The organism is Candidatus Fukatsuia symbiotica (assembly GCF_003122425.1).
Taxonomy (GTDB): domain Bacteria; phylum Pseudomonadota; class Gammaproteobacteria; order Enterobacterales; family Enterobacteriaceae; genus Fukatsuia; species Fukatsuia symbiotica.
This window is the reverse complement of sequence record NZ_CP021659.1, coordinates 1494809-1552479: the sequence shown is the minus strand read 5'-3', so window position 1 is coordinate 1552479 and position 57671 is coordinate 1494809. Positions and strand designations below refer to the sequence as shown.

Annotated in this window: 44 protein-coding genes, 1 tRNA gene and 8 pseudogenes (2 of these 53 running past the window's edge); 26 read left to right on the top strand and 27 right to left on the bottom strand. The window is 43.8% G+C overall.

Annotation, left to right across the window (positions count from 1 at the left end; all coding sequences use genetic code 11):
* Positions 1-2161, bottom strand: a pseudogene (gene acnA / locus CCS41_RS07665) (aconitate hydratase AcnA) (it extends 523 nt beyond the left edge of the window).
* 272 nt (positions 2162-2433) lie between these two features.
* A complete protein-coding gene (locus CCS41_RS17155; RefSeq protein WP_275887648.1) occupies positions 2434-2565 on the bottom strand; it encodes a hypothetical protein in 132 nt (43 codons plus the stop codon).
* Between the two features lie 123 nt (positions 2566-2688).
* Here CCS41_RS17155 and tnpA point away from each other — a divergent pair, with 123 nt between their 5' ends.
* Positions 2689-3120, top strand: a complete 432-nt coding sequence (gene tnpA / locus CCS41_RS07660; RefSeq protein ID WP_119797021.1) for an IS200/IS605 family transposase — start codon at positions 2689-2691, stop codon at positions 3118-3120.
* An 80-nt stretch (positions 3121-3200) separates the two neighbouring features.
* On the opposite strand, the gene CCS41_RS07655 is transcribed toward tnpA, so the two are convergent.
* Both CCS41_RS07655 and ydiK read right to left on the bottom strand, forming a co-directional pair.
* Positions 3201-3488 (bottom strand): hypothetical protein, encoded by a 288-nt coding sequence (locus tag CCS41_RS07655; protein WP_162860028.1) that lies wholly within the window; start codon positions 3486-3488, stop codon positions 3201-3203.
* 292 nt (positions 3489-3780) lie between these two features.
* Positions 3781-4842, bottom strand: coding sequence for an AI-2E family transporter YdiK (gene ydiK / locus CCS41_RS07650; protein ID WP_072549543.1), 1062 nt, complete (start codon positions 4840-4842; stop codon positions 3781-3783).
* An 815-nt stretch (positions 4843-5657) separates the two neighbouring features.
* Here ydiK and sufA point away from each other — a divergent pair.
* The 6 genes from sufA to sufE are packed head-to-tail and all read left to right on the top strand — an operon-like array spanning position 5658 to position 11375.
* Positions 5658-6029, top strand: a complete 372-nt coding sequence (gene sufA, locus CCS41_RS07645; RefSeq protein ID WP_072549544.1) for a Fe-S cluster assembly scaffold SufA — start codon at positions 5658-5660, stop codon at positions 6027-6029.
* Between the two features lie 9 nt (positions 6030-6038).
* Positions 6039-7538 (top strand): Fe-S cluster assembly protein SufB, encoded by a 1500-nt coding sequence (sufB, locus tag CCS41_RS07640; protein WP_072549545.1) that lies wholly within the window; start codon positions 6039-6041, stop codon positions 7536-7538.
* A gap of 54 nt (positions 7539-7592) precedes the next feature.
* A complete protein-coding gene (gene sufC, locus CCS41_RS07635; protein ID WP_072549546.1) occupies positions 7593-8339 on the top strand; it encodes a Fe-S cluster assembly ATPase SufC in 747 nt (248 codons plus the stop codon).
* The gene (gene sufD, locus CCS41_RS07630) at positions 8314-9606 is read left to right on the top strand and encodes a Fe-S cluster assembly protein SufD (RefSeq protein ID WP_072549547.1); all 1293 of its coding nucleotides are present in this window, start codon (positions 8314-8316) and stop codon (positions 9604-9606) included. The genes sufC and sufD overlap by 26 nt, the downstream gene beginning before the upstream one ends.
* Positions 9603-10892 carry a cysteine desulfurase SufS gene (gene sufS / locus CCS41_RS07625; protein WP_083429558.1) on the top strand — a complete coding sequence of 430 codons (1290 nt, stop codon included), beginning with the start codon at positions 9603-9605 and terminating at the stop codon, positions 10890-10892. The genes sufD and sufS overlap by 4 nt, the downstream gene beginning before the upstream one ends.
* Before the next feature lie 51 nt (positions 10893-10943).
* The gene (sufE, locus tag CCS41_RS07620) at positions 10944-11375 is read left to right on the top strand and encodes a cysteine desulfuration protein SufE (RefSeq protein ID WP_072549548.1); all 432 of its coding nucleotides are present in this window, start codon (positions 10944-10946) and stop codon (positions 11373-11375) included.
* A 14-nt stretch (positions 11376-11389) separates the two neighbouring features.
* Here the strand turns inward: sufE and CCS41_RS07615 are convergent, their stop codons facing one another.
* Positions 11390-11764 (bottom strand): hypothetical protein, encoded by a 375-nt coding sequence (locus tag CCS41_RS07615; RefSeq protein WP_072549549.1) that lies wholly within the window; start codon positions 11762-11764, stop codon positions 11390-11392.
* Between the two features lie 242 nt (positions 11765-12006).
* Between CCS41_RS07615 and CCS41_RS17150 the strand changes: the two are divergent.
* Positions 12007-12932 (top strand): annotated as a pseudogene (locus tag CCS41_RS17150) (L,D-transpeptidase family protein).
* A gap of 195 nt (positions 12933-13127) precedes the next feature.
* Here CCS41_RS17150 and CCS41_RS07605 read toward each other — a convergent pair.
* The 4 genes from CCS41_RS07605 to CCS41_RS07590 all read right to left on the bottom strand — a co-directional run bounded on the left by CCS41_RS07605 (position 13128) and on the right by CCS41_RS07590 (position 16689).
* Positions 13128-13364: a major outer membrane lipoprotein gene (locus CCS41_RS07605; RefSeq protein WP_072549551.1), complete on the bottom strand. Its 237-nt coding sequence runs from the start codon at positions 13362-13364 to the stop codon at positions 13128-13130.
* 63 nt (positions 13365-13427) lie between these two features.
* On the bottom strand, positions 13428-14867 hold the full coding sequence (pykF, locus tag CCS41_RS07600; RefSeq protein WP_072549552.1) for a pyruvate kinase PykF: 1440 nt from the start codon (positions 14865-14867) through the stop codon (positions 13428-13430).
* A 198-nt stretch (positions 14868-15065) separates the two neighbouring features.
* A tRNA-Val gene (locus CCS41_RS07595) sits at positions 15066-15142 on the bottom strand.
* Between the two features lie 173 nt (positions 15143-15315).
* Positions 15316-16689: an MATE family efflux transporter gene (locus CCS41_RS07590; protein ID WP_072549553.1), complete on the bottom strand. Its 1374-nt coding sequence runs from the start codon at positions 16687-16689 to the stop codon at positions 15316-15318.
* Between the two features lie 245 nt (positions 16690-16934).
* On the opposite strand from CCS41_RS07590, the gene CCS41_RS07585 reads away from it, so the two are divergent.
* Complete coding sequence (locus tag CCS41_RS07585) at positions 16935-17552, top strand: riboflavin synthase subunit alpha (RefSeq protein WP_072549554.1); 618 nt, start codon at positions 16935-16937, stop codon at positions 17550-17552.
* Between the two features lie 115 nt (positions 17553-17667).
* The gene (locus CCS41_RS07580) at positions 17668-18510 is read left to right on the top strand and encodes a trypsin-like serine peptidase (protein ID WP_083429559.1); all 843 of its coding nucleotides are present in this window, start codon (positions 17668-17670) and stop codon (positions 18508-18510) included.
* Positions 18511-19231: 721 nt separating this feature from the next.
* Here CCS41_RS07580 and hrpA read toward each other — a convergent pair.
* Positions 19232-22919: pseudogene (gene hrpA, locus CCS41_RS07575) on the bottom strand (ATP-dependent RNA helicase HrpA); the annotation flags it as partial.
* 17 nt (positions 22920-22936) lie between these two features.
* The gene (locus CCS41_RS07570; protein WP_072549555.1) at positions 22937-23269 is read right to left on the bottom strand and encodes a DMT family transporter; all 333 of its coding nucleotides are present in this window, start codon (positions 23267-23269) and stop codon (positions 22937-22939) included.
* 74 nt (positions 23270-23343) lie between these two features.
* On the opposite strand from CCS41_RS07570, the gene pabB reads away from it, so the two are divergent.
* The 5 genes and pseudogenes from pabB (at position 23344) to CCS41_RS07545 (ending at position 29332) form a co-directional block, all read left to right on the top strand.
* Positions 23344-24705: an aminodeoxychorismate synthase component 1 gene (gene pabB, locus CCS41_RS07565; RefSeq protein WP_072549556.1), complete on the top strand. Its 1362-nt coding sequence runs from the start codon at positions 23344-23346 to the stop codon at positions 24703-24705.
* A gap of 296 nt (positions 24706-25001) precedes the next feature.
* A pseudogene (locus CCS41_RS07560) lies at positions 25002-26365 on the top strand (L-serine ammonia-lyase).
* Between the two features lie 77 nt (positions 26366-26442).
* The gene (gene manX / locus CCS41_RS07555; protein WP_072549558.1) at positions 26443-27405 is read left to right on the top strand and encodes a PTS mannose transporter subunit IIAB; all 963 of its coding nucleotides are present in this window, start codon (positions 26443-26445) and stop codon (positions 27403-27405) included.
* A gap of 37 nt (positions 27406-27442) precedes the next feature.
* Positions 27443-28237 carry a PTS mannose/fructose/sorbose transporter subunit IIC gene (locus tag CCS41_RS07550; protein WP_119797453.1) on the top strand — a complete coding sequence of 265 codons (795 nt, stop codon included), beginning with the start codon at positions 27443-27445 and terminating at the stop codon, positions 28235-28237.
* A gap of 234 nt (positions 28238-28471) precedes the next feature.
* Positions 28472-29332, top strand: a complete 861-nt coding sequence (locus CCS41_RS07545) for a PTS mannose transporter subunit IID (protein WP_072549560.1) — start codon at positions 28472-28474, stop codon at positions 29330-29332.
* Positions 29333-29397: 65 nt separating this feature from the next.
* Here the strand turns inward: CCS41_RS07545 and cspE are convergent, their stop codons facing one another.
* Both cspE and CCS41_RS07535 read right to left on the bottom strand, forming a co-directional pair.
* Positions 29398-29607, bottom strand: a complete 210-nt coding sequence (gene cspE, locus CCS41_RS07540) for a transcription antiterminator/RNA stability regulator CspE (protein WP_072549561.1) — start codon at positions 29605-29607, stop codon at positions 29398-29400.
* 42 nt (positions 29608-29649) lie between these two features.
* A complete protein-coding gene (locus CCS41_RS07535) occupies positions 29650-29766 on the bottom strand; it encodes a DUF2627 domain-containing protein (protein WP_072549629.1) in 117 nt (38 codons plus the stop codon).
* 519 nt (positions 29767-30285) lie between these two features.
* On the opposite strand from CCS41_RS07535, the gene pagP reads away from it, so the two are divergent.
* On the top strand, positions 30286-30870 hold the full coding sequence (pagP, locus tag CCS41_RS07530; RefSeq protein ID WP_072549562.1) for a lipid IV(A) palmitoyltransferase PagP: 585 nt from the start codon (positions 30286-30288) through the stop codon (positions 30868-30870).
* 83 nt (positions 30871-30953) lie between these two features.
* On the opposite strand, the gene CCS41_RS07525 is transcribed toward pagP, so the two are convergent.
* The gene (locus CCS41_RS07525; RefSeq protein WP_072549563.1) at positions 30954-32345 is read right to left on the bottom strand and encodes an amino acid permease; all 1392 of its coding nucleotides are present in this window, start codon (positions 32343-32345) and stop codon (positions 30954-30956) included.
* Between the two features lie 612 nt (positions 32346-32957).
* Here CCS41_RS07525 and CCS41_RS07520 point away from each other — a divergent pair.
* Positions 32958-33812: a PA4780 family RIO1-like protein kinase gene (locus CCS41_RS07520; RefSeq protein WP_072549564.1), complete on the top strand. Its 855-nt coding sequence runs from the start codon at positions 32958-32960 to the stop codon at positions 33810-33812.
* Positions 33813-33965: 153 nt separating this feature from the next.
* Here the strand turns inward: CCS41_RS07520 and CCS41_RS07515 are convergent, their stop codons facing one another.
* The 6 genes and pseudogenes from CCS41_RS07515 to CCS41_RS07490 all read right to left on the bottom strand — a co-directional run bounded on the left by CCS41_RS07515 (position 33966) and on the right by CCS41_RS07490 (position 41136).
* Entirely contained in the window at positions 33966-34238 is a 273-nt protein-coding gene (locus tag CCS41_RS07515) for a hypothetical protein (RefSeq protein ID WP_072549565.1), read from the bottom strand.
* A gap of 99 nt (positions 34239-34337) precedes the next feature.
* A complete protein-coding gene (locus CCS41_RS07510) occupies positions 34338-34772 on the bottom strand; it encodes a CesT family type III secretion system chaperone (protein WP_072549566.1) in 435 nt (144 codons plus the stop codon).
* A 576-nt stretch (positions 34773-35348) separates the two neighbouring features.
* Positions 35349-37227 (bottom strand): annotated as a pseudogene (locus tag CCS41_RS07505) (type I secretion system permease/ATPase); the annotation flags it as partial.
* A 170-nt stretch (positions 37228-37397) separates the two neighbouring features.
* Positions 37398-37641: pseudogene (locus CCS41_RS17395) on the bottom strand (cysteine peptidase family C39 domain-containing protein); the annotation flags it as partial.
* A 1-nt stretch (position 37642) separates the two neighbouring features.
* Positions 37643-39013 (bottom strand): HlyD family type I secretion periplasmic adaptor subunit, encoded by a 1371-nt coding sequence (locus CCS41_RS07495; protein ID WP_072549567.1) that lies wholly within the window; start codon positions 39011-39013, stop codon positions 37643-37645.
* The gene (locus CCS41_RS07490; RefSeq protein ID WP_072549568.1) at positions 39010-41136 is read right to left on the bottom strand and encodes a peptidase domain-containing ABC transporter; all 2127 of its coding nucleotides are present in this window, start codon (positions 41134-41136) and stop codon (positions 39010-39012) included. Before CCS41_RS07490 ends, CCS41_RS07495 begins: the two co-directional genes overlap by 4 nt.
* Before the next feature lie 439 nt (positions 41137-41575).
* Here CCS41_RS07490 and CCS41_RS07485 point away from each other — a divergent pair, with 439 nt between their 5' ends.
* From CCS41_RS07485 to CCS41_RS07460, 6 genes are all read left to right on the top strand, one after another.
* Complete coding sequence (locus CCS41_RS07485; protein ID WP_072549569.1) at positions 41576-42193, top strand: hypothetical protein; 618 nt, start codon at positions 41576-41578, stop codon at positions 42191-42193.
* 149 nt (positions 42194-42342) lie between these two features.
* Positions 42343-42924, top strand: coding sequence for an electron transport complex subunit RsxA (gene rsxA, locus CCS41_RS07480; RefSeq protein ID WP_072549570.1), 582 nt, complete (start codon positions 42343-42345; stop codon positions 42922-42924).
* Complete coding sequence (gene rsxB / locus CCS41_RS07475) at positions 42924-43592, top strand: electron transport complex subunit RsxB (protein ID WP_072549571.1); 669 nt, start codon at positions 42924-42926, stop codon at positions 43590-43592. Before rsxA ends, rsxB begins: the two co-directional genes overlap by 1 nt.
* The gene (rsxC, locus tag CCS41_RS07470) at positions 43585-45306 is read left to right on the top strand and encodes an electron transport complex subunit RsxC (protein ID WP_072549572.1); all 1722 of its coding nucleotides are present in this window, start codon (positions 43585-43587) and stop codon (positions 45304-45306) included. Before rsxB ends, rsxC begins: the two co-directional genes overlap by 8 nt.
* A gap of 234 nt (positions 45307-45540) precedes the next feature.
* Positions 45541-46161, top strand: a complete 621-nt coding sequence (locus CCS41_RS07465; RefSeq protein WP_072549573.1) for a TIGR04211 family SH3 domain-containing protein — start codon at positions 45541-45543, stop codon at positions 46159-46161.
* A 175-nt stretch (positions 46162-46336) separates the two neighbouring features.
* Positions 46337-47587 carry a multifunctional CCA addition/repair protein gene (locus CCS41_RS07460; RefSeq protein ID WP_072549574.1) on the top strand — a complete coding sequence of 417 codons (1251 nt, stop codon included), beginning with the start codon at positions 46337-46339 and terminating at the stop codon, positions 47585-47587.
* A gap of 27 nt (positions 47588-47614) precedes the next feature.
* On the opposite strand, the gene CCS41_RS15650 is transcribed toward CCS41_RS07460, so the two are convergent.
* The 7 genes and pseudogenes from CCS41_RS15650 to tsaD form a co-directional block, all read right to left on the bottom strand.
* Positions 47615-48358: a hypothetical protein gene (locus tag CCS41_RS15650; RefSeq protein ID WP_072549575.1), complete on the bottom strand. Its 744-nt coding sequence runs from the start codon at positions 48356-48358 to the stop codon at positions 47615-47617.
* 291 nt (positions 48359-48649) lie between these two features.
* A complete protein-coding gene (gene folB, locus CCS41_RS07445; protein WP_072549576.1) occupies positions 48650-49024 on the bottom strand; it encodes a bifunctional dihydroneopterin aldolase/7,8-dihydroneopterin epimerase in 375 nt (124 codons plus the stop codon).
* A gap of 15 nt (positions 49025-49039) precedes the next feature.
* A complete protein-coding gene (locus CCS41_RS07440; RefSeq protein ID WP_072549577.1) occupies positions 49040-49852 on the bottom strand; it encodes a hypothetical protein in 813 nt (270 codons plus the stop codon).
* A 56-nt stretch (positions 49853-49908) separates the two neighbouring features.
* A pseudogene (locus tag CCS41_RS15645) lies at positions 49909-50453 on the bottom strand (tRNA (adenosine(37)-N6)-threonylcarbamoyltransferase complex transferase subunit TsaD).
* Between the two features lie 12 nt (positions 50454-50465).
* Positions 50466-50672, bottom strand: a pseudogene (locus CCS41_RS16610) (FolB domain-containing protein); the annotation flags it as partial.
* A 27-nt stretch (positions 50673-50699) separates the two neighbouring features.
* Positions 50700-52094, bottom strand: a complete 1395-nt coding sequence (locus tag CCS41_RS07425; protein ID WP_072549578.1) for a hypothetical protein — start codon at positions 52092-52094, stop codon at positions 50700-50702.
* Between the two features lie 8 nt (positions 52095-52102).
* Positions 52103-53134, bottom strand: coding sequence for a tRNA (adenosine(37)-N6)-threonylcarbamoyltransferase complex transferase subunit TsaD (tsaD, locus tag CCS41_RS07420; protein WP_240313901.1), 1032 nt, complete (start codon positions 53132-53134; stop codon positions 52103-52105).
* Between the two features lie 506 nt (positions 53135-53640).
* Here tsaD and rpsU point away from each other — a divergent pair.
* From rpsU to rpoD, 3 genes are all read left to right on the top strand, one after another.
* The gene (gene rpsU, locus CCS41_RS07415) at positions 53641-53856 is read left to right on the top strand and encodes a 30S ribosomal protein S21 (RefSeq protein ID WP_072549580.1); all 216 of its coding nucleotides are present in this window, start codon (positions 53641-53643) and stop codon (positions 53854-53856) included.
* Between the two features lie 130 nt (positions 53857-53986).
* Positions 53987-55783: a DNA primase gene (dnaG, locus tag CCS41_RS07410; protein ID WP_072549631.1), complete on the top strand. Its 1797-nt coding sequence runs from the start codon at positions 53987-53989 to the stop codon at positions 55781-55783.
* 77 nt (positions 55784-55860) lie between these two features.
* A protein-coding gene (rpoD, locus tag CCS41_RS07405; RefSeq protein ID WP_275887691.1) for an RNA polymerase sigma factor RpoD crosses the window boundary here: on the top strand, positions 55861-57671 show its 5' portion. It continues 94 nt past the right edge of the window; 1811 of the gene's 1905 nt are visible here — the first part of the coding sequence; its start codon is at positions 55861-55863; its stop codon lies off the right edge, out of view.

Here is a 57671-nt window from a genome sequence, read left to right as displayed (position 1 = left end):
TCATCACTTCATGATTACCACGCCGGGATCCATAGGAGTTAAAATCATTAATTGCGACACCCTGTTCGAGCAAATAATGTCCTGCCGGGCTATCTGGTTTAATATTCCCTGCCGGAGAAATATGATCAGTGGTGACTGAATCCGCCAAAATAGCCAAAATACGGGCTTGCTTGATATCTTCGATCCGCTCTGGTTTACGCGACATCCCACTAAAAAAAGGAGGATGACGGATATAAGTCGAGTCTGGTTTCCAATGATAGGTTGGCGAATTTTCTACCGAAATGGCCTGCCAGCTATCATCACCGTCAAAAACTTCAGCATACTCTTTGCGGAACATCGCTGTTTTTACCTCTTCAAGCGCTGTTGCAATTTCCAGTGTACTTGGCCAAATGTCTTTCAGATAAACCGGAACACCCTGCTGATCTTGACCCAAGGGATCATCCGTCAGATTTATTTTCATATTCCCTGCCAGGGCATAAGCCACCACCAATGGCGGCGAAGCTAACCAGTTGGTTTTGATTAATGGATGAATACGACCTTCAAAATTACGATTACCAGATAGCACCGCCCCCACGGTGAGGTCCCCTGCTTTAATCGCATCTTCTACGGGTTCAAGTAATGATCCCGAATTACCGATACAGGTCGTACAACCATAGCCCACTAGATTAAAACCCAATTGATCCAGTGGATCGCTCAAAGCTGCCGCATTAAGATAATCAGTCACTACCTTGGATCCGGGGGCTAACGAGGTTTTTACCCACGGCTGAGTTTTTAGTCCTTTTTCCACCGCTTTCTTAGCTAATAACCCCGCGGCCATCATGACACTGGGATTAGAGGTATTGGTACAAGAGGTAATAGCGGCAATCACCACTGCCCCATCAGATAAGTTATGTGTTTTACCCTCCAACGTGATCGACATCGGCATAAGGTTATCTTTTTTATTGCTCTGTTTCTTACTGATAACTTCTGCTTCGTTAAAAGCGCTAAAAGCCTGCGGCACCTGAGATAATACTACCCTATCCTGTGGTCGCTTCGGACCCGCCAGACTAGAAACAACAGTGGTCATATCCAATGCTAATTTGCTGGTAAACATCGGTTCGTCACCAGGATAACGCCACATGCCTTGCGCTTTGGTGTAAGCCTCTACCAAAGCAATTTGCTGATCACTGCGCCCACTTAGGCGCATATAATTCAAGGTCACTTCATCCACAGGGAAGAAACCACAGGTAGCACCAAATTCAGGAGACATATTCGCGATAGTCGCTCGGTCGGCTAAGGGTAGATCTACCAGTCCATCACCATAAAATTCAACGAACTTACCCATTACGCCATGTCTTCGTAACATTTGCGTGACCGTCAATACCAGGTCAGTTGCCGTGATCCCTTCACCCAATTTCCCCGTCAGCTTAAAACCCACAACATCAGGGATCAACATCGAAACTGGCTGACCCAGCATGGCCGCTTCCGCTTCGATACCGCCGACCCCCCAACCGAGGATCCCCAACCCATTAATCATCGTAGTATGAGAATCTGTTCCAACCAGAGTATCGGGATAAGCAACAAATTTATTTCCCTGTTGCTCATGCCATACCGTTTGTCCCAAATATTCAAGATTCACCTGATGACAGATGCCAGTTCCCGGTGGCACCACTTGAAAACGATTGAATGCCTGTTGACCCCAGCGCAAAAACGCATAACGTTCGTGATTACGCGTCATCTCCAGCTGAACATTTTTGCCAAAGGCCTGTTGATCACCAAAATTATCCACAGTAACGGAATGGTCAATTACCAAATCGACGGGAGAAAGTGGATTCACTTTCTTTACATCTCCTCCCAAACGTTGCACCGCTTCACGCATAGCCGCAAGATCAACAATCGCCGGAACACCAGTAAAATCCTGCATTAAAACACGGGCTGGGCGATAGGCGATCTCCCAATCTGCATGACCGTTTGCTAACCAATCAACCATTGCTTTTAAGTCATTTTCCCGTACGCTATCATCATCAATATGCCGTAACAGATTTTCTAACAACACTTTCATTGATTTTGGCAGTCGATCGATATTCCCTAGGAAGGATGCCATTTTGGGTAAACTGTAATAATGATACTCATTTTGTACCACCAGCTTTGCTAAACTCTTTGTTTGTATATTCAATGACATAACCCCTCCCACCATTTTCTAAAGCAGGTATTTTGTTAAATACACGCCTGGATAGTCATTTTACCCTAGATAATAACCAGTAAGATTATATTGGTTTTATTGAATATAACACAACTATTAGGTTTAGAAAGAAGTCTATTGAATCACAGAGTCAATTGATAAATCAGAAATTTTCTTTTAGCACTTTTTGAATAAAAGCCAAACAGAAAAAATTTCTATTTGGCTTTTATTTAATAGTATAGTGAAGACATCAACGATAGCTGATAATTATGCTATCCCTGTACCGGTACTATTTTATCACTGTAGGCAATATGAGAAATTTGCTTGTCCAGATAAATATGAGTAGCAGATTCAGCACAGGGAAATGCCGCTGCTACTTCTGTTAAAGCCAGTATCGATGTCACTCCTGATAGAACCAGTGAATAAAATTAGGTAATCCCCCGGCTTTGCCGGGGGACTCCGTAAGGTTTGACCGTGTGGTGCGGTCACCCGAATCTTCTATCTCGACCAAGAGATAGGAAATTCAAATGAAAGATTACCAGAGTCTTAGCCATACGAAATGGGATTGTAAGTATCACATTGTTTTTATCCCGAAAGGCCGTAAAAAAACAATATTTGGTGAAATTAGAAAGCATCTCGGTGAGATGTTTCACGAGTTAGCAAGTCAGAAGGAATGCAAAATTATTGAAGGACATTTGATGATTGATCATATCCATATTTGCATAAGTATTCCGCCGAAATATTCAGTGTCATATGTAATGGGTTATCTAAAAGGAAAAAGTGCAATCTCAATCGTACGACGGTTTATGGGTAAAGTCCGGAATTATAGTGGTGAGAATTTTTGGGCTAGAGGTTACTTTGTATCTACAGTGGGTTTGAACGAAGAGCTGATACGAGCTTACATTCGATACCAAGAAAAACAAGACAATCATTATGAACAATTGAAGCTTAGGATGTAATGACCGCCTTCAGGCGGTTCAAGGTTTGTTGGCCTCTTCTAGGGGCTAATAATTAAAGCCCCCGGCTTTGCCGGGGATATTTACTCTTTTTTATTTTTATTGAATAAACTATTTATTGAACCGATTTCAATCGTATTTTTTCCCTTTTTAAAAATACTAAGAGCCCCATTATATAATATTTGCAATGGAGACGTGAACGATGTGTCAAAAATATAGGCTGCCACCCGCCCTGCATTATAAATATCAACGTTGTTGAATACATTCCCTGCTGGTTGCACTGTCTCAGTGCTTACAGCATTTGCAGTTTCAATGTTATTTACGTTTGCATTATTAATCATGTTATATCCTTGTCCTTGTATATATTTCATGTGTACATTCTTAAATGTTATATTATATCCTAGTATAAATTTCTATTTATACTGTACAACTGGATAGAATCCACTAAATAGTAGATGAGATCTCAATAAAATACAAATTATAAAACTTAAGATAGTGAATATTAATTTAAAGAATAATAACAACTTAAACATGTTAATTAATTTATAATTAATTATTCATCAAACCGCCAGCCTTAAATAAACCAGATTTAGCTATCTGTGATTAAACAAAGTGGCACAAGTTTCTGCCACTTTGTTTTTTTACCACCGAGCTAATCGAAACTTAGGATTTAACTCGTTCATCGATCCAAGCGGAAAGCAAACGGTAAGAAACCGCTAGAACCACTGGCCCAATGAATAAACCAATCATGCCCAACGACAATAAACCACCAATAACACCGAAAAGAATCAATATCATCGGCAAATCGGCGCCTTTACGAATTAACGCTGGACGCAAAACGGCATCAAAAGTACCAAGGATGCAACTCCATACCAGTAACAGACTTCCCCAAATGGGATCACCACTCCAATAAAGCCAAATAATCGCTGGGATAAGCACCAATAAAGGCCCTAGCTGAGCAACGCAGAGAATAAACATCAGAACGGTAAGTAAAGTCACGTAAGGGATACCCGCAATCGCTAAAGCAATACCGCCTAAAATAGCCTGGATTAATGCGGTTACTACCACCCCAAGTGCTACTGCCCGAATGGCCTGTGCAGCTAAAACAACCGTAGAATCTCCCTTTTTATCTGCCAGTCGCACAGCAAAACGGCGGATACCTTGAGCAACCCGTTCACCATGAAAGTAAAACAGAATACTAAACAACACCATAAGTGTCAGATGAACGACAAAACGTCCAAGATGAGCCGCTTGAGCGACAAACCAGGTCGCCGTTTCCCCTACATAAGGTCGTAACTTTGCCAATATCTCATTACCCCCACCAGCAATTAAGCTATGCCAACTATTGTAAACTTTGCCTCCTACCAGAGGGACAGCGTTTAACCATTCCATCGCGGGGAAATGCATATTAGCAGGACTACTCGCCCAAGCGATCAAGGGCGCACTGTTTGCTAGTAGACTATTGACCAATAAAGCAATCGGGATGACAAAGAACAAAATCAATAATAACGTCATGATAATGACAGCCAAAGAACGCCGTCCCCAGAGTAAAATCTGTAGTTTGATTAATAACGGCCAAGTGGCAATCACCACCATAACCGCCCAAGCCAGATCCATAATGAAAGGCTGTATCACCCAAAAACTGGTGATCATCATTATCAGGATAAATAGCATGCAAAACATCAGTTTCGGTAAGTCATGGCGTCCTTGTTGTAAATCATTCATCAGTGGCTCTCTTAGTCATTGTGACAAACAACGTGTTAGACTTCTTGCAAAACCTACAATAGGCGAAAAAACGCAGTTTCGAACAAGCCATACCCAATGAATTTCGAGTTACGGCCAGGCGGCAATCAATCGAATCCTAGGAGTGTACAAGTAGTACATGACTGGGATGAGTGCGAGCAGCCAACGCCGCCGTAACTTGAAAGGCGAAGGGTATATAAGAAGTCCATTACAAAAGTAATTATACCAGCACAGCATCATAATCAGAGTGTATTTGCTCGCTTTTTAACAAACGAATCTGCTAGTACACAGCCACCAAATTTTAAAAGATTAACCTCCCCTTTGAGCGGTCGTATCCCGAAAAATGAAAAAGAAGTCACCGAAACTCACAACCCTTATTAATAAATATGTAGATAAGCAGGCAAAAGGTTCCCTCGGCAAGGGTTTTCGGTTAAAATTAGCACAGAAATAGGTGTTTTTAATAAATGTTTTAAATTCAATCTTCAAATTGCCGTCTCGTTCAAGGTTAAAAAGGAATCTTTGCCATTACCCCTATAAAACAAATGGTTGCAGTGATAGTAATTATCACTACTATGGCGGATAAACTTGATGCTATTAAGAACCTGTTCCAAATTTTCTTGAGCGACGCCCAGACGAGGAAAAGACGTGCGAAAAAGCGCAGTTTACTCTCGTATGCAACGAAAGGGAGTCAGTGAGCATGTTGAGCGCGTTTTTGACGAATGACTTAACCAAAACACGGCGAGCACAAGAGATTTTGAACAGGTTCTAAGACGAAAGAGAGAATAAGGTAGGTTCATATGCAACAAAATGCTGTTGGGACATTCTCACTTGATGATAATGATTGGTCAGGCATCGTTATCACCAAAAGCGCTGCCACGCAAATTATAAAACTCATGCAACAAAACCCGCAGGCCAAGGGGCTAAAACTGAGCGTAAAACCGTCTGGCTGTGCGGGTTTTACTTATGTTCTGGACATCGCTGAATCACCAGCTAGCGATGACCTACTATTTGAACACCAGAAAGCAAAACTCTATGTTCCTTCAAAATCGATGCCCTTTGTTGATGGTACTAAAGTGGATTACGTCCGTGAAGGACTGAATCAGATCTTTAAATTTGATAACCCTAAGGCTCAACATTCCTGCGGATGTGGTGAGAGCTTTGGCGTTTGAGCGATATAAATGACACGAAGCAATGTTAAAACTCCCGAGGACACGTCAGCCTGGGTCAACGATGGACATTATAAAGAAGGATTTTTTACCCAATTAGCGACCGATCAATTGGCTAAAGGACTTAGTGAAGACGTGATCCGTGCTATTTCGGCCAAACGTAACGAACCCGAATGGATGTTAGCATTTCGGCTAGATGCCTATCGCGGATGGTTGGAGATGGAAGAACCACACTGGTTAAAAGCGCACTACAAAAACCTCGACTATCAAGATTACAGCTATTACTCCGCACCCTCTTGTGGTCATTGTGATGATGACTGCGATTCAAAGGACGGAGTGGAACAAGCACCTGCTGGCAGCACAGCAACAAATCTCCATCTCACCGCTGAAGTTGAAGCGGCTTTTGCCCAGCTCGGTGTACCCGTGCGTGAAGGGGTTGAGGTCGCCGTCGATGCCATCTTCGACTCCGTTTCTGTTGCCACCACCTACCGTGAACAGTTAGCCACACAGGGTATTATTTTTTGTTCCCTCGGTGAAGCCATCCAGGAATATCCTGATCTGGTACAAAAATATCTCGGCTCAGTCGTACCCGCAAAGGATAATTTTTTTGCTGCTCTTAACGCGGCAGTGGCTTCAGACGGCACCTTTGTCTACGTGCCCAAAGGCGTGCGCTGTCCGATGGAACTGTCGACCTATTTCCGTATCAATGCAGCTAAAACCGGTCAATTTGAACGTACTATCCTTATCGCTGATGAAAATAGCTACGTCAGTTACATTGAAGGCTGCTCGGCACCTGCACGCGATACCTATCAGCTACATGCCGCTGTGGTAGAAGTGATCCTGCATAAAAACGCCGAGGTAAAATATTCTACGGTACAGAACTGGTTTGCCGGTTCAGGCACTACCGGCGGTATTCTCAACTTCGTCACCAAACGTGCATTATGTCAAGGCACGGGATCAAAAATGTCGTGGACTCAATCAGAAACGGGGTCGGCGATTACCTGGAAATATCCCAGTGTGATCCTGCAGGGGGATCATTCCATCGGCGAATTTTTCTCAGTAGCACTCACCAATGGCAAACAACAGGCTGACACCGGCACCAAGATGATCCACATTGGAAAAAATACTAAATCAACCATTATTTCCAAGGGGATCTCAGCCGGGAACAGCCAGAATACTTACCGTGGGTTAGTGAAAATTCTGCCTGGCGCGGATAACGCACGGAATTTTACCCAATGCGACTCCATGCTAATTGGCAGCCATTCAGCTGCTCATACCTTTCCCTATGTTGAAGTAAAAAATCATTCAGCCCAATTGGAACATGAAGCAACCACCTCAAAAATTGGTGATGACCAACTGTTTTATTGTCGTCAACGTGGTATTAGTGGAGAAGACGCCATCTCGATGATTGTCAATGGATTCTGCAAAGATGTGTTCTCAGAATTACCGCTGGAGTTTGCTGTAGAAGCACAGAAATTGTTAGCCATTAGCCTAGAGCACAGCGTTGGTTAACCCCCTTACTTTCAGGAATCTATTCGCTCGCGTCCAGTGTACAAAGGAAACAGCATGTTAAGCATTAAGCAGTTAGCAGTCAGCGTTGAAGGCAAAACTATCCTCAAAGGGCTTGATCTTGAAGTAAAACCTGGAGAGGTACACGCCATTATGGGCCCTAATGGCTCAGGGAAAAGTACCCTCTCAGCCGTATTAGCCGGAAGGGAAGAATACCAGGTCACTCAGGGCGAAGTATTATTTAAAAATAAAAATTTACTGGACTTAGAGCCAGAGGAAAGAGCCGGTGAAGGTGTCTTCCTTGCTTCCCAGTATCCGGTTGAAATCCCTGGGGTTAGCAACCTTTTTTTCTTGCAGACCGCTGTTAACGCCATCCGTAAATACCGGCAACAGCCCGCGTTGGATCGTTTTGATTTTGCCGATTTTATTGAAAAAAAAATTGATTTATTAAAGATGCCAAAAGATTTGCTGACCCGCTCAGTCAATGTCGGCTTCTCGGGTGGCGAAAAGAAACGTAACGATATTTTACAGATGGCAGCATTAGAACCTACCCTATGTATTTTGGATGAAACTGATTCCGGCCTGGATATCGATGCGTTAAAAACTGTCGCTAACGGCGTCGATTCACTGCGTGATGATAAGCGGGCTTTTATTATCGTCACTCACTATCAGCGCATTTTGAATTATCTGAAACCAGATTTTGTGCATGTTCTGTATCAAGGGAAAATCATCGAAACCGGTGATTTTACGCTAGCGAAAAAATTGGAGGAGCAAGGCTATGACTGGCTTACTACCCGACAGTGATCTGCTAGCGCAGTTTGGTCAATTATTTCAGCAACGGACTGGCTCACCTGACACGCAAGCTCATTGGCAACAATTTCACTGGAAACAAATAGTGCAATTGGGTTTTCCAAATTATAAACATGAAGACTGGAAGTACACACCGCTCGATCGGCTATTACAGCATAGGTTCAATTATGCACAAACATTAGCCATCAGTAAGCAACAATGTGATAATCTGGCATTAACGCTAGATGCCCATCGGTTGGTATTTGTCGATGGCCGATTTGTCGCATCTCTCAGCGATACCGCTTACGAACCCTACCAGGTTAGTACTTTGACAGAACAAGAAAACATACCGGTAGCAGTGCGTGCAGAGGTATTTTTGCATCTCACGGAAAGCTTAGCACAAGAAAGTTTACTTATTCGTTTAGCCGCAGGGAAAAAAAGTGATAAGCCGTTATATCTGCTGCATATCAGTTCTGGTCAAGCAGACGATCAAAACAAAAACGCGATCAACAGTAGCTATTATCGCCATCATCTGCTGATCGAAGCGAATGCAAAAGCACAGGTAATCGAACATTTTGTCAGTCTAAATAATCGGGCACACTTTACCGGTGCACGCCTGACAATGGCTTTGGGCGATAATGCGCAGTTAACGCATTGTAAATTGGCGTTTGAAAACCAGCACAGTTATCACTTTTCTCATAACGATTTGATACTTGGGCATCATGCCTACGCATATAGCGACAGCTTTCTACTCGGTGCCGGTTTGACTAGGCACCATACCAGTGCCCAACTCAATGGTGAGGGAGGCCACATCTCAATCAACAGCCTATTATTACCGCTCAGCGGAGAAATATGTGATAGCCGCACTTATCTGGAGCATAATAAAGGCCACTGCCAAAGCCAACAATTACACAAAACGATAGTCCATGATCAGGGTAAGGCAGTATTTAATGGTACTTTAAAAGTAGCGCCGCATGCCGTGAAAACGGATGGGAAAATGACCAATAACAACTTACTCCTCAGCAAACAAGCCGAAGTGGACACAAAACCACAGTTAGAAATTTATGCAGACGATGTAAAATGTAGCCACGGTGCAACAGTGGGATACATCGATGCTGAACAGGTATCTTATCTACAGTCTCGCGGTATCAGCCAAACCGAAGCCAAACAGATGATCATTTTTGCTTTCGCTGCCGAACTCACGGAACCGCTGAAGAATAAGGTCATTCGTCAGCAAGTAATAACCCGTATCACTGAACGCTTAAAACGGATGGGCAGATGACCAATAACAACTTACTCTTCAACAAACAGGCCGAAGTGGACAACAAGCCGCAAACAAAAAATTTTTCTGTGGAACAAATCCGGGCTGATTTTCCACTACTCAGTAGACAGGTCAACAACACACCACTCATTTACCTGGACAGTGCGGCCAGTGCGCAAAAACCGCAAACGGTGATTGACAGCGAAATGAATTTTTATCGCCAGGATTACGCAGCAGTACATCGTGGCATCCATACCCTGAGTGAGAAGGCAACAGAGGCGATGGAAAACGTGCGTCGCCAGGTTGCGGGTTTCATTAATGCAGAGACAGAACAAGAGATTGTCTTCGTTAAAGGTACCACCGAAGGCATCAATTTGGTAGCCAACAGCTACGGGCGCCACTTTCTCAATGCCGGTGACAGCATTATCATCACCGAGATGGAACACCATGCCAATATCGTTCCTTGGCAGATGCTAGCCAAGGAGAGTGGCCTTATCATCAAAGTATGGCATTTAACGACCTCTGGGGAATTAGATCTGAGTGATCTATCCAAATTGATTGATAACCGTACCCGTTTACTGGCGATCACCCATGTCTCTAACGTGCTGGGCACGATAAACCCGATACGTGACATTGTCACGCAAGCAAAAGCGCTCGCAAAAGAGCTGATAGTATTGGTTGACGGTGCGCAAGCGGTCATGCATCAGCCAGTCGATGTGCAGGCGTTGGGTTGTGACTTTTATGTCTTTTCCGGTCATAAATTATATGGACCAACGGGTATCGGTATTCTGTATGGCAAAAATAAATTATTACAGATGATGCCACCTTGGGAAGGCGGAGGGTCGATGATCAAAACCGTCAGCCTGACAGAAGAAACCACCTTTGCTGATGCCCCGGGGCGCTTTGAAGCCGGTTCGCCCAACACCGCCGCTATTATCGGCCTGGGAGCCGCTATCAACTATATTCACCAGCTGGGATTGACCCGGATCCAACATTATGAACAGTCACTGATGGCTTATGCATTAAAAAAGTTAAAGCTGGTGCCAAGCTTAAAAATTTATGGCTCAGAAAAAAATCGTTCCGGAGTCATCGCTTTTAACCTGGGGCAGCACCATTCCTATGACGTTGGCATTCTTCTTGATCGGTATGGCATTGCTATCCGTACAGGTCAGCACTGTGCCATGCCTCTAATGGAATTTTATCACGTATCCACTATGTGTCGTGTTTCTCTGGCGCTGTATAATACCCGTGAAGAAATTGATCAACTGGTCACTGCATTACAAAGTATTGAGTGCCTTTTAAATTAGCCTCCATAATGTAATTAATCGGCTTTAATTTTACCTATCCAGGGAAAAACTATGGCAACGTTGCCAAATAAACAAAAATTACTTGCTAATTTCGACCGCTGCCTTAATTGGGAAGAAAAGTATCGGTATATCATTGAATTAGGGATGCAATTACCCACATTAACCAAAGAGCAACGGCAACCAAAAAATCTGATTGCCGGTTGTCAAAGTCAGGTATGGATCAGCATTACATCAACGGAAGAGGGTCAAGTGTTATTTGCTGGAGACAGTGATGCCGCGATCGTTAAGGGGTTGGTAGCCATGGTGTTTATTCTTTATCAGAATTTGCTGTCACAACAAACAATCGAGCTGGATGTGGATGTATGGCCTTTTTTTGATGATTTGGCACTAAGTCAACATTTAACGTCCTCTCGTTCTCAAGGGCTGAAAGCTATGGTATGCGCTATCCATACCGCAGTAGCTCACCTGCCCGGCAAACAATAGACTTCTTGCATAACCTACCCCTCCATCACAAACGCTGCTGTTCCTACTGTGGATGGTAGTGATAATGTTGTGAGTACTGCTCCCCATTTTGCTCCCAATATTGCTGCTGCTGCTACTCCTGCTCCTGTTACTACTCCTACACATACTAGCGTCACAGCTACTATCCCACCCGCTCCTAATGCTGCTCCTATTCCTACAGCTACCAAAGCGGATACTAAATACGCAATGCCTTTCCCTACATTATATGCTGTTGTCCTGCTCTGAGCAGCCGCACAATTGCTTACGGAAGAGAAGTTTAGGGTAAAGACGCTTTTAAAACCATCTCTAACACCCTCTCTAACACCCTCTACAACCACCAATGTAACTTCCTTAATAGATGCCCAACTCATACTTTTACCTCATATAAAAAGTTTTTATTCTGTTTATTATTTAATTAACGACTACTTAGAACCCATTTACGCTCGTTTTTGACGAAGTAATAGATTTCGAATAGGTTCTTAAAAACTTGCACTATTCCTAGGGACATACTAGCGTAAAGTAGTAGTAGTCCTATAATTATATATTGCATGCTTATATCATAATTACGCAACTAATTATTGCTAATTAAATCAAAATTGATGCGGGACTGAATATGAAATGTACATTAGCATTAATAACGCTGTTACTTTCCACTTCTTTAGTCTTTAGTCTTTGTGCCAATGCAGCTGAATATTTTTTGCCTGCCAATAAGGGGCGTCTGATAGGAGAGAACAAAACGGTTATCGTAGCCAATGATGGGCGCCCGCTGGAAGCCATCGCCGCAAAATATCAAATCGGCTTATTGGCGATGTTAGAAGCCAATCCCAATACCGATCCCTACTTACCTGAGCCCAAATCGCAATTAATTATTCCTAGCCAGATGCTACTACCGGATACGCCACATCAAGGCATTATTATTAATCTTGCTGAATTACGTCTTTATTATTATCCGCCCGACGAGAAAAAAGTGATGGTTTACCCTATTGGCATTGGCCAGAGGGGACGCAGCACACCCATAATGATCACTTCAGTTAGCCAAAAAATTCCCAACCCTACCTGGACACCTACAGCAAATATTCGTAAGCGTTATTTAGCAGAAGGGAAAACATTGCCCGCGGTGGTACCCGCCGGGGCAAAAAATCCAATGGGGCTGTTTGCTTTGCGGCTCGCCGACGGGCGGGGGAATATTTGATTCATGGCACCAATGCTAATTTTGGTATTGGTCTGCGTGTTAGCTCCGGTTGTATTCGTTTACGTCCAAATGATATCGAAGCCTTGTTTCACACTGTGTCAGAAGGAACTCGTGTGCAGATCATTAATCAACCCATCAAATTTTCGATTGAACCTGATAGTAAGCGTTATATAGAAGTGCACCAACCCTTATCTCTGGTTGACAGCGATGACCCACAGACGATGCCAATCACCCTTAGCCACTCAGTACAACTGTTTATTTCTGATCAACAAACGGATAGGAAAATAGCTGATAAAGAGATTGCCCGCCGTTCTGGTATGCCCGTGGTAGTTAACAGAACAGAATAGACCTCTTTCCAAACCTACTGCGTGGCATGAAATTCTGCGTTACGCGGTGCTCCCAATCCTCATGTATTATGTACATTCCGGTTGCTGCGCTACGGGCGCCTTGACTTCATGCCACTCGTTACGGTTTAGAAAGAGGTCTAATAAAAAAATGGTGCACTCTACTCCGTGCACCATTTTGTTGAGGTAACATTATTATTACTTTCTGTAGGAATGAGCTTTGTTACTCAGACGTTGGTTAGCACGTGTGGCATTGTCTTTCGCTGCCTGAACATCAGAACGCATTGCGCTCACTTCATTGCTCAATTGATCTACCTTAGCATTGATGGTTTGAACATCAGAAGAGAGTCGCTCGATATGAGAACGATTCGAACAACCTGCCAACAGAACAGAAGACAATATTACCGTGCCTAGAATCAGTTTAGTAGCATTCATTATTAACACCCTCAAATTGAGTTAATTTTTGTCTAGCACTGTAAGTATTGCACAAAGTTTTTTTTATCGAGAAATTTTTTCATCTTCTTCTAAACGATGAACCGAAGAAGTGTTGGTAGTACCACTTTTTACCAATGCACCGGATACCATGATCACGACATCCTCTTGCTTAGCAAGACCACTGTCCAAAGCAGCTTGTTTGCCAATACGATAAAAATCGTCAGTAGAAGCAATTTCACCTACATATTGTGGAATAACACCTTTAGTCAATATCAAGTGACGAGCGGTCACTTTATCTGTCGTCAGTGCCAAAATTAACGCTTTCGGGAAATATTTACGCACCGATTTAGCCGATTTGCCCCCTTTAGTCGCAACCACAATCAGCGGTGCAGACAAATTTTCGGCCATTTCAACCGCACCACGGCAAACTGCCTCAGTAATACTCACCTTACGTTTATCGTCTAAAAATGACTCAATACGGCTTTTCATAACGCGATCAGTGCGCTCACAGATGGTCGCCATAATAGCAACTGATTCCAGCGGATAATTTCCCTTGGCACTTTCACCCGATAACATTACCGCATCAGTACCATCCAAAATGGCATTTGCCACATCACCCGCTTCCGCACGGGTAGGCCGCGGATTTTTTATCATCGAATCAAGCATCTGAGTCGCCGTGATCACCACTTTACGCGCACGATTACATTTTTTAATCATCATTTTTTGCGCAAAGATGACTTCTTCGGGCGGGATCTCAACACCCAAGTCACCACGAGCGACCATGATACCATCTGATGCTGCCAGGATTTCATCAAAATTATTCAGACCTTCCTGATTCTCAATTTTTGAGATAATTTGGATATGTGCACCACCATGCGCTTGTAAATGCTCACGTATTTCTCGTACATCAGACCCTTTGCGGATGAAAGAAGCAGCAATAAAATCAACTCCCTGTTCACAACCAAACTGCAGATCACATCCATCTTTTTTCGATAAAGCCGGTAGCTTAATCATTACACCCGGTAAGTTAATACCTTTGTTTTCACCCAAATAGCCGTTATTTTTTACTTGACACCGGACGGACTTATCTCTTATTTCAATCACTTCCATCCTGATCAAACCATCATCAACCAGTACTGTATTACCCACTTTTAGATCGGCTGTGAATCCCTCATAGGTGACAGCAACCGTCTGCGCATTGCCTACCACATTTTTATCAGTGGTAAAAGTAAAACATTGCCCTGTGACCAAAGGCACATCTTGCCCTCCCTCCAGTTTCATCGTGCGGATTTCAGGGCCTTTGGTATCAAGTAAAATAGCTACCTTTTTGCCGGTTTTTTCTAGCACCTTACGAAGATTGTTGATACGTTCACCATGTTCCTTATGATCACCGTGAGAAAAATTCAAACGCATCACGTCCATACCGGCATCCAGTAGTTTAGTCAGCATTGCTTCAGATTCAGTTTTAGGCCCGATAGTACAAACAATTTTAGTTTTTTTCATGACGGATTTTCTACAAGTTGCGATAAATAGGAGGTCAACCGATCCGCTAATTTTATTTACGCTAACGGAAAAGAATCCAGGCGATACCCGATAATGCAGATCATGCTAAGAATAGGTGATAGTCGGAGAAATTGAGTAGAAAATTTTAGCATTAAGCTAAAATTACAACGAGCCGGCCCACATAAACGGGCAAACTCTTGGTGCGTCCGAGTGGACTCGAACCACCGACCCCCACCATGTCAAGGTGGTGCTCTAACCAACTGAGCTACGGACGCACTGGACACTGCCCCGCCATCAATACGGTCAGCGGGGACGAATACTAACGAGCTGGTTCTCTGTTGGCAAGAGAAAATAGGCAACTTCACGGGAAAACCTATCCAATTGATGAACTTTCACTCATCCTGTTGTTTTGTTAATAGGTTTCCTGCGAAACCGTAGCGCAAGAAATCTAATGAGCCGCACGTTGTAAAATAAACGCTGCGGGTTGTTTTTGCAGCCAACAGATACGCCAGAATATCATGATCGCAGCAAAGGTTAATCCGATCACAAAACCAATCCAAAAACCGCGAGGCCCCATCGCCGGTAGCCAATAATCAGTCAGTCCTAACAGATAACCACTGGGTAAACCCAATAACCAATAGGCGACAAAAGTGATAAAAAATATCGACCGTGTGTCTTTATAACCTCGCAGTACACCACATCCAATGACTTGTACTGCATCGGACATCTGATAAACGGCGGCTAATAGCATAAGATGGGATGCCATAGTCACCACTGCGGGATCCTTGTTATAAAGTAGAGCAATCTGTTCGCGGAAAACAACGGTAAACAATGCCGTTAATGAGGCGAAGACTAAACCAACAACAATACTGGTATAGGCCGCCACCTTCGCCTGAGCTACCTTCCCTTCACCCAATCTATGGCCAACACGAATGGTCGCGGCAACACTCAGCGACATGGGTAACATAAACATTAAGGAACTAAAGTTGAGCGCAATCTGATGACCCGCCACCGCCACCACGCCCAAGGGTGAAACCAACAAAGCGACCACAGCAAATAAGGTCACTTCAAAAAATAGGGCAAGTGCAATCGGTAAACCAAGGTTGCTTAGGCGCTTTATCACCTGCCAGTCAGGAAGAATGCACCCTTTATCTGATTTAATATCCCGTTGAGAACCTGCTTTTGTGACATACCAGCGTACCATCAAAAACATCAGCCAATACACACTCGCGGTAGCAACGCCGCAACCTACCCCACCTAACGCCGGTATCCCGAATTTGCCATAAATAAAAATGTAGTTGATAGGGATATTCACCAGTAACCCGATGAAACCAATAACCATACCGGGTTTAGTTTTCGATAATCCTTCACACTGATTGCGTAAAACCTGGAAAAACAGATAACCGGGCGCACCCCACATAATGGCATGGATAAAACCTACCGCTTTTGCAGCCAATACAGGATCAATGTTATGCATCTGATAAATGATATAATGACTGTTATACAATATTGCCATAATTAGTACAGAAATTAACAACGCCAACCAAAACCCTTGGCGCACCTGGTGAGCAATCTGATGACGTTGTCCAGAACCGTTCAATTGTGCGATTGTAGGCGTTAGAGCCAACAGCAGGCCATGACCGAAGAAAATCACCGGCAACCAGATGGAAGTTCCTATAGCGACGGCAGACATATCAGTAGCACTGACCGAACCGGCCATAATGGTATCAACCACCCCCATCGCCGTTTGCGAAACCTGAGCAATAATCACCGGGATGGCAAGAGCCATTAAATTTCGTGCTTCAACGCTATATTTTTGCACTTATATACCTACTTTAAATGATCGTGACTAATTACGATCCACTGTTACCAAAAGTCGTTTCTAATACCTTATATCAAGCTTAATCAATCATTTTTATGAATGCCAGCTAAATATTCGTTGATCCTATTTGTACTTTAAGAGAGCATGTTATACGGATATTTGCTCAACCACACCTCTGCAAAATCGTCGCTTGTGACAATCTTCTGCGTTCTATTTTGCACACAACCAACAAGAGGCATTAATTTATGTTTACCGGTATTGTTCAAGGCACTGCACCAGTGGTCGCCATTGACCAGACGATCAATTTTCGTACCCATACCCTAAAATTTCCGCCAGCCATGCTGCCGGGCTTAACACTGGGTGCCTCAGTAGCACACAATGGCTGCTGTCTGTCAGTAACCACTATCAATAAAGACTTGATCAGCTTTGATTTGATAAAAGAAACACTCCTTACTAGCAACCTGGGTGAACTTAACGTCGGTGATAGCGTCAATTTAGAGAGAGCAGCGAGATTTGGTGACGAAATTGGCGGTCATTTGATGTCAGGTCATATCATCTGTACTGCAGAAATTGCCAAAATTTGCACTTCGGAAAACAACCATCAGCTTTGGTTTCGAATTACCGACAAAAAAATAATGAATTACGTGTTGCATAAAGGATTTATTGCCATCGACGGCATCAGTCTGACTGTGGGTGAAGTAGAGCATCATCGTTTTTGCGTTAATCTGATCCCAGAAACCTTAGCCCGGACAACATTAGGGAAAAAACGCTTAGCCGATCGAGTCAACATCGAAATTGATGCACAGACACAAGCCATCGTTGATACAGTGACTCGTATGCAGCCCACCCCCTCGTTTTCATAACGGACATAATAGACCAAGTCGAATGGACACAGACACCCTATGTAGTAGGCTGTATATAGAGTAGAAACGAGACAATGATATATTCATGAATGATTTTATTAGGAAGATCATCTCTATGCCTTTATCTCCGTGGTTAAAGCGTTCACACAATCCTCTATTGCTGTCCAGCCTGCTGCTGTTTTTTTTCCATACTTCCTCGGTGAATACTTCCGAACTCACCGAGCGTAACCTTTTATTTTTTGGCAAAGATGATCGCATCGCCAGAAATGACAGCGATAACTGGCCTTGGCAGGCCATTGGGCAAGTAGAAACCGCCAGCGGTAATCTTTGTACAGCAACACTCATAACACCCAACCTCGCGCTAACTGCGGGTCATTGTCTGCTCATACCACCAGGAAAGAAGGATCTAGCCGTAACTTTACGTTTTGTTGCACAGCAACAAAATTGGCAATATCAAATTCATCAACTAGAAACTTTGGTAGATATCAATTTAGCTAAAAAGCTGCGTGTAGGAGAGAACGGATGGATTGTTCCACCCGCTGCCGCTACCGATGATTTTGCCTTGATTTTGTTGCGTAACACTGTCCCTCTGCCGCTTAAACCCTTACCCTTATGGCAAGGTTCAACATCAGAGCTGACCTTAGCACTGAAACGCGCCCAGCGCAGAATCACACAGGCGGGCTATCCTGCTGATCACCTGGATGCTCTTTATAGCCACCAAAATTGTTTAGTGACCGGTTGGGCACAGCAAGGTGTACTCTCTCATCAATGTGATACCCTACCAGGGGATAGCGGTTCACCGTTATTACTAAAAAATGGCGATAATTGGTCATTGATAGCCATTCAAAGTTCTGCGCCAACGGCTAAAGAGCGCGACTTAGCAGATAATCATGCCTTAGCAGTGACCGCTATACGAGATAAATTGCAGGCACTTAGAGCCTATTCGAAATCGTCGTGAGTGAAATGGATATACTGGATTCATTGGAGTTGGCATAAATGGCGTCATTGGATTTGGATTTTGCCACCATGGATTCATTGGTTTTGGCATCGATGGATTCGATGGATCCCGATTCGGCTCTATTCCCACCATAGTAGCCTCAGATGGTGATACTGTTTTTGATCTATTTACTTGTTATGACATATAAAAATCCTCATATGATAATTTATAAAACATTCAAGATAAAAAATTACTGTTCGTATTTAATAGACCTCTTTCCAAACCCTAGCGAGTGATGCGAAGTCAAGGCGCACAGCAACCTTCGTTAACACATAGTACATGAGGATTGCGCGCACCGGGCAACGCAGGATTCGAGTCCCGCAGCAGGTTTGGAAAGAGGTCTAATGAGAGAACCAAGGCTATGAAAAATTATTCCTGGTCAATTTCATTAAGCGGAGCGTACGCAAAAATCTCGCTGCTATTTATACAAAAATAACATTCTCTCTTATCAATAAGAGAATGTTATTTTTCACTACGTTAAATAGATTTTATTTTTTCCATTGCAATTCTATTAATTATCGTTATCAGATGAATATACGAATAAATCGTTATTTTTTTAATATTTAACGTTAATATTGATCCGGCACCTTGATAGCGCAGTGTGAAATGAGGTAATTATTGAAATAGATCAAAAACAGAAAGAGCGATCCCTCGCTCAAAATATAAGATGAAATAATATTCTTTATGATAGCTGTTTCATAATTTGTAAAATACGTTTTTCTGAAACTCGATAAGGCGTCCCTAATTGTTGTGCAAATAAACTCACGCGCAGTTCTTCAATCATCCAACGCACCGCTTTTACCTCTTCATCCTGCTTACGCTCAGGAGATAATTTATTTAGCCATTGTTGCCAGCTTTGAACAACCTGTTGCACCCGCAACATCTGCGCCCGATCACGATAAGGCTCCTCAGCCAGTTTTTCTAAGCGACGTTCGATGGCTTGCAAATAACGTAAGCTATCCGTTATGCGTTGCCAACCGCTATCAGTGACAAAACCACGATAAATTAAACCATCAAGCTGAGCCTTAATATCCGCCATAGCCTGCACCCAGGTAATATCAATCTTCCCTTTCAACCTTTTATTAATGGCAAATGCGCGACTGAGAACTTGCTCGACACCTGTCGCAATCTCCATCACGGTATCATTCAATTGCGCACGAATTTTTTGCTGTAAATTAACAAAATCAGCTTGTTGCCATACTAATCCACCGTATTGAATGATCAATTTATCCACAGCACAGGCAATACAATCATCGATCAAATCCAGTACTTTGCCGTAAGGATTAAAATACAGCCCCAATTTGGCTTTATTAGGCAATTTTTCATGTAAATATTTAATCGGTGAAAGAATATTAAGCAACAGTAAACGGCGAGTACCACGCCACATCGCCTGTTGTTGTTGTGATTCGGTTTCAAATAGACGGATAGCGACACTTTTTTTTTCGTCAACCAAAGCAGGATAAACCTTAATTTAGCTTTTCCTGTAATTTTTCTCGCAGTTGTACTTTTATCTTAGCTAAATTTTTTCCTGTCCGTAAAGGGCAATTTTTATCATCAAACACCAGAAAGGTCATTTTTAAATGTTCAGGCACGAGCTGCCATTGCCAATCCTCACGTGACAACGTCACACCAGTCATGCACCTTAATTCCCGCTCCAATGTGGCTAACAACCCCTCTTTCAACATAACGTTTTTTAAGTCTCCCTCCTCCGGCGACACCACTCTGGCTAAAAAAGCATCGGCATAATTAGGTGCCGGTACAAAATTACGCCGTATTGCTTTAGGCAAAGATTTAATCAAAGCAACCACCAGCTCACGACGAATACCCGCTACTTGCCAGTCAAAATTTTGCTCTTCTATCTGATTTAAAATAGCCAACGGAATATGCACAGTGACGCCATCAGCATCACCTCCTGGCTCAAACTGATAGGAAAGACGTAATTTAAACGCGCCCTGGTGCCAAAAATCCGGATAATCCCGTGGTGTAACCGAATTAGCGCCTTCTTTGATTAGCATATTTTTTGCGAAGCTCAGCAAATCTGGCTGTAGCTGACGGGTTTTCTGCCACCAGCTATCAAAATGTCGTGCAGACACCACCTCAGACGCGACACGTTGATCGTAGAAATTAAACAGGATTTCATCATCTACTAAAATATCCCGCCGACGTGATTTATGTTCCATTTCTTCAACTTCGCTTAATAAAGCCAAATTGGCGTGGAAGAAAACATGGTGTGTTTGCCATTGCCCTTCTACCAATCCATGGCGGATAAATAGCTCACGGCATAACGGTGGGTCAATGGTGCCATAATTAATTTTACGAGCGGCAACAATAGGCAAACCAAATAAAGTGACCTTTTGGCTAGCCATCACTGCACCTTGCGTTTTTTCCCAATGGGGATCACTGTAATGGTGTTTTACCAAATGAGGCGCCAAAGGTTCAATCCATTCTGCTTCAATGCGTGCCGCCATACGCCCCCACAGACGACGGGTTTCCACCAGCTCTGCCACCATGACCCATTTAGGTGGTTTTTTAAACAATGCCGACGCGGGAAAAATAGAAAAACGCGCATTGCGGGCGCCAGTAAATTCCTTTTTATCGTTATCTTTTTGGCCAATATGCGATAACAGCCCAGTCAGCAAGGCACAGTGAACACAACGATAATCAGCCGCTATGCTATTAATCGGCAGTGCTAAGGTGTTAACTACCTGATTTAATTGGCTATAAATATCTTGCCATTCACGCACACGGAGATAATTTAAAAAGTCGCGACGGCACAATTGACGAAACTGCGCCGCCGACAATACTTTTTGTTGTTCGATCAGGTAATCCCACAACTTAACCAAAGCCAAAAAATCAGAATTTTCATCCGCAAAGCGACGATGCTTTTCATCGGCAGCCTGCTGTTTATCCAGCGGGCGATCGCGCGGATCCTGAATCGACAACGCAGCGGTAATAATCATCACCTCACGTACACAACCCTGTTCTTTCGCTTGCAACACCATGCGTGCTAAACGTCGATCTATCGGCAACTGTGCTAATTGACGTCCCAAATCGGTTAACTGCTGATGCCGCTCATCGGCGGTGCGGATCGCACCAAGTTCTTCTAGTAGACGTACTCCATCCTGAATGTTGCGCTTGTCAGGGCGTTCTATAAAAGGAAAAGCAGCGATATCACCTAAACCAATGGCGGTCATCTGCAAAATAACCGACGCTAAATTGGTACGCAGAATTTCTGGATCGGTAAAAAGGGGACGCGATAGAAAATCCTGCTCCGAATACAACCGGATACAGATCCCCTCCGAGACACGACCACAACGACCTTTACGCTGATTAGCCGAAGCCTGTGATATCGCTTCAATCGGTAGTCGCTGGACTTTGGTGCGGAAACTGTAGCGACTGACACGCGCATAACCAGGATCGATGACATATTTGATCCCCGGTACCGTCAACGAGGTTTCAGCAACGTTAGTCGCCAGCACAATACGTCTTAGAACACCACGCCCAGGATGAAAGACGCGATTTTGTTCGCTAGGGGATAAACGCGCGTACAATGCTAACACCTCAGTATGTCGCAAATTCTGTTTTCTCAACGCGTCGGCAGTCTCATGGATCTCACGCTCACCGCTCATAAAAATCAAGATATCGCCCATTCCCTGATGCTCCAATTCCTCTACCGCCGCCAAAATCGCCTGTAGTTGATCAGATTCACTGTCATCCTTACTGTCTCGAGGCAGCTCAGCTATCGGGCGATAACGAACTTCAACCGGATAAGTTCGCCCTGAAATTTCAATGATTGGAGCCTGATTAAAATGGCGAGAAAAACGCTGTGGATCCAGAGTGGCGGACGTGATAATCACTTTTAAATCGGGACGTTTTGGCAATAATTCACGCAGATAACCCAAAATAAAATCGATGTTAAGGCTACGTTCATGTGCTTCATCAATAATCAACGTATCGTATTGGCTCAGCAGTCGATCTTGCTGAATTTCGGCTAACAAAATACCGTCGGTCATCAGCTTAACTAGCGTATTCTCATTAACCTGATCTTTGAAACGCACCTTATAACCAATACAACCACCAAGGCTGGTTTTCAACTCCTCAGCAATGCGCTGAGCGACCGTCCGTGCGGCCAAACGCCGGGGCTGTGTATGGCCGATCATTCCTTTAATGCCTCGTCCCAATTCCAGACAGATTTTAGGTAATTGCGTGGTTTTACCGGATCCAGTTTCTCCCGCCACAATCAATACCTGATGATCAGCCAGGGCGTGATAAATATCCTGCCTTTTTTGACTGACCGGTAGATTCTCGGGGTAACGTATTACTGGACAACTCGCCTGACGCTGGCTAATGCGTTGTTGGGCATGGGTGATATGTTTAAAATTGGGCATCAATGCCCCGTGGTTTTCGACAGAAGACTAATGACTAATACTCCAGAGATAATCAGTGTCATGCCAAGCATCGCCGCCCAGTCAAGTTTTTGTTGATACAAAAAGACAGCGGCAACTGAAATTAACACCACGCCTAAACCCGACCAAATGGCATAAGCAATGCCTAAGGGGATAGTTTTTACAACTTGCGACAACCCCCAGAAAGCAATACCGTACCCTAGGACAACAAATATCGATGGTATCAAACGAGTAAAACCTTCGGAAGCTTTCAACATGGTAGTAGCAACCACTTCAGCTACTATCGCCATAGCCAACCATATAAACGTAATCATAGTATTTCCCATTGTATACAAACTACAGTTATGGTTTATTAAATAACAACCCAACGTACACAAATATAAGCATAATGAATTTTAAACAATTAAGCTATCAACCTGATGCCCTACTCCGCTGTTTCTCGTCCCTCTCCGACCGTGCCTGGGCGATGTTGTTACACTCCGGTTTTGCTGAACATCCTCATAGTCGTTTTGACATTCTGGTGGCTGATCCGCGCGTTACTTTGACCACCCGTGGACAGGAAACTGAAATTATCCGTAGAATTGGGATGGGGATGGTTGAGCACAGCAACGCCGATCCTTTTCTGCTGTTACAGCAGCAATTGGATAAATTGAATTTAAATACAACAACACATGCAGATTTACCTTTTCTTGGTGGTGCCCTAGGGTTATTCGGTTACGATCTGGGACGTCGAATTGAACGGTTGCCCGTAATAGCAAAGCAAGATATCGAATTACCAGATATGGCTATCGGTTTATACGATTGGGCTTTAATTACCGATCATAAAGAAAAGCAACTGACGTTAGTGTGCCACGGTGACATTGAGCAGCGGCAAAAATGGCTGGAACAGCAAAAACCGACATCTCATCAGCCCTTCCAATTAACCTCTCCGTGGCAAACGAATATGTCACGTCAGCAATATGGAGAAAAATTTCATCAAATACAGGAATACTTACGTAGTGGTGACTGTTATCAAGTCAATCTGGCGCAACGTTTCAGCACTGACTATCAAGGTAATGAGTGGCAAGCTTTTTTACACCTGAGCCAGATCAATAAAGCGCCCTTTTCAGCTTTTATCCGTCTGCCACAGCAGACCGTTATCAGTATGTCGCCAGAACGTTTTTTATATTTAAGAAATAAACAGATTCAAACCCGTCCGATTAAGGGAACTCTGCCTCGATTAGCTGATGAAAAACAAGATAAACAGCAAGCTGCTCGCTTAGCAGTTTCACCCAAAGATCGAGCAGAAAATCTAATGATTGTCGATCTGTTACGTAACGATATCGGGCGGGTAGCACAACCAGGCAGTGTCCAAGTACCCGAGCTGTTTGTTGTCGAGTCCTTTCCCGCCGTTCATCATTTGGTCAGCACCATCACAGCAACACTGCCGTCAAAATACCACGCCACTGATCTGTTACGTGCCTGTTTCCCCGGTGGATCGATCACCGGTGCACCTAAAGTTAGAGCGATGCAGATTATCGAACAGCTGGAACCTCATCGTCGTAATATCTATTGTGGCAACATTGGCTATGTCAGCTTTTGCGGCACCATGGATAGCAATATTACCATTCGCACCCTATTGACAGAGCGCAACAAAATTCACTGCTCGGTGGGCGGAGCGGTTATCGTTGATAGTGAGGAACAGGCAGAATACCAGGAAACCTTAGATAAGGTAGCACGCATCCTACCGCAACTCAGCAATGTCACTTAACCTGATCCCCCCTCACCTTTCTTATTCTATACCCAATGAATTTCGAGTTACGGCAAGGCGGCCATCAATCGAATCGCAGGCGTGTACAGGGAGTACATGACAGGGATGAGTGCGAGCAGCCAACGCCGCCGTAACTTGAAAGGCGAAGGGTATATCTTGAGCAGGATCCCAATCCTGCGCTTAACATCTGTGATCAAGTTACAATTTTTTAAAAATTGTAATTGATTATGTCATCATTGAGCAATTCATCAGCTAAAATGGAAACGGTGCTAGATAGGCAATTAAGGAATTTTAGTATGATTAGTGTTTTCGACATGTTTAAGATCGGCATAGGCCCATCCAGTTCACATACCGTTGGGCCGATGAAAGCCGGTAAACAGTTTGTAGACCAACTGATCAGTAAGGGGCTTATCTCTTCAATTACCGTGATAACCGTGGAAGTTTACGGATCGCTGTCATTAACTGGAAAAGGCCATCACACTGATATCGCCATCATTATGGGCTTGGCGGGCAATATGCCTGATACTGTTGAAATAGACAGCATTCCGGCTTTTATCAGCGATCTGGAATTATCGCAACGTTTGCCATTAGCCAACGGAGAACACTGGGTGGACTTCCCCGTCAAGGCGGCATGATTTTCCATAATACTAACTTGCCCCTGCATGAAAATGGAATGAAAATCCACGCTTTTGCTGACAGTAAAAAAGTATACAGCAAAACTTATTATTCTATCGGTGGCGGTTTTATCGTCGATGAAGAACATTTTGGCAAAAAAGAGGCAAATACCATTACCGTGCCCTACCCGTTCAACTCTGCTGAAGAAATACTAGCTAACTGCAGGCAAATTGGGACATCCCTATCCGGTGTGGTGAAAAAAAACGAACTAGCAATGCACAGCGAAACCGAAATTGAAACCTATTTTACCCATATCTGGCAAACCATGCGAACTTGTATCAACCGCGGTATCAAAACCGAAGGTATATTGCCAGGCCCATTACGTGTCCCTCGCCGAGCGGCCGCATTACAGCGGATGTTAGCTTCCTCCAATAAAAACTCCAATGACCCAATGGATGTCATTGACTGGGTCAATATGTTTGCCTTGGCGGTCAACGAAGAAAACGCAGCAGGAGGACGCGTGGTAACCGCGCCGACCAACGGCGCCTGCGGCATTATCCCGGCCGTATTGGCCTATTATGATCACTTTATTGAATCCGTCACACCAGAAATATTTATCCGTTACTTTCTTGCATCCGGCGCTATCGGTATTTTATATAAAATGAATGCCTCGATTTCGGGTGCGGAAGTAGGTTGTCAAGGTGAAGTTGGCGTCGCCTGTTCAATGGCAGCGGCGGGCCTCGCTGAAATCCTAGGTGCCAGCCCCGTTCAGGTGTGTATTGCAGCTGAGATCGGCATGGAACATAATCTTGGGCTGACATGTGATCCCGTCGCCGGTCAAGTACAAGTACCCTGTATCGAACGTAATGCCATTGCCTCGGTAAAAGCAATTAACTCCGCACGGATGGCAATACGTCGTACCAGCGAGCCAAAGGTGTCACTCGACAAAGTGATCGAAACCATGTTCGCAACCGGTAAAGATATGAATGCGAAATACCGCGAGACCTCCCGTGGCGGTTTAGCCATCAAGGTTCAATGCAGTTAACCCCCCACTCCCAGATTCACCACATGAACGTAATAAATTTCGAGTAGGTTCCAATGGCGTTGACACGGAGGTAGTCAGTGAGCATAGCGATTATTATTAGCACACACGGGGCAGCCGCTGAGCAGTTACTGAAAAGCGCAGAAATGCTGGTAGGTGGACAAAAAAATATTGCTTTTGTCAACTTTGTCCCTGGTGAAAATAGCGAAACATTAATTAAAAAATACCAACAACAATTGACCAAACTGGATACCAATACCGGTGTTCTGTTCCTGGTTGATACCTGGGGTGGCAGCCCTTTCAATGCGGCCAGTCGTTTCATCGCTAATAAAGAAAATCATGAAGTTATCGCCGGGATTAACATTCCGATGCTAACTGAAATTTTTATGGCACGTGATGATCAACTCTCTTTTGATGAATTAGTTGACATCGCGCTAAAAACCGGTCGAGATAGCATACGAGCGTCACACAGGAAACCCGTCGATCACCCTCAGACGCTCCCATTGGATACAATTAAAACACCTCTTGTTTCCCCGTCAAGCACAGGTCGTATGACGCTTACGCTAGTACGCATTGATGACCGGTTAATTCATGGTCAGGTTGCAACCGGTTGGACAAAAGAAACTCATGTTAGCCGTATTATCGTCATTAGTGATGAGGTCGATAAGGATCAACTCCGTAAAACCTTACTAAAACAAGTTGCTCCCCCTGGTGTTAGCGCACATGTGGTTAACCTCGCCAAAGCAGTTCGGGTTTATAACAATGCCAAGTATGCTAATGACCGGGTCATGCTACTGTTTACTGATCCCAGTGATGTGCTCCGTTTAGTTTCTGAGGGTGTGGATATCAAATCTGTCAATGTGGGTGGGATGGCTTTTCGTCAAGGCAAACACCAGGTCACCAATGCCATTTCTCTCGATCAAAGGGATATCGACGCTTTCACTGAATTAGATAAGCGTGGCATTGAACTGGAAGTTCGCAAAGTTCCTGCAGATAATCGGCTTAGCATGATGGCGTTAATTAGACCCCTTGTGAAGCCCTAAAAACCTGTTCGAAAATTAAATAACAAGGAGCAATAACATGGAGATCACAACCCTCCAGATTGTGCTGATATTTATCGTTGCATCTATTGCAGGAATGGGATCCATTCTGGATGAATTCCAGTTTCACCGCCCACTTATCGCCTGTACCTTGATGGGTCTGGTTCTCGGTGATCTCAAAACAGGGATCATCGTCGGTGGTACTTTGGAAATGATCGCCCTGGGCTGGATGAATATCGGTGCCGCTATGGCACCAGATGCCGCTATGGCCTCCATTATTTCCACTATTTTAGTGATCAAAGGAGGACAAAGTATCGGTGCAGGTATTGCGTTAGCCATTCCTCTGGCGGCAGCGGGTCAAGTATTAACCATTATTTTTCGTACTCTTACCGTTGCCTTTCAACACGCCGCCGACAGTGCTGCAAGGCGGGGAAGCTTAAGGACGATCACCGGCTTGCATATTGCCGCATTATTTTTGCAAGCCATGCGGGTCGCTATCCCGGCGTCGATCGTCGCTTTATCCATCGGCACAGCTCAGGTTCAATCATTACTCCATTCTATTCCCCCCGTTATCACCGGTGGGCTTAATATAGCGGGAGGTATCATTGTCGTAGTGGGCTACGCAATGGTCATCAACATGATGCGTGCAGGTTATCTAATGCCGTTCTTTTATTTAGGTTTCGTCACTGCTGCCTTTACCCAATTTAATTTGGTTGCATTAGGTATCATTGGTGTCGTCATGGCTATTCTCTATATTCAGCTCAGTCCGAAATATAATCAATCTCAGGGAAAACAATCTGCCGTGGCGGATCCGCTTGATAATGAATTAGATTAAACTTCTTGCAAAACCGTCGCGAGGGGTATGGAGTCGAGGCAAGAAATTTGGAATAGGTTCTAAGAACCTGTTCCAAATCTTCTTGAGTGACGCTCAGACGAGGAAAAAACGCGAGAAAAATCGCAGTTTACAGAGAATAAATGAGCATTTTGAGCGCGTTTTTGACGAAGTATCAGCGAGCACAAGAGGTTTCGAACAGGTTCTTAGAAGTCGATTAAGCAAAGGAGATAACAAATGGTTGACACAGTCACGACAAATAGTGATATGAGTGAAAAAAAACTTACCCCTGGCGATATACGTGGCGTTATCCTACGTGCGAACCTTTTTCAAGGGTCGTGGAACTTCGAACGTATGCAAGCACTGGGTTTCTGTTTTTCCATGGTACCGGCAATCCGACGCCTGTATCCCGAAAATTCAGAAGAACGCAAACAGGCGATCAAACGTCATCTTGAATTCTTCAATACCCATCCTTATGTAGCAGCACCGGTACTCGGTGTCACACTCGCGATGGAAGAACAACGGGCGAATGGCGCTCCCATCGACGATGCAGCGATAAACAGTATCAAGGTTGGTTTGATGGGACCTTTGGCAGGGGTGGGAGACCCGATTTTCTGGGGAACGGTACGTCCAATATTTGCCGCCCTTGGTGCCGGTATAGCGATGACAGCAAGTTTACTTGGACCGATACTCTTCTTTGTTCTCTTTAATTTTTTACGTTTACTGACTCTCTACTACGGTATAACCTATGGTTACAAAAAAGGAACTAACATTGTTAATGATATCGACGGGGGCTTGTTAAAAAAATTGACCGAAGGGGCTTCCATCCTCGGTTTATTTATTATGGGTGCTTTGGTTAACAAATGGGCGCACCTCGATATACCGATTGTCATCTCTAACATTGCCGATCAAAACGGCCAAAACAAAATCACCACGGTACAAACCATCCTAGATCAACTAATGCCGGGTCTTGTCCCACTGCTATTAACTTTCTTTTGTATGTGGTTGTTACGCCGAAAAATTAATGCATTGTGGATCATCGTTGGGTTTTTTGCCATTGGTATCTTTGGTTACTGGGCGGGGTTTCTCGCTGCTTAATAAGCCAACATGACACCACACGAATACTTTAAAAAAACCCGCCCAATGGCGGGTTTACAGCCGATTCAGACAGCATAAACATTTGCTGCGGAAGGGCCTTTCTGCCCATCCTGGATCTCAAATTCTACCTTCTGGCCTTCCGCTAAAGTTTTAAACCCGTTACCCTGAATTGCAGAGAAGTGTACAAACACATCTTTACTGCCATCATCTGGCGTAATAAAACCAAACCCCTTAGACTCGTTGAACCACTTAACTTGACCTTTTATCTTTGCCATCTTGAGTATTTCCTTTGGATTGTTTCGTTCGCCCGTAGGCATTTAAATAGACAAACTTGAGTCGTTACTGTTTGAGACACTAAGATAAAGATCAACAGAGAAAAGATATCCAACGATAACGCTTTTACTCAGAACTTCTTTACTGAAAATGCCACATATATACAGAACTTCACCTCGTTTTACCCGTGATCGTTATTACATACTCTTAATACGTTGGCAAGCTATTTTAATCATCCGCATTCCTGTCGTACATATTTTAATACCGCCAACTCAAAACAATGTATGAATAGACTACATCTTGTCGGATGTCCAGTCTATTTTAATAGTCTAGCTAATTATTAGCCTTAATGGGTATATTGAATTTTCTACTACATCCACTTAAAAACCTACCACTATATAGTTCGACAAAAAATGATATTTCTTAAGCTCTATGATAAAAAAATTAGACCCCCCTAGCTTTAAAGATCATAATTGAACAACACACCTCAGCTTAGGAATATACCTGATAGACAAGCCTTGAAATAAGATTTACTATTACACTTCGCAGTAAATATTCATGTAAAACAGTGTATTGCGCACGTTCTATTCTCCAGTATAAAAAGACCTATAATAAATTGATCCGAAGATGGATTATATTCATAACCTGATTTTTTCTTATCTGTGCCAGAGATATGAATTATGAATTTTAGATATACCGTAACAAATATCTTATTTTGTGTAATTACAATATTTAGCACCGTGTTTCCTGCTTATGGAGAGGGTTATGTCGAACCAAAAATTGACGACTCTAGTCTATGGCAAAGGTTAAAACATAACTTTTCTTTAACCTGGCATGCACCGGGCAGTGAGCTGTATATCCCATTACATACCTGGCATAACCGCTGGACCTATGATGATGAAAAAATCGCCCGCTATAATGAAAGACCTTGGGGGATCGGCTACGGTAAGTACCGTTATGATGAAAATAACAATTGGCACTCAGTGTATGCCATGACGTTTATGGATTCACATAACGAAGTAGAACCTATTATTGGCTATGGGTATCAAAAAATGTGGGTTCCGGAAGGAGTCAATGGCTGGCGTTTTGGTTTTGGCTTTACTGCGAGTATTACCGCCCGCCACGAATTTCGTTATATTCCTCTACCTCTACCATTACCGCTTTTTTCCATCGAATATAACAAATTTTCATTACAAACTACTTATATTCCAGGCAGTTATAACAATGGTAATGTTTTGTTTACCTGGATACGTTGGCAACTTTAACCTAAAGCAGATAACCCAAACAGGCTATCTGCTTGACATTAGATAGAGAACCCACTCTACGGTTAACAAGTGACCTTGTTTAATTAAACCCCATCAGGATCCTTAATTGTCGTAAACCTATTTTTATCCTTACATCCTGTCAGCAGGAAACCACACCACAATGCCCCCACCCATAAAGGTATCAGCAGCACTGAAATACGAATACCTTCGGTCAAATACATGATCACTAAAATCAACGCAAGAAAAACGAGGCAAATATAATTACCATAAGGATAACAAATTGCTTTAAAACCAGGCTCGACACCCTCGCGTATTTTTGCCTTACGGAATTTCAGGTGTGCCAAGCAAATCATCAGCCAGTTAATCACCAGCGTCGATACCACCAACGCCATAAGTAACTCAAATGCCTTACCTGGGATCAGATAATTAATCAAGACGCCGACAGACGTTGCCAACGCTGAAAACAACACAGATAAAACCGGAACCCCATGTTTGTTCACCCTTGCTAGCACTTTCGGAGCATTCCCTCTCGCAGCAAGACTAAACAGCATTCGACTATTACAGTAAACCCCGCTGTTATATACCGATAACGCCGCAGTCAATACCACCACATTCAGGATCGTCGCCACCCAGAAACTATCCAGTTCGTGAAAAATCATCACAAAAGGACTACCTCCTTCAATCACTTTAGTCCAAGGATAAAGCGATAACAGTACCGTCAGCGAACCAATATAAAAGATAAGAATACGATAAACTACCTGATTGACGGCTTTAGGAATACTACTGCGTGGGTTCTCTGCTTCTGCAGCAGTCATCCCCACCATCTCCAGACCACCAAAAGAAAACATGATAATCGCCATCGCCATCACTAATCCACTGACACCATGTGGCAGAAACCCGCCCTGATCCCATAGGTTAGTGATCGACGCAGTAGGTCCACCGTAACCAAAGATTAATAGGTAGCCACCAAAAAAAATCATACCAATGATCGCCATAACCTTAATCATCGCGAACCAAAATTCAGTTTCACCATACAGGCGCACATTAATCAAATTAATTAGATTAATCAGTACAAAAAAAGCGGCGGCAGAAACCCAAGTCGGTATTTCAGGCCACCAATACTGGATATAAATACCCACCGCAGTTAGCTCAGCCATGCCGACCAAAATAAACATCGCCCAATAATTCCAGCCAGATAAAAAACCAGCAAAATTACCCCAATATTTATAGGCAAAATGGCTAAATGATCCTGATACTGGTTCTTCGACAACCATTTCACCTAATTGACGCATAATCAAAAAAGCGATAAGACCCCCGATCGCATACCCCAAAAGTACTGACGGACCAGCCATCTTGATCGTTTGTGCGATACCAAGAAATAGCCCCGTACCAATGGCACCACCCAAAGCAATAAGTTGAATATGCCGATTTTTTAATCCACGTTTTAGTGTTAAATCCTGTAATTGCTGTTCCATTGTACCCTCACACCGCGATCAATAAATCTCCAAAGTGGCAACCTAGCCTTAGAACCTGTTCGAAATCTCTTGTGCTCGCCGTGTTTTTGTCAAGTAATTCGTCAAAAACGAGCTCAAAATGCTCATTTACTTTATGTAAACTGCGCTCTTTCGCCCATTTTTTCCTCGTCTGAACACAGCGAAAAAGATTGGGAACAGGTTCTAAGCGAGACTAACTTTTAGGAAATAACTCTTTGCTACTATCCATCACGAAGAATATCAGTAATGGCACAAATTCCAATAGTAACGTTATCTTTTTTATGATAGTCACTATCACAAATCACCACCTTGCAATAAAATCCCTGAAAGCAAGCATGAATGGACTTCTTTACCACTAATATAATCCAAGTAAATTGGCTCATCTCTCCTTTCTCTCCTTATCTATCAATCTGATGTAAAGAAATGACATCTATAATCATTTAGATTTATAATTCGTCGGCATTACTAATTATTGATGTCGATCCTTATTTTTCACACTAAAATACCCTTCAGAATACATTGAGGATGGTAAACTTAGGAAAAATTCAACCAAAACCATTCCATCCCAGGCTTAAATTAAGGTACAAAGGCGCCATGAAAATTCCAAAACGAATCCAACCTCTGGTTGACGATGGCTTGGTTGATGAAGTCATCCGCCGATTAAAAAGCGGCAAAGAGGCCGACGTCTATGTCGTCCGCTGTGGTTCTGAGATCCGTTGCGCAAAAGTCTACAAAGAGGCAGAAGACCGCAGCTTCAAACAAGCCGTACAATATAAAGAGGGGCGCAAAGTGCGTAATAGCCGTAGCGCACGAGCGATGGCTAAAGGATCTAAATTTGGTCGAAAACAACAAGAAGAAACCTGGCAAACAGCCGAAGTCGATGCGCTCTACCTGCTCGCTAGCGCCGGTGTTCGAGTCCCCCAACCTTATGGCTGTATTGATGGTGTTTTACTGATGGAACTGATTACCGATGAAGCGGGCCTGGCAGCACCACGCTTAAGCGATGTTTTCCTGACCACCGAACAAGCCACTGCCGACTATGGCGTTATTATCCAATCGGTAGTACGCATGTTGTGCTGCGGGTTAGTTCATGGTGATCTTTCTGAATTTAATATACTAATCGACAGTAACGGTCCAGTTATTATCGATTTACCTCAGGTCGTCAATGCCGCAGCCAATAACCACGCAAAATCCATGCTAGAAAGAGATGTCAATAATTTAACCCTTTTTTATGGTCACTTTGCTCCAGAGTTGCTCGCTCGTAAAGACGCCAAAGAAATGTGGGCGTTATACCAGGATGGAAAATTACATCCTGAGACTCAATTAACCGGTTGTTTTGTAGAAGACACTAAAACTGCTGACGTGGGTGCTTTGATGGCAGAAATTAAAGCAGTCATTGCTGAAGAAGAAGAGCGCCAACGCATATCACAGTCACAAGACTACGATTGATTTGTTATCAATTAACTGAGCACAGAAAGTAAAAAATGAGCGTGCTATGTCAGACACGCTCATCTCGTATGTTATTGCATTTTACTGATTTTTTCCTGAATGTGACAAAAAATTATTCGTTATTTTACATTCAGATTTTTTACAGTAAATATATTAACTCGCGGGTGTGCCCCAACTAGAAATCCAGCTCATGAATTTCTTCTCAAGATAATCAAGTACCTTTACGGCGGCCTTCTCTAGAGAACCAACGGCCTTTTCTAGAATATTTTTTCCAGCCTTCTCCGCAACATTTTTTAGCATATCCCATCCCTTACCATCATTTACTAAATTGGTAACGGTTTTCCCACCGATCTGTGCAGAAGTACTTATCACAGAATTTTCGATAGGTTTGACTAAAGTTGACATTGCTACGGCTGCTATACTCATATTTCTTATCCCCTAATGTATGGTTAATATTAAATAAAATATTCAAATTATATAAAATAAAACTTTATTAGTAATGATAAAATTTCCGGCTATTTACTTCTAACTTTGGTACCAATGTCTGGTACTCATTGTCATACCTTGTGATGGTATTTTTTTTCCTGCTGTCACATCACCAGATAAAATCTGGTCGCTAGAATAACTTAATAATTCAAGCTGTTGATATAAACTTTCCACGCTACTTTTATTAAGATCTTGCCGATTCCACAACACCCAGTCATGGTTAACATCTTCCTGTGCCAGGATCGGTTTTAATGAAATTTCGCTGAACATATTTTGCTGGAATAATACAGGTATACCATCAATTTTTGCCTGATCAATATGGCAAAACATCAAGATCTTATTCTTTGGATACTCTGTAATATGGATCCCCTGCTCACCCACTTTCAGGCTGACAAGACCAGAATTATCCTTTGGCTCCTCAAGTGAAAGGCGACGAAATAATTGTTGTACGGCATCAGGAAAATTAGTCATCATATGATATATCCTTCTTTGCGTTATTAACGTGAAATATATTACTTTAAATATTATTTTTTTACTATCGATAACATTATCATTATTTAAATTTTCCTATGAGTTATCCTTAATGAAGATAAATAACTATGTCAATTATTAATTATCTTCATTTATTCAAGGTGTTTTAATTATTATGCTATTTAATTTAACTTATTATAGCCTATTCCAAATCTTTTTCGCTGTGCTCAGAAGAGGAAAAAATGGGCGCAAAAGCGCAGTGACCCTTTGTATATAACGAAAGGGAGTAAATGAGCATGTTGAGCGCGTTTTTGACGAATTACTTGACCAAAATGTGGCGAGCACAACAGATTTCGAACAGGTTCTTAACACTATTAGACTTCTTGCAAAACCATAGCGAAGGCCGCGAAGTCAAGACACCTGAAGCACCGCGACCGCGTACATGCAATATGAGGATTGCGAGCACCACGTAACGCAAAATTCGCGCCACGCAGTAGGTTTTACAAGAAGTCTAAGAAGTTATCTTTGAGGGCTTCATGGCAGCAAGATTAAAATTATAATGGCGTGTTTGTATATCCCTTAGCCGGTTTGCAGATGCCATAAACGGGCATAATGCCCCTTTCGGGTAACGAGCTCATCATGTGTTCCCTGTTCTTGCACAACACCGTCACGTAACAACAAAATGCGATCACAACCCTGTAAAGTATTTAAACGATGCGCAATACAAATCACCGTTCGATTACGGGTGATCACGGGTAATTGGCGCATAATCGCCGCCTCTGATTCATAATCCAGGGCACTGGTGGCTTCATCCAAAATTAAAATTTGTGGATTAGCCATTAAAGCACGTGCCAAGGCAATACGCTGGCGCTGACCACCGGAAAGCATTCCACCTTTCTCACCGACTTGTGTTTGGTATCCTTGCGGTAACGCGCTAATAAAATCATGTGCACCTGCCTGACGTGCCATCTCTTCAACCAGTTCTAATTCCGCATCAGATATAAGGGCGACACTGACAGATGTTTTCTTGCACCGTGCCAGAAAACAACACACTTTCCTGCAGGACAACACTCATTTTGCGTCGTAGTGATGTCGGATCCGTGATCGCCAGATCCTGGCCATCGACCAAAATTTGCCCATGCTGGGGCGTATACAGCCGTTGCAATAATTTGGTCAAGGTTGATTTACCACAGCCAGAAGGACCCGTAATGCCGATGAATTCTCCACTTTTAACGTCTAGATTAAGATTTTGCAACACTTCAGGGATATCGGGGCGATAGCGAAAACGCACTTGTTTAAAGCAAATACTGCCCGCGCTTTCACAACCCGAAACCAACCCCGCACTGCCCGGTTCACTCGGGCTATCAAGAATGCTACCGATACGTTTGAGCGCAATTTGCGTATGCTGAAAATCTTGCCAAACCTGAGCCAATCGCAATATCGGCTGAGTCACATAACCCGCGAACATATTGAAGGCGACTAATTCACCCGGTGAAAGTTTGCCTTCTAACGTTAACTGCACACCAAACCACAATAACATGGCTGACGTGATCTTGTGGATTAAAGAAATCCCTTGCCCCGCCAAGTTACCCGCTTGTGAAGTACTGAACGCTGAACGCACAAAATTCGCTAAGCATTGTCGCCACTGGCGGTTAAATTGACCTTCAGTGGCGGTGGTTTTAATGGTTTCCAGGCCGCTGACCGCTTCAGTAAGAAAAGAGGTGGCACTCGCGCTGGCTTCGTATTCACGCTCAACCCGTTTACGCAATATACCCCCCACTGAAAACCAAAATAGGAGATAACACACCAACGAGATCAATACGATCCCCGTTAGTGGCACACTGTAGTAAAACATCACCGTGATAAAGGTGCCGACAAAGACTAAATCTAACAACATGGTCAATGCTGAACCTGTCAGAAAGCTGCGAATTTGCTCCATCTCACTGACTCTGGCAATAGTCTGCCCTGTCTGCCTACTGGTAAAATAATTCAGTGGCAAACTCAGTAAATGCCGATAAAGCTTGGTATTCAATTCTGCCCCTACCCGGGTAGAAAGATTCGAAAATAGCCAGCCACGTAAAAAGGTATAACAGGGCTCAGCGATCGCTAATGCCACCATCGCTATCCCTAATACTATCAAGCTATCGATACCACGACTGACCAATACCTTATCAATCACAGTTTCAAACAACATGGGTGTGACTAAAAGTATCGCCTGCAACAATAGCGAGATCAAAACAATATTGCGTAACTGGCGACCATGCTTAACAATCAACGGAATAAACCAACCAAAACCAAAAGCAGGCGCGGTGGCCTGTTTTTCCGCTCGAGCCAATAATATCGCTTCGCCTTGCCACAATTGGTGCAATTCATCACGTGCTATTTGCCGCTGTTCGCCACTAGCAGGAAAATAGACCACGGCGTGCTCATCATTGAGTGTTAACAGCAAATACCATTGTTTTTCTGCATGAGTCTTTTTTTGATCAGCTTGTGCAGCAAGCAAATGACCGAGCTGCCGATTAGGCTCATCGCCGGGTATATGAGCGGCTACCTCACCGATTTTATGGCTGAGTAAATGTGCGAATGAATCGTTAGCGTGCTGATCAGATTGTTCATGGATGGTACTCTCAGCTTGATGGGAAAACATCACAGGTAGCGGCAAGGTGCTGAGTCGATCAAATTTTTGTGTGATCCTGCGAGCGCGTAGCCCAATCCAGGCTGCACAACGACAAATGGCGATATCATCGATTTCATCGATCGGTAATCCCAATCGATGTTGTAACTGAGAGGGTTCAATGGCTAAATCAAAACACGCCGCCGCGCGCGCCAGAGCCTCCAGAGGTTGAATGATTTTTTGTTGATATTCCGCCATATTAACGCTCCCTCAATGCTTCAGACTGATATTGTTGCAACGGGCTTAGCAGGTAATCAATCACTCGTCGCCTACCCGTTTTGATCTCCGCACTGACTGACATTCCCGCTGACAACCGTACGGGTTTTCCATCCACTACCAAGGTGTCAGTGAGTAAACGGACGCGAACTGGAAACACCAATCCCTGTTTAGGATCATCAACCGCATCGCGGGAAACGTGTTTCACTTCCCCCGCCAGAGTGCCGTAACGAGTGTAGGGAAAACTGTCTACCTTGACTTCAACCGGCTGACCAGGCAAAACAAAACCCACATCCTTGTTTAATAGCATGGCATCTAGCTCCAGCTCGTTATTTTCCGGCACCACCACCATCAGTTGTTGAGCCGGCGTCACCACGCCACCCAGGGTATGTACTTCCAGTTGCTGTACCACACCATCCACCGGTGCTTTTAACGTTTGCAAATTTTGCCGTTCAACAATTTTAATTTGCTCTTGAGTCAGCTGACTAATCACCTCACTCGCCTTATTTAAGCGCTCACGGTAATCACGTTTCTTTTCTGCCAGAAAACGTTGTTTACCCTGTATATAACTTTGTTGTTGCGAGAGTAATATCGATTGCTGACCGTCAAGCGCACTCAATTCGGCTTTGGCGTTGAGATACTCTCGTTCTTCTTTCAGCAGTTCTACTTCAGCAATCGCCTGTGTTTTAGCCAGTGTACGATGAGCTTGTAAACGTCTTTCAATATTTTTTAATAGCCTTTGCTGACTGCCGATCTTTTGCTCTACCGCCTGATAATTAGCCTGATTTACCGCCAATTCCACATCTTGACGTTTTAACTCGGCATTCATTTCATCCAGTTCACGTCTTAGCAAAGCAAGCCGCGTCTCGATTAAATGCGGTTCACTGTCTGCCGGCGGTGTAAAATTAGCCAAAGGATCGTCAGTCAGCAACGCAGTTAAACGGGCTCTCTCCAGCCTACGATGCATAAGTTGTTGCTTTATATTACGCACTTCAGCATCAATCCCCACCGGATTCAGTTCAATCAATACCTGCCCTTCATGCACGCGCTCGCCGTCGCGGACATTAATGGCGACCACCACACCTTGTTCTAACGGTTGAACAACTTTGGAATGATCAGCCACAATGACGCGACCTAACGCCGTTGCATGAATATCCAACTTACCTACTATTGACCAGAACAAGACCAATAATAAAAATAAGGCGATAGCCCAAGCGGTACGACGTGCCCAAGGCGCTGCCGGACGTTCAACGATGTCCAAATAAGCAGGCAAAAAATCATATTCATCACGAGTGCGAGCGGCTTGCTGCTGCTTATCACGCCATTTCGCTATCCACTGGGAAATAAATTTCATTTGGCTTCCTCTGCGCTAAAACTAACCTGTTGTTGCCATAAACGGGCGTAACTCCCTTTTAATCGGAGTAATTCGTCATGATGAGCCAGTTCAGTGACCACACCCTGTTCAAGTACCGCAATGCGATGACATTGACGTACAGTAGATAAACGATGTGCGATGGTGATCACGGTTCGGCTGGCGACAATTTTCGCCATATTTTTCTGTATTTTTTCTTGAGATTCATCATCCAATGCACTGGTCGCTTCATCAAATATCAGGATACGTGGATCAGCCAACAACGCACGAGCAATAGCAATGCGTTGGCGTTGTCCACCCGAAAGTGAAGCGCCCCCTTCCGATAAAACCGTGTCATAACCTAAAGGGAGCGCTAAAATGAATTCATCCGCACCTGCCAAACGTGCCGCCTTAACGACATCTTCCAGTGGCGCAGTGGGACAGGAATGAGCGATATTTTCCCTCACCGTACGGTTAAACAGATAACTTTCTTGCATCACCACCCCCACTTGACGCCGTAAAAAACTGGGTGGAAAAGAACTTATCGGGCAACCATCGAGGGTAATACTCCCTTGTTCAGCGCTATATAGCCGTTGTAACAAACGGGCAACGGTACTTTTACCCGATCCAGAAGGCCCCACTAACCCAATATGTTCGCCCGCACGGATATGTAAGGTAAATTGACGTAGCACGAGATCGAGATCGGGTCGATAGCGAAAAAGCACATTTTCTAACCTGATATCACCCTTAACCGGTTCCAGTGGCTGAACATCGCCCACGGCCTGTTCAATAGGTAACGTCAGCATGTCTGCCAACAGTGATAAACCTACTTGAGCACGAATACTTTGCTGCCACAGATCAACCAGTTTGGTCATCGGTAACATCGCCTGCACTAACAGCATATTGAAAGCGATCAACTGTCCAATACTGAGATGAATGTCCATCACCTGATACGCACCCAAGACAATAACCAGCGCGCCTGTGGTTTTTTGTAATAATTGCGCTGTTTGGCTACTAAAATTTTGTAAATTTTGTACTCGAAAGTTTGATTGAGCAAAATCCCGGGTCTGTTGCTCCCAACGGTGCTGCATCCGTGGTTCTAACGCCAGACTTTTCACGGTTTCTACCCCTGAAACCGTTTCCGTTAGAAAGGAGCCATTTTGCGCAGCAAAACCGCAGAGTTCCTCCACCCTCTTTTGCAATGGTTTGGTGGTCAGTGCCGCCAGTAATACAAAGAAGGGAATGGCAGCTAAGGTCACTAGAGTCAGGTAAGGTGAAATCATCCACATCACGACAAAAAGCACCACCGAGAACAGCACATCTACACATAATGTCAACGCCGAACCGGTAATAAACTCACGAATGCTATCTAATTCCCGTACCCGGGCCACAATATTGCCAACATGCCGCTGTTTGAAATAACTCAAAGGTAAACGGACCAAATGATGGAATAATTTACCGCCAAGTTGAATATCAACGCGAGTGGTAGTATGGGCAAATAAATATTCACGCAAACTTTTGAGTACGACTTCAAATATGCCGACCACCACCAGCGTAATCACCAACACATCTAACGTCGCCAAGGCGTTATGCACCAATACCTTATCCATCACCACCTGAAAAAAAAGTGGCGCAATTAACGCCAATAATTGTAATAACAACGATAACAATAATACTTGAATTAACTGATTGCGATGGCGAAGAAAAGCCGGAATAAACCAACGAATATCAAAGCGTGATTGTTTACATAACACACATAATCCACCCCATAAATTGCCTAATTCAGCACGATCTATTATTTGTGGCTGATCGGTATCTGAATATTGTAATAATGCTTGCTCTTCATTTATTCGTGCTAACAATATAAATTTCCCTTCCCGATCGCGAAATGCCATTGGCAAATGTTCCGGCCTTAATTTTTCTAATGGCAGTTTTTGCAACCGAAAGCGGGCGGATAAAGGAGCAGCGAACTGACTTAAATGCTTTTGCAATTGCTTTTGTGAAGCAACAGAATCCGTTTCAATATTATTGTTGCTGCTAAATTCTTCAGTACTAATCGGGTGTAATCCTGCGAGGCGTAATAACCTCGCAGCACAGATCAGCGCGGAAAAAATATGATTGTCCATATCCTATGCTACCTGTTGTCTATTTTAAATAAGTTTGCCGACATTTTCTTCGGGTAAAATGTCATTATTGATGAAGTGATCTTGGGGAAAATCCCATATATACCTAGGATACACTTCTATTCTGTACTATAAAGCAGAATTAAAAAAATGTTTAACCCCGATAAGAAAATTTAATCTCAAAATTAATTTAATTTTCTGTTGAACAGATAACAAAGGGTATTTGTCGATAATATGGCTTGCCATCCATGTTACCTAAGCGAAACTATGTTTAACATTTCGTCTCTTTCCATGTGATCGGGTTTGGGCTTTCGATTTTAACCACTTACTATAAATAATGTTATATATAAGTATTAGCTACTGAATAATATTATTGAATAAAATCCTCGTTATCATTATTATTTATAATGACAAAAAATAAAATTAAAAATAGGGATAAATTATGCTAGTAGAAAAAGCACAAAGTATACCGCATCCTAATAACACGTTACCTGAAAATCCTCCTCCGCATACAGATTCCAGTCCATCTGGAGCAAGCAACACACATTATCTTCCTACTGTTACAGCAGTAAGACTAGATCACCCCAGTACCTTGCCAGAAACATCCAAGGCTATGTGGCACAAGGACAAATACGGTGAGGGCAGTACAGTGGAACTTACGGTAGCTCACCCCAGTGCCTCACAAGAAACATCCAAGGACAAGGTTGGCACAGTCGCACCTGAAATTGTGAAGTTCGTAAGTAAACCATTAATTAACATGGTTGAAGCGGTACGTAAAAATAAGAAAAAGGCTATCACTATCGCGCTCGCTATACCTGTGGCTTTTGCCATAAACCCGATTTTAGGCGCGGTTGTCGTTTCCTGTGCAGTTGGTTTCTTTCTGGCAAAACCGGCAAAAATATTTTTGGTAATCGGTGTCTCTTGGATAGCAGATAAACTACAGCTAAAAGCGGCGAGCGCTTGGGCAAGCGACACACTAAAAGCAATAGGAGCTGGGGGACTCAAAACGCTATCATCGATAGCCATGCTGATTAGTAACGCTATCCTCAAAAGGAAATAAAACCATGGTCCTGAAAAATAAAAAATAGATCCCTCTAACGAGGTCTCATGCGGTAAGGCAATCAATTCATTTGTTGTCGTCAAGTCAGCGATCCTGGATAATAGATAGCCTAATTTTTTAGGCGCTACTTTTTCCAGGCGTGACAGAGAATGAAAGAATACTTACTCCTTTTTATTGGTACCGTTTTGGTAAATAATTTCGTACTGGTCAAGTTCCTTGGCCTGTGCCCATTCATGGGAGTTTCCAAAAAACTGGAGACAGCCATTGGTATGGGGTTAGCTACCACTTTTGTGTTAACACTGGCGTCGATTTGTTCCTGGATGGTAAACAGCTTTATCCTGTTGCCTTTGGGTCTGGTGTATTTGCGTACACTGACTTTTATTCTGGTTATTGCCGTGGTGGTGCAATTCACTGAGCTGATGGTACGTAAAACCAGCCCCGTGTTGTATCGACTACTGGGGATATTTTTACCCTTGATCACCACCAATTGTGCTGTACTGGGTGTCGCTTTACTGAATATCAATCAATCCCATAATTTCCTGCAGTCTGCAGTTTACGGTTTCAGTGCTGCCGTCGGCTTTTCTTTGGTAATGGTACTCTTTGCGGCCATCCGTGAAAGACTGGCACTCGCCGATGTCCCGTTGCCCTTTCGAGGCCCGCCCATCGCATTAATCACCGCCGGATTGATGTCGTTGGCATTTGTGGGCTTTACGGGCTTGGTGAAATTTTGATGTCGTCGTTATGGCTTGCTATTGCCGCTTTAAGCGTATTGGCGCTGCTCTGTGGGGGCATTCTGGGATTCGCTGCGCGGCGCTTTCAAGTAAAGCAAGATCCTATTATTGAGCAGGTTGATAAACTTCTGCCACAAAGCCAGTGTGGTCAATGTAGCTACCCGGGTTGTCGTCCTTATGCTGAAGCGGTAGCAAATAACGGTGAAAAAATTAACAAATGCGCCCCCGGCGGCGAACAGGTGATGCTGAAACTGGCAGCGTTGCTAGGTGTAGAACCACAACCGCTTGATGGTGATGAAAGCGTGACTCATCCGCCACGTAAAGTCGCTTTTATTGATGAAAGCAATTGCATCGGCTGTACAAAATGCATTCAAGCTTGCCCCGTTGATGCTATCGTTGGGGCCACTCGCGCCATGCATACCGTACTAACCGATTTTTGTACCGGTTGTGATCTCTGTGTTGCCCCCTGCCCCACCGATTGTATTGAAATGAGGCCCGTTATCACCACTACCGCTAATTGGAAGTGGGATCTGACTCGTATCCCGGTAAAAACAGTCCCTATAGAAACTCACTCTACAAAAACCAGCCTTATAGAAACGGCTCCAATAAAAAACAAGCCATCTCATCCCATTGCAGTAAAAATAATAGATACGGAGCAACATGTTTAAGCTATTTGGGGCTCACAATAATAAAGATAAAGTCTGGAATTTCACCGGAGGGATCCCTCTCCCTGATATGAAATTACAATCGAGTACAGTGCCGATACGCACCGCTTCCTTACCGGAACACTTTATTGTTCCCCTGCGACAACATGCAGGATCGCCAGCTGAGATCCGGGTCAATGTAGGTCAATCAGTACTAAAAGGGCAACCATTAACAGCAATTCATGATGATAATTTGCCGGTTCATTCGCCTACATCGGGTATCATCAGCACCATCGGAGCACACATCATCGCCCATCCTTCTGGCTTAGCTGAGCAATGTGTACAAATTACTGCTGATGGCAAGGATACCTGGTATCAGCGTTATCCGCAGATCGATTATCAACAGCTCAGCGCTCAACAATTACTGGAACGTATTCACCACGCAGGCATTGCCGGGCTAGGTGGTGCCGGTTTTCCTTCTGCCACTAAACTCACCAGTGCGCTAGAAAATAACCACACTCTCATTATCAATGCAGCCGAATGTGAACCCTATATTACTGCTGATGATCGCCTAATACAGGAACATGCTGATGAGATTGTCGTCGGCATTCGCATTCTGCTGCACATATTGCAACCGATGCAGGTGCTGATTGGCATTGAAGATAATAAAGTTGCCGCCATTGCGGCGCTCAAACAGGCATTGAGCAAAGAAGAAGCAACTCAGTTACAGTCTATGCAGCTACAGACCGGGAAGCTACAAACGGCACAACCACCTATGACACAACCGCAAAATATACAGCTGCGGGTAATACCCACTAAATATCCTTCTGGTGGAGCAAAACAATTAACCAAAATTCTCACTGGGATGGAGATCCCTCGTGGCAAACACTCGTCTTCTATTGGTGTATTGATGCAAAATATCGCGACTGTGGTTGCCATAAAACGAGCCATTATTGATGGCGAACCGTTGATCGAACGGGTGGTCACTTTAACCGGTGATGCCTTAACCAGCCCGGGGAATTTTTGGGTGCGGCTCGGTACACCGGTACGCCACTTACTGGCACAAGCAGGCTTTCAAGCGCAGCCTAGGCCAATACTGATTATGGGAGGGCCATTGATGGGGTTTACACTGCCGAGCCAAGATGTCCCGATTGTTAAAATCAGTAATTGCATTTTAGCACCTGACACCACCGAAATCGCACTCTCCGAACCAGAGCAACCCTGTATCCGTTGTGGGATTTGTGTCGATGCCTGTCCAGCCGGACTACTACCGCAGCAACTTTATTGGTTCAGTCGCGGCGCAGAACACGAAAAAGCCCGTGATCATAATTTGTTTGACTGCATCGAATGCGGTGCCTGTGCTTATGTCTGCCCGAGTCATATTCCATTAGTGCAATATTACCGACAGGAAAAAGCAGAGATACAGGCATTGGATCAGGAAATGAGTCGTGCAGCCGCCGCTAAAACACGGTTTGAAGCGAAAAAGACGCGTCTGGATCGAGAGAAACAAGCACGTGCACAGCGTCAACCCGCAACGAAAGCAACGGTTGTTACCACACAATCACCACCATTAGTAGCTAACAGCCTCCTCATCGGTACAGCCGCAACACCTCAAACATCAGTCGAACCGAAGACAGAAAACACCACAGAACAGGCAGATGTACGCCAAGCCACGATTGCCGCGGCGATTGCTAGAGTAAAAGCTAAAAAGGCAGTACAAATTCTTAAATCGGATTAATGATAGAGCTGCTTTATTCATTGCATCAACACACTTAAGCCTCTACTATCGTTTTGTACATTAGACTTCTTGCAAAATCGTTGTTCGTTAATTCAAAAGGCCACCTGGCACGCGGCAAGCGCTGTGGTACGCGCAGTATATGAGGATTGCGAGCGCTGCCCAACGCAGAATTCGCACCACCTAATAGGTTTTGCAAAAGTCTATTTTATAAATCCACTAATAGATGATGATACCATGCAGAAATTATCCCTGATTTGTTTCGCTATGCTGATGTTAGGTCTTTCTTGGGGAGCAACAGCGGAAGAAAAGCGTTATATTTCCGATTCACTCATTACCTATGTCCATAGCGGCCCTGGTAGCCAATATCGTATCATTGGCTCCCTGAATGCCGGTGATGAAGTCACGCTACTCGATGTTAATCACGATGAGAATTATGGTCAAATTCGCGACTCGAAAGGCCGTATTGTCTGGCTCCCTCTCGATCAACTTAGCCCATTGCCTAGCTTACGCGTTAAACTTCCTGAGCTGGAACAAAAAGTAAGCAGCCTAACCGAGCAACTACATAATATCGATGAAAGCTGGAATCAACGTACCGCAGAAATGCAACAGAAAGTGGCATCCAGTGACGATATCATCGATGAATTAAAACATGAAAATGAAGTCCTGCAACATCAACTCGTGGTGGCACAAAAAAAAGTGAATGCTGTCAATCAACAACAAGATGACAAACAACGAGCTGTTATTTTGCAATGGTTTATGTACGGCGGTGGCGTGGCCGGCAGCGGCTTAATGTTAGGTTTATTACTGCCACATCTCATCCCCAGTCGTAAACAAAAGAATCGCTGGATGAATTAAATTTCCTGTTAGAGCCTGTTCCAAATCTTTTTCACTGTGCTCAGAAGAGGAAAAAATGGGCGAAAAAACGCAGTTTATTCTTTGTATACAACAAAGAAATGAGCATGTTGAGCGTGTTTTTGACGAAGTCTCAACGAGCACAAGAGATTTCGAATAGCTTCTAAGGAGTATAATTATGAATATATACCTGGTCGGTGGTGCTGTTCGTGACAGTTTGTTAAACCTGCCAATCAGTGAACGAGATTGGGTGGTCGTCAATGCAACCCCCGAAAAATTACTTTCTTTAGGCTATCAACAAATAGGCAGAGACTTCCCCGTTTTTCTCCATCCCATTACTCGAGAAGAATACGCCTTAGCACGTACGGAACGTAAGTCCGGTCACGGCTACACGGGTTTTACCTGTTACGCGGCACCGGACGTCACACTAGAAGAAGATTTACGCCGACGGGATCTCACGATCAACGCGATGGCACGCAATGATGAGGACAACGAATTAATCGATCCCTATCAAGGTGAAAAAGATCTCGCCAACCGCGTGTTACGTCATGTTTCTGACGCTTTTACTGAAGATCCGCTGCGTGTGCTGCGAATAGCGCGCTTCGCCGCGCGCTTTGCACATTTGGGTTTTACCATTGCCTCAGAAACCTTCACGCTAATGACAAAAATGGTCAACGACGGTGAGCTATCCGATCTGGTCGCAGAGCGGGTTTGGCAAGAAACCGAAAAAGCATTGCTCAGCCAAAGCCCACATAAGTATTTTCAAGTATTGCGTGATTGCGGGGCGCTGGCCGTGTTGTTTCCTGAAATCGACGCACTATTTGGCGTACCCGCCCCCGCCAAATGGCACCCTGAAATTGATACCGGCGTCCATACACTGATGACACTGGCCATCGCCGCCTGCTTGAGCACACAAATAGAAGTGCGTTTCTCGGCACTCTGTCACGACCTTGGTAAGGGGCTAACGGCTAAAGAGCTTTGGCCTCGTCACCACGGTCATGGTTCGGCAGGGGTAAAGTTGGTCGAGCAATTATGCCAACGTTTAAAAGTACCTGCTTCAATACGTGAGCTAGCCAAGTTAGCAGCGGAATATCATGATCTGATTCATACAGTCAATAAATTACGACCCGAAACCTTACTGAAATTGTTCGATGCCATCGATGCCTGGCGTAAACCACATCGTTTGGAGCAAATGATTTTAATCAGTGAAGCCGACGCACGCGGCCGTACTGGGTTTGAAGACAACCTCTACCCACAGGGCGACTACTTGCGCAACGCTTTTCGCATAGCCGAGGCAATACCGGTACAAGCAGTGATCGCCAGTGGTTTACAAGGCAGCGCTATTGCGGATGAACTGAAACATCGCCGCCAACTGGCCTTAGCCCAATGGAAAAAAGACAAAAAACCATTTTCACATCAGTTAGCATAATTTTGGTACTGTTGAGAGAGAGGCAGATCAGAGTCCAAACAAGCGGACAATATGTTCTTTGAATATCAGTCCAAGTGCAGCAGCGACAATAAACCATTGCATACGATCGAATTTAGATTCAAGCTTATCAAAACGCTTATCCGTTTGATCGAAGCGTTTATCAATTTGCTCAAAACGTTTATCAACCTGTTCAAAGCGTACATCCATATCCTTACGAACACTTTCTATCTGAGCATCAGTCCTCTCGGACAATGTCTGTATATCTTTACGGACTTCCGTTATCTCAGCAGACAGATCTTTACGGACTTCCACTATCTCAGCAGACAGATCTTTACGGACTTCCACTATCTCAGCAGAAAGATCTTTACGGGCTTCCGCTATCTCAGCAGACAGATCTTTACGGGCTTCCGCTATCTCAGCAGACAGATCTTTACGGACTTCCACTATCTCAGCAGACAGATCTTTACGAACCAACACCATTTCAATAGACAAGTCTTTACGAACTGACGCGAGCTCAGCAGATAAATCTTTATAAACCAGCTCTATTTTGGCGTCGATTTTTTCAGACTGTGCCACTATATTTTTACGAACTTCAACAATCTCACCCGATAAGTCCTTACTTATTTCATCAAGATCACGCTTGGTCACAACATCTACAGCTTCATGAGATTGACGAACAACGAGGGAAATTGCTCGAGCCTGCTTTATAGACAGACCCGCCGTTTCAAGTGTTTCTACAAATTCTTGTGTATCAAAGGCTACCAATGCCATTTACGCACTCTCCTTTCTTTAGGCACGTATTTTCATTAGATTTCTTGCAAAACCGCAATGATCTCTCCGTCGTATATACCCAATGAATTTCGAGTTACGGCAAGGCGGCAATCAATCGAATCCAGGTAGTACATGACTGGGATGAGTGGGAGCAGCCAACACCGCCGTAACTTGAAAGGCGAAGGGTATACAACCCTCGTCGGATGATTCAAAAACTAACACGGGGTATGACGTTAAATCATACCCCGTTGGTAACCATACACAACGCTTCACGCTCAAAAAAGATGTCTTTTATGTATTCATCTCAATATTCGAGCACGATCGGCGTTCAATAATCACCCCGACATGCTTAGCCTGCGGCACTGCGTTTGATTTGCTAACTTTTATCCGTACCCAAGATGAGGGAAAACGCGTTAATAACAACTCAGCAACCTCCTCCGCGACCCGTTCTACCAGTGCAAAACTATTTTTTTCTACGTGTTGCAGAACAGCCTCACTGATCTCCGCGTAATTCAAACAATCTTTAACATCATCACTGGCGGCAGCTTTACGGTTATCCGAGCCTATTTCGATGTCAAAAATTAATTTCTGGCGAATGCGTTGTTCCCAGTCATAAACACCAATGGTGGTCATGACACAGAGTTGTTCAATAAATACGATATCCATTGGGGTATTCTCTGTTTACCAAAGATCCTTAGAGAAGTAGCTACGACTTGCCGGCTCCTCGTAAGAAGTTCCTTCCGATTTCTCACACTTTTTTATAAATTCGTTTAATGTATTAACATTGCAGTCGCTAATTTGCTTCCTTTTCTCAGAATCAAGCAGATTACGAAGACTATATACTAGCGTAGCACGCAGAAGATCAGTGGGATCAAACCCAGCAATATACGTCATAACACACTTGAGTTCTTCTGCAAACCTGGCCCGTTCGCTCCTGGATATCATAACCTCAATCAAAGCTTTTGTATCAGTAACACTCTTGAGAGGCCTGATTACATACCGCTTCGTCTCATTTTCATTGGTAACAAATTTTTGAGTACCGCTCGTTCCTGCACCTGAATGTAGGAATTGCCGCGGCGGAGTGTCCTCTAGTTTATGTTCTTCTCCAGTGCTTGCAACTACCTCAGGAGCTAGACATCTCTTAAAAATTGTTTTCTGAGATTCTTCAAATGTTGGAGCATATATAGTTAACACACGTCCACTCCAATACTTGTACGTCACGAAATTCTGTTTAAACCCATCTGGAACTAATTCTTTCAAGCGGTTAAACGCAGACATTACCTCTTCGTTTGTTGCCGTTTCGTTCATCAAAATCTTGACTTGCTGTTTGGCATCATTTAGGGCGCTAGAGAAATTTAAAAAATCTAGAATGGCCTCCAAAAAACGACGAAGGCAATTTGAGTCTTTAGACTCTGCAAAATAAACTGTTTTGTCATAAACAACCCCCTTTATAAGCACCGGCATGTCACTTTGTCTTACTAGTATATTACCCATAAAACTTAACCTCAAAAAAACATGTGATATTCATTCACTAAACGGTAATGCCTTAATTAATGAGCTAATTCCGACAACGGCCACCTCGGTCTTACAGCAATGCTAAGATCACTCTCTGTACCCACATTCATTTTCAACCGAACCCACCCCGCGGAGGCAATCATCGCACCATTATCCGTACAAAACTCCGGCCTGGCGTAAAATACCTCGCTACCACGTTTATGCATCATTTCAGCTAACTTCAATCGAAGTGTTCGATTGGCGCTCACCCCCCGGCAATCACCAGACGAGTTAAGCCGCTTTGATCGAGCGCCCGCTGGCATTTTATCGCTAGCGTATCGATGACCACATCTTCGAATGCACGCGCAATGTCAGCACGGGTTTGATCGTCGTTATTATTAGTGTGAATAGTATTAGCTGCAAATGTTTTTAAACCGGAAAAACTGAAATCAAGACCGGGACGATCGGTCATAGATCGTGGAAAAATAAAACGTTTCGCGTTTCCTCGCTCGGCGAGACGCGATAGCATGGCACCACCGGGATAATCCAAATTTAATAATTTTGCGGTTTTATCGAAAGCCCCTCTGGCAGCACCATCCACGGATTCGCCCAAAAAACGGTTCTTTTCTACATATTGCACAACAGCCTCACTGATCTCCGCGTAATTCAAGCAATCTTTAACATCATCACTGGCGGCAGCTTTACGGTTATCCGAACCCATTTCGATGTCAAAAATTAATTTCTAGCGAATGCGTTGTTCTCAGTCATAAACACCAATGGTGGTCATGACACAGAGTTGTTCAATAAATATGATATCCATTGGGGTATTCTCTGTTTACCCAGTCGCTTAGGACTGGTCCTCCCAACTGAACGCTGCAGTTTGCTCATATTTGGAGAACTTCTCTAAAAATTCCTTAAATAGGTTATCTTGTTCTGTTGTAGTTACAGAATTATTCAGTCTACATATCTTTTTTATATGTTCTCTCATCTTTTTTACAGTAGAATCATCAGGAGTTCTACCATTTTCTTTTCCATTATTTACAAGCTTTACAAAAACCTCAAAAAATTTTACAAATACATAACCGCATTCACTACTATGGTCGACGAATACCTTATCACCTAGCCCATTAATAAAACTATCATTCTTAAAAAAACATGTACGGGTAGAATCTCTCAGGCATTTTACTAATGTTTCGGTGCCACATTTTTTGAACAAGCGGGATATAACATCTACGAATGATGACACACCTTTTTGCATAAGACATTCCATGATCCGTTCGAATGCCCCAGATTTTTTGTTTTTCAAGAAAAATTGCGTGAATTCTCCGGATAAGCTTAATTTTCCTTTTTCGATAGCCTTTAGCGTACATTTTTCTAATACGTCAAATATTATTTTGATTTTTTCTCCGTCTGTAAACGTATTATTTCCTTCGATAAGCCAATTGAATGCCGAACGTACTGCTTCATCATTTTTTCCGTGCTTATGCTCAATGTTTTCGAGCATGATTTTTTCAAATAGAGTATCTTGTTTTTGATCAACAAGGTGTTTCATAGTTTCAGAAAATACCGTATATTTTTCATATTCTAGACTCTTTAAGACAAGTACGTTGCATACCCCAATATTACATTCTTTACCGAGAAGAGATTTAATAACTTGGCAAGTTTTTACAAGATCATCATTCTTTAAAGAGTATAATATATATTCTTCAGCTAATTTTATTTTTTCTTCTACTGAAATACATGTAATATATTCTCCTAATAAGTCAGGGGAATCTTCCTTGAAAAGGTTTTCTCTAAATTTTGACTTATTGAATGAACTAGATTCGCTGTAATTTGAAAAGCTTATAGTCTGTTTAACTGAATCTGCGTTATCTTTTGTTTCTATCGATAGGTCAAAACTATTTAATCCAGCACTCTTCTCTATCTTGAAAATCTCTATCTTGAAAAAGCTTCGCCTCCCTTCTGGAGCTAGGCTTTTTAAACTGAGAAAAGCATGTATTTTTTCAGTTGTCGATGTAGCATGCAAGAAGGTTCGGAGATGCTTATAAGCATCTGCACGGTGAGTATCAAAAAACCAATCCTTTATTTTTTCCCATATACCCATAGTGACAGACTCGTCATTTTTTATTTTCTCTACTACATCACTTGAGATTACTTTCTCGCCACCCCACCGGCTACTTAAATATACTTCCATAAGATTTAATCTCTCTAAAATACACCATTTAATTACATACAGCATCATGATTCTGATTACAATACAGATAATTCCGACAACGGCCACCTCGGTCTTACAGCAATGCTAAGATCATTCTCTGTACCCGCATTCATTTTCAACCGAACCCACCCCGCGTAGGCAATCATCGCACCATTATCCGTACAAAACTCCGGCCTGGCGTAAAATACCTCGCCACCGCGTTGATGCATCATTTCAGCTAACTTCAATCGAAGTGTTCGATTGGCGCTCACCCCCCCGGCAATCACCAAACGAGTCAAGCCGCTTTGATCGAGCGCCCGCTGGCATTTTATCGCTAGCGTATCGATGACCGCATCTTCAAATGCACGCGCAATGTCAGCACGGGTTTGATCGTCGTTATTATTAGTGTGAATAGTATTAGCTGCAAATGTTTTTAAACCGGAAAAACTGAAGTCAAGACCGGGACGATCGGTCATAGGTCGTGGAAAGATAAAACGTTTCGCGTTTCCCTGCTCGGCGAGACGCGATAGCATGGCACCACCGGGATAATCCAAATCTAATAATTTTGCGGTTTTATCGAAAGCCTCTCCGGCAGCATCATCCACAGATTCGCCCAAAAGTTGATATTCACCGATAGCCGTTACGCTGATAAGTTGGGTATGCCCCCCTGAAACCAGTAACGCAATAAAAGGAAAAGATGGCGCGGGGTTTTCCAGCATCGGAGAAAGTAAATGACCTTCCATATGATGCACCGGCACCGCGGGGACTTGCCAGGCAAAAGCTAACGCGCGACCCACGGTCGCCCCCACTAATAATGCGCCCACCAGCCCAGGCCCCGCAGTATAAGCAACAGCATCAATATCTTTTCCACTGAGCTTGGCCTCCTGTAGCGCTGCCTGGATGAGTGGCACCGTTTTTCGTACATGATCACGGGAAGCCAATTCAGGAACAACGCCACCGTAATCAGCATGTAATTTTACTTGACTATATAATTGATTAGCTAACAGACCTTTTTCACCGTCATACACGGCAATACCTGTTTCATCACAGGAGGTCTCTATACCCAAAACGCGCTTTATTTTTTCCATCATTCCTAACTCTATTAAATTTCTTGCAAAACCGTAGTAAGTGCTGCGAAATCAAGGCACCTGGCGCGCAACAACCCAGTGTACATGCGAGTACAGGAGGATTACGAGCACCAGGTAACGCAGAATTTGCAGTACGTCGCTTGCAGCACACAGGAAGTTTTGCAAGAAGTCTATACCCAATGAATTTCGAGTTACGGCAAGGCGGCAATCAATCGAATCCAGGTGGTACATGACTGGGATGAGTGCGAGCAGCCAACACCGCCGTAACTTGAAAGGCGAAGGGTATATTGCCTAACCCACTTGCATTCCAAGAACAGGATACTCACAATGCTCCTGTCCGCAGTTTATCACAGGCTGATTTGTCTATAGTCGTCTTCATTTTAGTACGGACGTCTACGGTGGTGCTTTACAAAAGCGCTTCCAATGCAGTAAGATCGCGCACTATTTTTGAAAGATGCTGGTCTCTGTGATCAGCCGCAAATCGATTTTACTGAGGATCGCGGTACATGCCGGTAATTAAAGTACGTGAAAATGAGCCCTTCGACGTGGCTCTTCGCCGTTTCAAGCGTTCTTGCGAAAAAGCAGGGGTTTTGTCTGAGGTTCGTCGTCGTGAGTTCTATGAAAAACCCACTACCGAAAGGAAACGAGCTAAAGCTTCTGCAACAAAGCGTAAAATGAAGCAAGTTGCTCGTGAGGCCACGCGCCGTACTCGTCTATATTGATTTTTAAGGGCAAAAAATCTCACCATTTGATTATTCTTTACCCGTTTTCGTTGCATAAGAAAGGCGGCCGTGCTTTCCGAGAGGGATGTACGGCTTGTTCTCGTTTGGTAAACTGGCGAACAAAGGCATTATGGTTGGACGCATTCCACGTGTATTTATCAATGAGTTGCTGGCCCGTACCGATATCGTCGATCTGATCGAGGTTCGGGTAAAGCTGAAGAAACAGGGCAAAAATTATCTCGCGTGTTGCCCATTCCACCATGAGAAAACACCTTCGTTCACCGTCAATAGCGACAAACAGTTTTATCATTGCTTCGGCTGTGGTGCTCACGGTAATGCGATAGATTTTCTCATGCATTATGATCGCCTGCAATTTGTCGAAAGCATTGAGGAATTAGCCACTATCAACGGGGTGGCTGTGCTTTACGAAGATGGAACCGCTGCTAACCACATCGAGCACCAGCAACGACAAAATATTTATCCATTGATGGAACAAATAGGCGAGTTTTATCAGCAATCACTCAATAGCCCGTCAGCACGCTCTGCTTGCCACTATCTTGAGCAACGCGGATTGAGTAAAGAGGTTATCCAGCACTTTGCTATTGGTTTCTCTCCTGTGGGCTGGGATAACCTGGTAAAACGTTTTGGCAACAACAGGGAAAACCGTGCAACACTGAACAAAACCGGCATGTTGGTGACTAATGATACGGGGCGTAGTCACGCAGAACAGGGTGACACAGGACACAGCTACGACAGGTTTCGTGAACGTATTATGTTCCCGATCCGCGATAAACGCGGTCGTATCATCGCTTTTGGTGGTCGTGTTCTTGGCGATGGTATGCCTAAGTATCTAAATTCACCTGAAACAGAGATTTTTCATAAAGGTCGCCAACTCTACGGCTTGTATGAAGCACAGGTCAAACAACCTAATCCGGCACGCTTATTAGTCGTTGAAGGATATATGGATGTGGTGGCTTTGGCGCAGTTTGGTATTAATTATGTGGTCGCATCACTTGGAACGGCAACCACTGCGGAACATATCCAGTTATTATTTCGCACCACAGACAATGTCATTTGCTGTTATGACGGTGATAAAGCCGGAAGGGATGCCGCTTGGCGAGCATTGGAAACAGCGCTTCCCTATCTAAATGATGGACGTCAGCTACGCTTTATGTTTTTGCCCGAAGGTGAAGATCCCGACACCCTGGTGCGTAAAGAAGGAAAAGCGGCCTTTGAACAACGTATGGAACAGGCGCTACCGCTCTCTCAGTTCCTGTTTGAAACACTGATACTACAGGTCGATCTGAGCAGCCCTGATGGGCGTGCTAAACTGAGCGCCTTAGCGCTACCATTAATTGCTCAGGTGCCAGGTGAAACGTTACGACTCTACCTACGCCAGCAATTAGGTAATAAATTGGGTATTCTGGATGATCATCTTTTAGATAAGCTGATGCCTAAGCGTGCTAAAAATGTTAATGGCTACCCACGGCCGCAGCTAAAACCAACAACCATGCGTATACTTATTGCATTGCTGGTGCAATATCCACATCTGGCGACACTGGTGCCCTCGTTACAAGGAATAAAACAAGCGAAATTAGCCGGTTTGTCCTTGTTTATCGAGTTGGTGGAAACCTGTCTTGCCCAGCCGGGTTTGAATACCGGTCAACTGCTGGAGCAATATCGTGGTGATAAATTTAGCAAGCAGCTTGAAAAATTAGCAACTTGGAACACCATAGAGGTAGAAGAGATCGTCGAAATAACCTTTCGAGATGCGTTGAACCATCTTTTTGATTCAGCACTGGAAGAACGATTAGATATTTTAATTGCCCGCGCCCGGACGACATATGGCTTAAATGCTGAAGAACGTGAAGAGGTTCGTCTGATCAATGAGGCGCGAGGAAAAAAAATGAAATATATAACGGCTTAATTGCCGATAAATGCGAGGATGTTCCTCTGCACTGGCCGCCATAGTGGGCAGCGGTGATCTAAAAAGCCCCAAATGTTATTGTTGGCAGCTTCGCCGACCGACACCAACCCAAATATACTCGCAAGCGTGGATACCGTCTTATGGAGCAAAACCCGCAGTCACAGCTAAAGCTACTTGTCACCCGTGGTAAGGAGCAAGGCTATTTGACCTATGCTGAGGTCAATGACCATCTGCCGGAAGACATCGTCGATTCCGAACAGATTGAAGATATCATCCAGATGATTAATGACATGGGCATACAAGTGCTGGAAGAAGCACCTGATGCTGATGATTTGATGTTAGCCGAAAATACCACTGACACCGATGATGACGCCGTAGAAGCGGCGGCACAGGTGTTATCCAGTGTTGAAGCTGAAATTGGGCGAACAACCGATCCCGTACGCATGTATATGCGTGAAATGGGCACTGTTGAACTCCTGACACGAGAAGGCGAGATTGATATTGCCAAACGTATTGAAGAAGGGATCAATCAGGTACAGTGTTCAGTTGCTGAGTACCCTGAAGCTATTACTTATCTGTTAGAGCAGTATGACCGTGTTGCCGCGGATCAAGCCCGACTGTCCGATCTGATAACCGGCTTTGTCGATCCTAACGCACAAGAAGATATTGCACCGACCGCCACCCATGTTGGTTCTGAATTATCCGCTGAAGAAATGGTGGATAACGACGAGAGTGATGAAGACAATGACGATGATGCTGAAACCGATAACAGTGTTGATCCCGAGTTGGCACAGGAAAAATTCAGCGAACTGCGTGAACAATATGAAAATACTAGGAAAGAAATTAAAAAGAATGGTCGTAACCACGCCGATACTGCCGCTGAGATCCTGAAACTTTCAGAAATATTTAAACATTTCCGGCTAGTACCGAGGCAATTTGACTATCTGGTCAACAATATGCGTTCAATGATGGATCGCGTTCGTACCCAGGAACGTATCATCATGAAACTCTGTGTTGACCAGTGCGAAATGCCAAAGAAAATCTTCGTTACCCTGTTTGTTAATAACGAAACCGATGAGACCTGGTTCGAAAATGCCTTGGAAATGGGTAAAAGCTGGTCTAAAAAATTGCACAACGTTGCCGATGAGGTAAAACGTAACCTGCAAAAATTACGCCATATCGAAGAAGAAACCAGTTTGACCATCGAACAGGCTAAAGACATCAACCGCCGTATGTCGATCGGTGAAGCCAAAGCACGGCGTGCGAAAAAAGAAATGGTAGAGGCTAATTTACGTTTGGTGATCTCAATTGCTAAAAAGTATACCAATCGTGGCTTACAGTTCCTTGATCTGATTCAAGAAGGCAACATTGGTTTAATGAAAGCGGTTGACAAATTTGAATATCGCCGTGGTTATAAATTTTCTACTTACGCTACCTGGTGGATCCGTCAAGCGATTACCCGTTCGATTGCTGATCAAGCGCGTACCATCCGTATCCCAGTGCATATGATTGAAACCATTAACAAACTCAATCGTATCTCACGCCAGATGCTACAGGAAATGGGACGAGAGCCAACACCAGAGGAATTAGCAGAACGCATGCTAATGCCAGAAGATAAAATCCGCAAGGTGCTGAAAATCGCCAAAGAACCGATCTCAATGGAAACCCCGATCGGCGACGATGAAGATTCACATTTGGGTGATTTTATCGAAGATACCGTGCAAGAGTTACCGCTCGGATCGGCGACTTCCGAAAGTTTGCGTTCAGCGACTCATGACATACTGGCAGGTCTTACTGCCCGTGAAGCAAAAGTGCTGCGTATGCGTTTTGGTATCGATATGAACACTGACCATACCTTAGAGGAAGTGGGCAAACAGTTTGATGTTAC

Excerpts from the sequence above, each read along its gene's own strand:
- CCS41_RS07580 (WP_083429559.1), top strand. The coding sequence starts at position 17,668 with ATGCCTTTATCTCCGTGGTTAAAGCGTTCACACAATCCTCTATTGCTG.
- CCS41_RS07520 (WP_072549564.1), top strand. The coding sequence starts at position 32,958 with ATGAAAATTCCAAAACGAATCCAACCTCTGGTTGACGATGGCTTGGTT.
- CCS41_RS07515 (WP_072549565.1), bottom strand. The coding sequence starts at position 34,238 with ATGAGTATAGCAGCCGTAGCAATGTCAACTTTAGTCAAACCTATCGAA.
- CCS41_RS07605 (WP_072549551.1), bottom strand. The coding sequence starts at position 13,364 with ATGAATGCTACTAAACTGATTCTAGGCACGGTAATATTGTCTTCTGTT.
- CCS41_RS07440 (WP_072549577.1), bottom strand. The coding sequence starts at position 49,852 with ATGGGTAATATACTAGTAAGACAAAGTGACATGCCGGTGCTTATAAAG.
- CCS41_RS07425 (WP_072549578.1), bottom strand. The coding sequence starts at position 52,094 with ATGATGCTGTATGTAATTAAATGGTGTATTTTAGAGAGATTAAATCTT.
- CCS41_RS07485 (WP_072549569.1), top strand. The coding sequence starts at position 41,576 with ATGCTAGTAGAAAAAGCACAAAGTATACCGCATCCTAATAACACGTTA.
- CCS41_RS07655 (WP_162860028.1), bottom strand. The coding sequence starts at position 3,488 with ATGAAATATATACAAGGACAAGGATATAACATGATTAATAATGCAAAC.
- rsxB (WP_072549571.1), top strand. The coding sequence starts at position 42,924 with ATGTCGTCGTTATGGCTTGCTATTGCCGCTTTAAGCGTATTGGCGCTG.
- CCS41_RS07550 (WP_119797453.1), top strand. The coding sequence starts at position 27,443 with ATGGAGATCACAACCCTCCAGATTGTGCTGATATTTATCGTTGCATCT.
- sufD (WP_072549547.1), top strand. The coding sequence starts at position 8,314 with ATGACTGGCTTACTACCCGACAGTGATCTGCTAGCGCAGTTTGGTCAA.
- cspE (WP_072549561.1), bottom strand. The coding sequence starts at position 29,607 with ATGGCAAAGATAAAAGGTCAAGTTAAGTGGTTCAACGAGTCTAAGGGG.
- CCS41_RS07465 (WP_072549573.1), top strand. The coding sequence starts at position 45,541 with ATGCAGAAATTATCCCTGATTTGTTTCGCTATGCTGATGTTAGGTCTT.
- rpsU (WP_072549580.1), top strand. The coding sequence starts at position 53,641 with ATGCCGGTAATTAAAGTACGTGAAAATGAGCCCTTCGACGTGGCTCTT.
- sufA (WP_072549544.1), top strand. The coding sequence starts at position 5,658 with ATGCAACAAAATGCTGTTGGGACATTCTCACTTGATGATAATGATTGG.
- dnaG (WP_072549631.1), top strand. The coding sequence starts at position 53,987 with ATGGTTGGACGCATTCCACGTGTATTTATCAATGAGTTGCTGGCCCGT.
- pagP (WP_072549562.1), top strand. The coding sequence starts at position 30,286 with ATGAATTTTAGATATACCGTAACAAATATCTTATTTTGTGTAATTACA.
- sufC (WP_072549546.1), top strand. The coding sequence starts at position 7,593 with ATGTTAAGCATTAAGCAGTTAGCAGTCAGCGTTGAAGGCAAAACTATC.
- rsxA (WP_072549570.1), top strand. The coding sequence starts at position 42,343 with ATGAAAGAATACTTACTCCTTTTTATTGGTACCGTTTTGGTAAATAAT.
- CCS41_RS07490 (WP_072549568.1), bottom strand. The coding sequence starts at position 41,136 with ATGGACAATCATATTTTTTCCGCGCTGATCTGTGCTGCGAGGTTATTA.
- ydiK (WP_072549543.1), bottom strand. The coding sequence starts at position 4,842 with ATGAATGATTTACAACAAGGACGCCATGACTTACCGAAACTGATGTTT.
- CCS41_RS07545 (WP_072549560.1), top strand. The coding sequence starts at position 28,472 with ATGGTTGACACAGTCACGACAAATAGTGATATGAGTGAAAAAAAACTT.
- rsxC (WP_072549572.1), top strand. The coding sequence starts at position 43,585 with ATGTTTAAGCTATTTGGGGCTCACAATAATAAAGATAAAGTCTGGAAT.
- CCS41_RS07510 (WP_072549566.1), bottom strand. The coding sequence starts at position 34,772 with ATGATGACTAATTTTCCTGATGCCGTACAACAATTATTTCGTCGCCTT.
- CCS41_RS15650 (WP_072549575.1), bottom strand. The coding sequence starts at position 48,358 with ATGGCATTGGTAGCCTTTGATACACAAGAATTTGTAGAAACACTTGAA.
- CCS41_RS07615 (WP_072549549.1), bottom strand. The coding sequence starts at position 11,764 with ATGAGTTGGGCATCTATTAAGGAAGTTACATTGGTGGTTGTAGAGGGT.
- tnpA (WP_119797021.1), top strand. The coding sequence starts at position 2,689 with ATGAAAGATTACCAGAGTCTTAGCCATACGAAATGGGATTGTAAGTAT.
- sufE (WP_072549548.1), top strand. The coding sequence starts at position 10,944 with ATGGCAACGTTGCCAAATAAACAAAAATTACTTGCTAATTTCGACCGC.
- pabB (WP_072549556.1), top strand. The coding sequence starts at position 23,344 with ATGAATTTTAAACAATTAAGCTATCAACCTGATGCCCTACTCCGCTGT.
- folB (WP_072549576.1), bottom strand. The coding sequence starts at position 49,024 with ATGGATATCGTATTTATTGAACAACTCTGTGTCATGACCACCATTGGT.
- CCS41_RS07495 (WP_072549567.1), bottom strand. The coding sequence starts at position 39,013 with ATGAAATTTATTTCCCAGTGGATAGCGAAATGGCGTGATAAGCAGCAG.
- CCS41_RS07570 (WP_072549555.1), bottom strand. The coding sequence starts at position 23,269 with ATGATTACGTTTATATGGTTGGCTATGGCGATAGTAGCTGAAGTGGTT.
- tsaD (WP_240313901.1), bottom strand. The coding sequence starts at position 53,134 with ATGGAAAAAATAAAGCGCGTTTTGGGTATAGAGACCTCCTGTGATGAA.
- sufS (WP_083429558.1), top strand. The coding sequence starts at position 9,603 with ATGACCAATAACAACTTACTCTTCAACAAACAGGCCGAAGTGGACAAC.
- sufB (WP_072549545.1), top strand. The coding sequence starts at position 6,039 with ATGACACGAAGCAATGTTAAAACTCCCGAGGACACGTCAGCCTGGGTC.
- pykF (WP_072549552.1), bottom strand. The coding sequence starts at position 14,867 with ATGAAAAAAACTAAAATTGTTTGTACTATCGGGCCTAAAACTGAATCT.
- CCS41_RS07585 (WP_072549554.1), top strand. The coding sequence starts at position 16,935 with ATGTTTACCGGTATTGTTCAAGGCACTGCACCAGTGGTCGCCATTGAC.
- CCS41_RS07460 (WP_072549574.1), top strand. The coding sequence starts at position 46,337 with ATGAATATATACCTGGTCGGTGGTGCTGTTCGTGACAGTTTGTTAAAC.
- CCS41_RS07525 (WP_072549563.1), bottom strand. The coding sequence starts at position 32,345 with ATGGAACAGCAATTACAGGATTTAACACTAAAACGTGGATTAAAAAAT.